Below are 57,671 nucleotides of genomic sequence, written 5' to 3'. Positions count from 1 at the left end.
CTTCTCGGCTGGCTTTTTATCGGGTGGCTGTTTCGACCTTACCTGCCAGCTGACCAGATCGATTCATATATCGCTGGCCTTATCATTCTTGCGGCAGCGCCTTGCACGGCTATGGTCTTTGTCTGGTCCAATCTGACAAAGGGTGAACCACATTTTACGTTGTCTCAGGTAGCGCTTAACAATTCAATCATGGTCATAGCGTTCGCACCGATTGTAGGACTGCTGCTAGGCCTATCCGCTATTACGGTACCTTGGGACACGCTCATAATTTCGGTTGTCCTGTATATCCTCATACCTGTGACTGTCGCACAAATCCTTCGACGAAGCCTTCTGACAGGCGGCGGTCAACCGTCCCTGAATGGGCTATCAAGAGTTCTCCAGCCAATTTCCCTTGTGGCTCTCCTCGCCACATTGGTTTTGTTGTTCGGCTTTCAGGGAGAGCAGATCATCGCGCAACCAATGATCATTGGATTGCTGGCAGTGCCTATCCTTATTCAGGTCTACTTTAACTCCGGCCTCGCTTACATTCTGAACCGGGCCGTTGGTGAACAACATTGCGTCGCTGGCCCATCCGCACTGATTGGCGCATCGAATTTCTTTGAACTTGCTGTCGCAGCCGCAATTAGCCTGTTTGGCTTCTCGTCCGGTGCAGCACTTGCAACAGTCGTCGGCGTTCTCGTCGAAGTCCCTGTCATGCTCTCAGTTGTCTGGATCGTGAACCGTTCCAAGGGCTGGTACGAGTTCGGTGTCAATCAAAAGCCAGCTTCCGACACAGGGAAAAAACCATGACCGTTACAATTTTTCACAATCCCGAATGCGGCACATCTCGCAATACCCTAGCTATGATCAGGGCCAGCGGTGAAGAACCTGTCGTAATCGAATATGTGCAGAATCCGCCCTCGCGGGCAAGACTGGTCGAACTGTTAGCGGCAATGCAAATGGCACCCCGCCAACTGCTTCGCGAAAAGGGAACGCCCTATGCGGAGCTGGAGCTGTCCAATCCGAATTGGACGGATAGCGAGCTGATCAACTTCATGATTGCCTCTCCTATCCTGATCAATCGGCCAATCGTTGAAACTACACTTGGCACCAGACTTTGCCGTCCGTCAGAACTGGTTCTCGAAATTCTGGAGAATCCTGCTTCGTTATTCACCAAAGAAGACGGAAAACAAATCACATACGAAAGAGGGTCTCGCTGATATGGACTTGCCGAACCTCGCTCAGAACTCATTTGCTCTTCCTGATTTAGATGCACTGCACACCGACTTTCCAATCCATAAGCCGCGTATCCTGCTCCTCTATGGCTCTCTGCGGGAGCGGTCTTACAGCCGTTTTCTGACGCTTGAAGCACAGCGCCTGCTTGATGCCATGGGTGCGGAAACATACGTGTTTCACGCCAATGGACTCCCCCTGCCAGATGACGGCTCGCCCGATCATCCCAAGGTTAAGGAACTACGCGAAGCTATGCTATGGTCTGAAGGTCAGGTCTGGACCAGTCCTGAACGACATGGCGCCATGAGCGCGGTCATGAAATCGCAAATAGATTGGATTCCATTGCCAGGTGGGGCTGTACGTCCGACACAAGGCCGGACGCTGGCATTAATGCAGGTTTCTGGTGGATCGCAGAGCTTTAACGCCCTCAATCAAATGCGCATTCTGGGCCGTTGGATGCGTATGATAACAATTCCCAATCAATCATCGGTTGCCAGGGCATGGCAGGAATTCGACGATGCCGGTCGGATGAAGCCTTCTTCTTTCTACGACCGCGTCGTCGACGTTATGGAAGAAGTCATGAAATTCACGCTTCTGACACGAGGCATCTCAGACCATCTGACCGACCGTTACAGTGAGCGCAAGGAAGCAGCAGCTGAACTCGAAGGACGCGTATCGTTCAAATCAATATGAGTGTGGAGCGGTCTCCCAACACCAGCAATATCTACCTCATACTGATACTAAGTATCGGATGGGGCATCTTTACTGCTCATTCTGTATAATCGCGTCCGCGGTTTCATGCCTCAGGTATGAAAGAAAGATTGAGGCTATCTTATGTACAATAAGTTCAATTGTTATCAGACAGATGAAGCAGCGCGATTCAATTCGGGATATCGAATGTCCGTCTTTGTGTATCCAAACCCATGTGCCCAAACCCATGGCCCTGTTATGGGTCCATGGGTTTGTGAGGCTCTGGTGTTTGCTTTGTGGCTTTCCGCTCTGTTGAGTTCAAGTGACCGTTATGTCGGCCTTCTCACCATTTTGTTCTGAAGCCGATGGTTGCTTTGAGGGTGTAGCTGTCGGCGAAGTTGTTAAGCGATGTGTTGACTGAGCCTTCGCCAACGAGCGCGTATTTGTCGTCGGCCCAGGCATAGGTGCCACCAGCACCGATCCCGCCCCAGGTCTTGTCATTGTCGTTTGCAAGAGGAGTGCCGGCATAGTTCATCCGCGCATTGCCTGAGAACTCCTGATAGAGATTGGCAATGCCATAGACCGAGGTAGAGACTGCACGACCGTCGGAGCCTGCGAAGCGGTTAGCATAGCTTGCAGCCAGTCCCAGTCGCCCGATCAGGCTGTCGCCGTCATGATTGGAAATGCGCGCACCATAACTATCGGTAAAGGTGTCAAAATCAACAGACGACCAGGAGAGCTGGGCCTGCGGGGTCAGCGACCAGTTCTGGTCCATGGCAAAGCGCTGGCCCGCTTCAAGGCTTAGTGCATAGCCAAAGCCCTTGTTGCCATTGACAAGCGACCGGTTGACTGCATCGACATCAAGATTGCTGTCATACCAGTTGGCCTGCGCCTGAGCATCAAGATAGAAACCGGACGTTCCATACCAGGTAGCGATTGCTCCAATACCCCAGCCCTGAGTATTGATCTCACCGCTGCCATCGCCGGTCAGATTGTCGATGCTGGAATGCGCATTGCCATATTGCCCGGTGATGCCGGCAATGAGCTTGCCGTTCTCGTTCTCGAAGAACTGACCGTCAACACCGGCTTGCATGATGAAGGTATTGATGTCCTGATGCAGATCACCTGCCGTCGAACCGCTTTCCAGCCGGTTATGCGCGCCTTCGACACGACCCCAGATCGCAGCATTGCTGGTGGAGTCCGTCTGTGTTGTAGATTTTGTTGTCTGCTGGCCCAGATAGCGATCCCCCACCCGCTGTTGCAAGGTCGACAGATGATTGAGCGCCTGAAGCGTTGCGGTATAGGATTCATAGATGGGCGCTGCCGCACTGTAACGCGGACCCGTTGGCGTAGTCGGGTCAGTCGGATCTGTTGGGTTCGTCGGGTTTGTAGGATTGGTTGGATCTGTCGGGTTGGTCAGATTTGGCTTGGTGTTCTGGCTAACCAGATACCAGTTGCCATCATTGGGGCCCGCCTTACTGTTCTTCTGCAGCGTATAGGCATAGGCCGACGAGGTCATAATCGCCTGCTGTCCATCCTTGGTGGTGTAATCGCCATTCAATGTAAACGTGCCATTCGACTGACCGTTCACATCAACCACCTTGATGCCGTTGACCGTCTGAGCACCAAGACCACCACGATTGGTGACCTGAACCTTCGTGGTTCCTGATGTGTTGCCACCCACCTGAAGCCTGTCACTCACGGCATTATCGTTGGCCAACACCGTATTGATCGCAAGCGTGCCGCCATTGCCGGTGTAATTACCAGCTATGTTCAGCACGGTTCCACCGGTGCCGCCAAAATCAACAGTACCATTGTTGGAAAGCGCTGCCATATTGGTGGAGAACCCACCCAGATCAATGGCCGAGCCATCAGCCACCGAATAGGCCGATGCTCCGCTGAAGGCATCCTGTGCACCCTGAATGAGTTTTGCACCGGCAACGTTGGTATCACCCGAATAGGTGTTTGCGCCGTAAAGTGTCAGAGAGCTGGTGCTGGTCTGACTGAGTGTGAGGCCACCTGTGCCGGAGATCACGCCTGAGAAGTCATCATGCTGCGTCTGATTGAGGGTAAGCGTGCCTGACCCGAGTGTAATATCACCGTCGCCCACAGTCCCGCCTGCAAGTCCGCCGATTGTCTCATTGAAGTTCGCCAGATCAAGCTTTGCACCCGACCCGATCGCCACCATGCCAGTACCAAATGCCGTATCAGCAATACCAGCCTGCGCTATACCTTTCTCAACGCTCAACCCACCGGAGAAGCTGTTATCACCCGCAAAGGTCGTGGTCCCTTCACCACGCTGAACAACAGCACCTTCGCCACTAATGGCACCATCAAAAGTCACATCATCCGAGCGGTTGAAGGCGAGTGTACCGTGACCATACTGATCTTTGTCTACCAAAACATCGCCGAGAATACTGCCCGACGTGCTGCCATCGCCAAGCTGCACGATGCCTTCGCTTACTGTTGTACCGCCGGTGTAGGTATTCTCACCTGTCAGAACCAATGTACCGTAATCAATTTTCTTGAGGCCTTGGGTGCCAAGCAATTCTGAGCCGATTGTAGCTGTCATAGCAGCACCTTCTGGTGTGCCATCCCCCACGCGGATAGTTGGGGCATTAGCGCCAGTAAGAGTGAGACTTCCGTCATTCAGAACATAACCATCAACGGAAAATACCAGGCCCTGGGCTGTCAAAGCGCCGTCAGTGTCATCAAGAGTTACAGTGCCGGACTTATTGGTAAACAATGCATAATTGCCGTCAGCCCATACACCGTTTGTAGCTCCGCTTACAATTGTCCAATTGTTGTTTACAGCATTCCAAATGCCATCGCCGCCATCAACTTTGCCATTATCGTGATCGCCAGCAATACCACCATCCCAGCTATTATAGGCGACGACAGCTGTGTAGAAGAGATTGACCTGATTAGCTGTGTCCGTCTGAACAGCCATAGCATCTTTATTGGTACCGATGGGAACAGTGCCCAGCGTAAGAGTGTCGACGCCCTGAAGTGTGCCTGTATAATCAAAAATGCGATACAAACCCGGCCCGAAATCACCAATGTCCGTGACATTCAAGCTGCCACCAAGCGTTAAGTCGCCATTGACTTTGAACAATCCGACAGCATTTGGCGCCTGACCGAGAGAGGCATCAACAACACTTGTGCCGGATAAGGTCAGATTATTCTGGAAAGTCAGCACAGAGCCTTGCTTACCGATCAGAGTGCCACCATTAGCAATCGTGGTGACGCCGCCGATTGTGCCCGTACCAGCCAGACTGGCGCCAGCAGCAACCGTTACAGCACCGGAATTTGCATTACCGAGTGTGCCGCTGACGAATAGGCTGCCGCCTTCAACACCTGTGAGACCAGTGAAGACGCCGCTGTCACCACTCATGGTGAGAGCACCTCCGCCGAGCTTGCGCAAATCGCCTGCACCGCTGAGCGCACCGGTATATTCCGCGGCATCGGAGCGGTTGAAGATCACATGGGTATCATTGATGATGCTGCCATTCAGCGAGCCGGTCGTACCGCCACCGCCAATCTGCAAAGTGCCGGCTGTGACATTCGTCGTGCCGGTGAAGCCCGATCCATCACCTGTCAGCGTTGTAATACCGGTTAGCTGATTGATTGTACCAGAACCGGAAATCGCGGCCGACAGACCATATGCAGCATCCGTATAGTTGAAGTTGAGTGTGCCAGTACCTGCACCAAAATTAATAGCATCAGAATTCAACGTGCCCGCCGCAACAGCTGCCTCACCTGCGGCAGAACCGATACTGACAGCGCCGACTGAGCCTACCCGACGTGCAATATTGATTGTCGCAACATTAACTGTAGCGCGGTCGGAAATTGTCAAAGTTCCTGTTCCACTACTTCCGATTGCAACCGAGGAGGGGGCATTGGCAGGACCCCCATAAATACTCCAGACTGAACCTGCTCCAGTAACAAGAACATCTCCCTTGCCTGTCGTACCGTAACCGACACTCGTGGAAACAGAAGAGATCGTCATCACGCCGCCATCACTGATAGTGATAGACCCTGTGCCGAATCCGCCTATGTTTTGAGAAACATACGTATCATTCATATCCCCTGAGTTAAACAGGGAGCCTATTCCGCTCACCATTACAGAGCCAACAGATCCTTCATTCTCCCCGACAAATAAACCGACAGAATTACTAATAAAGTCTGTATCCAGTGAATATATTCCACCACCATTGGTTATGTTGAGTTCGCCCTTGCCGCTGTATCCTATAAACAGGTTTAATGATCCTGCTAAGCGTGAGTTGGCTCCGGATATATTTATCGTGCCGTTTCCGGTACTGCCTTGCCCCACAATATTATCGCTAATACTGTAAAATCTAGCTCCACCTGAAATGTTTAACTCACCCTTACCATCGCCTCCAACGATCACCGCCGCATTATTCAGTGATGGGACGACAAGATCGACAGTGGCCAATGGACCCGTTACATTCACGGTTCCATCAGCATCCGCGCCAACGCCTATGTAAAGCGTAATAGGATTTATAACTGAACCGGGGGGCATAGAAGTGTGACTGATACTCGCATTATTCAGCGTTAAAGTACCGACGCCTGTATTACCGACAATAATCCCCTCATTCAGCTTCCAGTTGGTAACGTTCGGCATAGGCGGCGTTGGTGTCACCTGACCTGTTGTGCTGATGATTTGACTCCTTGCAGAGTTTGGCAACGAGACTGCAATTGCTCCACTCATCGTCAACACAAGCATCGAGTTTCGCATAAGCTGCAACGGCGAAACCGATTGTCGAAGCAAGAATTTTGATTTTGTAAAGATGTCGAACTGCTTTGTATGACAAGCAGGTGAAATTGGTCTGTTGAAACGAAGATTTGAAGTCATAAAGGTCATCCTAAAAAGTGATAATCGAGCAGGACCTGCTGTCTGAATAGTAATGGCGTTGTGCCAAGTGGGTTTCGGCGGTGATTACGCTGGCAACTGGGCGATTGCCGCGAGCATTGCCGCAATCAGTCAGGGCTGCATCTGCACTCGTCAGATTGCGTGCTCCATCTCTGTCCAGAGTTCCCGCACGCGAGCCATCCAATGAATCATTTTTGAAAGCAGCCTGGGCGAAGGTCGACGACTGTCTGAAGAAAAGCAGCGCACTTGCATTGCGCCAATCCATCAGGATCATGAGCGGCTGCTCACCCTTCGCGATAGCGACAGGACAAACAGATAGCCGCCGCATATAGCTATGTTGAATAGTTGGAGCGCGTGGTGAGCAGATACTCTTAGCGTTGTCAGGCAAAACAAGCCCTTTCAAGTTTTGAACCGGAATAGTTTTCTCCTGAATGCGTGAGAGACAGCCTACTGGCGCCATCGCTACGTATTCAGACCATGCGTTCAAGTTATGCAGTTCTGCACAGGCGAAAAACCCAATGCCGTTTGAATCAGCTTCGCATCAAGCCGCCTCGAACAGGACTTGCAGCCCTACGCCACTCCCTATCGCCACCGTCAGTGTGGAAGGCACGGAAGTGTTGTTTATGGCTGCGCGATGGAAACGATCATTCAAAGCGATGTCGGTCATTCGGCCTCATGAAGTATTAATATCGTTAAAGTAGATATATTATTATTAAGATGTAGAAATATATAATCTATCTGAGTTCAGATTCGTATTTATCAGAAAACAATACACACTTCTATAGTTTATAATGTGCGAATATTATATCTTACATTAGTTTATTACATAATTATATTATTAGTATTTCGTGTTTAGCTACCTGGAAACAAAGAAGAAGGTTGCTTCAAAGAGGTAACCCCCTTTCATATTGACGTCTTCATATTTCCAGAAAATATCTCTCGATAATGTGAGGCCGCTTGATCCCCAGGCATCGTCTAAGGCGTGCTTCAGATGGCAGTAGCTCGCTAACAAGATGTGGAATGGCGGCAACGCGGCCAATCACAATACTGGTCATATCGATGGCGGTGATGGCATTTGGAATAGGGACGACTAAGCACAATTAGGTGGCACGGCGGGCACCATAAGATTATTTTACAACAAAAATTCGGACACTTTTATGCGTGTCAATCTCACTGCAAATCTGATGGGCAGGTGTTTACCGTGCTGCAGGCTGGCTTTCTGACATTTCGCCATCAAGGCTGATCCAGAAGGTTCCCTCTATCGGCACCGCCATGAAACGCCGATTGATCTCTGCAAGCGTTGCATCGGGATCAATGTCCGCAAAAATTCCGGGATGCGCCCATTTAGCAAAGCACTCGAAAATAAGAACATTAAGCGCTGAAATTGACAGCTGATGGGATATCCCGAAAGCGCGCTTTTCTCGTACCGCCGTAAGATTGCTGCGGACACTGTTGAGAACGACATTGCGAAGTGAGGCAAGCGCAGTTTCTCGGGAAACCCCACCTCCCACAATCAAACTCGTTTCCGCCGAAAGATTTGGCGCACCCGTAGCGATATACACTTGCGGGTCGGTTTCAAGCACATATTCCGGATTTAGCTTACCCTCATAGCCCGAGACGGCATCTGCCCCGATACTCACAGCGCCCGCCAAAGCAATATTTTGTGTCATGCGATTGTTTCGTCCGGGCGTCGAGCAGCATGTGGCATTCGCAAAACCATCGACCAGCACCTTTGGGCGATCTGCAACATTCTTCAATCGCTCAGTAATCGCCCTATAATGCGATCTCACGAACTCAGTATATTCCGCCGCTTGAGTGTCACGTCCAACCGTCTTGCCAAGCAGCTCGATGGAAAACGCCATTGCTTCCAAAGGGTCCCGCTTGTCATTGACCGGCCCGTCAAGAAAGATCACAGGTATTCCCGCCGCGTCGAGCAAAGCGACCGTATTCTCCCAGCCCGCCTGCCACTGATTGATCACAAAAAGATCAGGCGAAGCGCTGAGGATGCTTTCGACCGAAGTATCAGCTGGCTGTAAAGCGCCAACCGTCGGGATATTGTCGATCTCAGGGAAGCGTTGACGGAAGGCGGCATACATTCCTCTGTCTATCCTCTGCGGATTAGCCCAGCCTGCAATCCTTGAAATCGGATCACTATCGATCAGGGACAATGACAGAAGAAGCAGGCTTTCATTGAAAACAATTCGTTTCGCCGGAGCTTCCAACCGGACATGCCGCCCGGCCGCATCTTCGATAACAATCTGGGCCTCGGCCTGTCGAACGCCTCCCGCAAAGCCGGTCAAAAGACCAATTGACAGAACGCCAATGACGATCATTATTCGGGTGCAAGTTGCTTGGGCAGTGACGCGGAACTGTATCACCAGCTGTATTTCAGGCTGGCGTTGACCGCACGTCCTGCTCCGTAGTTGCAGCTGCCGCCCGTGTCGTTAAGACAATGCGAGACATATTTCCGATCAAACAGATTGGTCGCATTAACGCGTAGTGTCATGCCGTCAAGCTCCCTTTTGACTTGACCGAAATCAACTTCGACACCTAGATCAACCAACGTTTGTCCGGGAATACGTAGTTTATCCAGATATTTGCTGTCAGTCTGATATGAAGACCAGCCGCGCACGCCTGCACTGACGGAAAGACCAGCCGCCCAGATAGGGCTGTATTTGACCCAGACATTTGCCTGATGTTCTGGCAAGCGGAGGATTTCACGGCCTCGTTCAACCGCCAGATTGGATTCCAGGACCTCTGAATCCGAGTATGCATAGGACCCAAGGAGTTCAATCTCGCGTGTCAGTTCGTATTTGCCTTCAATCTCGATGCCACGAACCCGTTGCTTTCCAGACTGGATATAGCCAGTCTGTATACCAGTCGTGAGAAATGGCGTCAGGGCGTTTTTAATATCGAGATTGTAGAATGAAACGGCAATCATGGCATTGGTGCCGACCGGTTCATATTTCAGCCCCACCTCGAACTGTCCGGCTCTCTGGGCTTTGTAGGGCTGATCGAACGCATCAACACCAAGCAAAGGCGTGAATGTCGTCGAATAGCTCACATAGGGAGCAAAGCCGTTATCAAACAGATAGGTCAGTCCGGCACGCCCTGAAATCTGGCCTTCTCTGTTCTCAACAAACGCTTTGTCTGGCTTCGCCCGACGGTTATAGGTCGAAATTTCCGAGCGGTCGTAACGCAGTCCCAGGGTGCCGACCCAGCGGTCATAACGTATTTGATCCTGCACATAGACCCCGACCTGTTGCTGCTTCTGCAATGCAGAAGTCGTATAGGCGGGATAGGGAATAGATACACCACCATACACAGGATTGAGGTAGTCAATCGGAGGCACGCCCGCAGTCATGTTGCCGAAATTGCGGTCAGAAGTCGCGCGCAGATATTCGAGGCCGAAAAGCATCGTGTGATCAAGTTCGCCAGTATTGAAACGTGCTTCGGCCTGGGTATCGACGCTAAACGATGTCAACGTATCGTCAGATGCGCCTGACGCCCGATTAAGCGTATGTCCGTCTGGCTGATAGGCGAAAGCAGGATTGACCAGAACGAGAAACATGTCTTGTGTAGATCGGCTATAGCGCAGGTTCTGTCTGATGCTCCAGGTTTCATTGAAGTCATGGGAAAACTCATAGCCAAGCGTGTAGAAATCCCGATTGAACTCATTCGCTTCCGGATCACCCAGATAGAGATCACGCGGTATCTGGCCATGTGGATTGGGAAGCAATGTCCCCACTGCAGGATAGAACCGCGGATTGAAGATTGCCCGGTCACGCTGGTAATAACCAGATAGCGTCAGCGAGGTGTCTGTGGATGGGCTCCAGGTCAGGCTCGGTGCAAACATCAGAGCACGATCACGTTCCTGATCAATCTGTGTATGCATATTGCGCCATTGACCCACAAACCGGTATTGCCAATCACCATCTTTCGTAACTGGGCCGGTTGAATCCACCGAGGTCTGGATGCCGCCAAAGGCAGATGTGCCAATTACGACCTCATTACGGGGTGTCGCCTGCGGACGCTTGCTCACGTAATTCACAAGACCGCCAGGCATCGTGCGTCCATAAAGCACGGAGGCTGGCCCTTTGATTACTTCAATTCTTTCGAGCGCGTAGGGATTCACGCTCGGCGTTGCATAGCTGCTCGGATCCCCCGGAAGCGCAAGGCCGTCCATCCAAATTGTGCCATAGGTGTTGTAGCCACGGATATGAATCCAGTCATATCGTATGTCGTAACCGTTTGCTTCAGAGAGAACTCCGGGGGTGTACCGCAAAGCCTGTGGAACTGTGTCAGCGCCTTGATCATCCATCTGCTGGCGGGTCACAACACTCACAGCCTGAGGCGTTTCCAACAGCGATGTATTGGTTTTAGAGGCAGCCTTACTGCGTTTGGCTACAACTGAATTATCCGGCCCAACAGGACTTTCACCATCTCCATTGATCGTGATGGTGCCAAGTACCGTCGGGCTGGCTGTCTGTTCCTGAGATAATGCTGATCCAGATGAATGAATCCCGATCACTGTTGAAATGATGAGGAGGGACGCAAGCCGGGCGCATATTCCGTTCGATCCTTTACGGGTGCCCCACTGCCAGACGATTACATACTTCACGAAAGCCCCATCCCTCTGATGCGATGACAGATCGTTCAATTTCAGCCAACTCATATAGTCGACCGAATTAAACTTGACCTACAAATTCATATTAATATACGATTACGCAATGGATGATCCTGTCTGCAAGTAGCCAAGCTTTGGCAGAAACAGAAAAATCTTTGTCAAAGGCGCAAAGAGCTCTGGAAGCTTCTGTGCAGAAATACCGGGGGCAACATTGACGATATTCACAGTCGTCTCACGGCTTGAAATCATGAAAGCCTCAACGGCACCTGAAAGACTTTTTACATGAGCGCGCCCGAGACATCACAAAATCCAACAATGAAACCCGGAACCACAAAACTGCGGGTCTGCGATTTTCTGCAACGTCAAGGCGTCACACTGGACAGCCCAGACGATACGCTTTCACCAGAGGATACACTAATTGAGGGCCAGTTCATTCATCAGGAATTGCGCAGCGGCCTTTTCCTGCATGTGAGTGATGCTCTTGAAGAACGGCCATTCACAGCGACCTCCCATTTATCTGCCGGCCTGTCTTGCATCTTTTTTCTTGATGGTGCCGTGGACATGAAAATGGGTGACAAGGCATTTCATTTCGAAGGTGCCCGGATGGGCATTGTCGAGGGAACTGCAATTATGAATGCCCGCCCCGAGAGTTTTCAACGCAGATCCTGCGGAAGTCAAAGACTGCGGCATCTGGTGGTCACAGCATCACCGGAATGGCTCGACATGGAAGGCCTTGAGGCGAGCGGCACAAGTCCAAAGTTTTTCAACAATCATCTCGCCAGCCAACGCTGGACCGTAATGCCTCGCGCAATAGAACTGCTTCATCAGATCGTAGCGCCCTCACCTTTGACGCCATCTTTGCGAAAGTTGTTTCTGGAAAGCCGCGCGGTTGAGATTATCGCCGAGGCGCTTTCAGCTATTACCCAGACATCACCCGACGATTCAACCAGTCGCCTGTTAACACGGCAGGATGGCTTACGCCTTGCGCGTGCAAAAGAGTTCATTACTGCCAATCTGGCGACTTCGTTAAATGTACCCATTATTGCGCGCGCAGCAGGCATTAATGCGAGCGGACTTCAACATCTGTTTCAAATTTGTGAAGGCTCAAGTGTTTTCGAATACATCCGTAAAATAAGGCTCGAGAGCGCTTATGAGGCTTTGGTGTCGAGAGAAGTCAGTATTTCGACGGCCAGTATCCTTGCTGGCTACTCAAGCCCAGAGAATTTTACGACCGCCTTTCGGCGTCAATTTCACATCACACCGCGGCAGCTTCTGAAAAACCATTAAGGCCTCGCCGTGCAGCGCCGGTGATAAGAGGTGCCAGATAAAAATCCGCCGAAATCATCGGCGGATTTATCACTGATTTTAATTTCTTGCTGCAACGACCACGACTTCAATCAACCGCTTCGGATCGCCAAGATCAGCCACTCCTATGGTAGCGCGGGAAGGCAGATCATCCCCGTCGAGCCATTCAAGCCAGGCTTCGTTCATTTCTTCCTTTTTTGTCATGTCACTCAGATATATGCGGGCAGAGACAAGCTGCGTTTTATCAGAACCACACTCCGCCAGGACTCCGTCCAGCTTGACGCATATCTGTTGCGTCTGTTCTTTCATGCCGAGCGAAATGTCGGTTGCCGCATGACCGCCCACAAAGATCAAACCGTTATGTTCAACTGCTGCATGCATGATGCGATGCTTCCGGTAACGAGTTACCATGACTATACCTCTCTTACAGGTTCATTTATTGGGTAGTGAGGATGTTACGCTGGCGCATAAACTCCAAGATCGATGCCAAGTGGTGCATCGGTCAGCAAATCCGCCAGCAGCTTGCCAGCAAATGGTCCTATGGTGAGCCCTGCGGCACCAAGTCCATTTCCCACGGTAAGTCCGGCAATACCCGGAACACGACCCAGAATGGGCTTCGCGTTCCTGGATGTCGGACGGAAGCCAATCCGCGTCTCGATATGCGTTGCGTTAGCGAGCCCCGGCGCCACTGCGAGCCCGGCATTGAGCACTTCAGCTTCACCGCCTGCCGTCACACGGTAATCAAAACCAGAATTGTCCTCACGCGTTGCGCCGATAACCACACGGGAATCGTCAAAAGCCAACAGATAATGGCTCCCCATCGGCAGAAGCACCGGCCAGTTCGAAGTCTGAACGCCCGGCAGACGGAGATGAATGATCTGCCCTTTCTGCGGCTCGACTGGATGGCTAAGACCAAGCGGGTCTAGAATCTGTGACGCCCATGCCCCAGCCGTCACAACGATTTCATCGGCCTCAAACAAAGTGCCGTCGCTGGCAATGCAGACCGGCTTTCCTTCTCTCAAGGAGAGCGTAACACGGTCCTGTCTGACTTTAGCGCCAAGAGATACGGCGGCGCGCAACATGGCTGCTGCCAGCAACCGGGCATCCACACGAGCAGCGCCAGGAATGAATATTGCTTCCATCCCCTCTCGCAAAGGTGGAAATTTTGCGCGTGCTGCTGCCGAGTTTAAATGTTCAACCACGCCCGCTTCTGGAACATTTGCAACGCGATGAGCAATGCGTTGAGCTGCAGCGTCAAATTCCTGCCTGTCTTCCGCAACGACTAATGCGCCAACCTTGCCGTAGCCCAGGTCAGTTTCGCCAAAGGATTTAAGACCTTCCACCAATGTTGCATAATAGGCAGCACCGGCGGCATACATGTCGTAAAAAGCGCCGTCCTCGAGCTTGGTTGCCCATGGGCACACGATGCCTGCTCCAGCAAGCGTGGCTTTACCTTCATGCTGGGCATCAATAATTTCAACATCGATACCCTTCCGGGCGAGATGGTAGGCGGTGCTTGCACCAAGTATACCCGCACCGATAATCAGAACTTTCATATTCGCTCCCATGCAAATGCGCAATTTCAAGCGATTCCCGACAGAACTGTCCGGGAGCCACCAAAATTTAAATCTAATCAACCGTCACGCCGGAAAACCGGCTCGTACCGAAGATAGCGGGCTCAAAGCCCTTCACATTCTTGCTGACCGTTGTCAGCGTATCGGCTCCACCGAGAATGACCGCAGGCGCTTCCTCATGGAACCGTTTCTGCGCCTTCTCGTAAAGTTCGATGCGTTTTTCCTTGTCGCTAACACGTCCGGCTTCATTCATCAGGCTGATAAATTCCTTGTCACACCAGGCGCCCACATTGGATGGGCTTGGCTTGCCTTCGGAATCGCAGATGAAATAATTATTGGGAATCTGACTTGGGTCCGGGAAGTCATAAATGCCGCCAAACATAGCAACCGGGGCTTCGCCTGCCCGGGCGCGCTGAACATACTCGCCCCATTCATAGGTCACGATTTCAGCCTTAACGCCAATCTTTGCCCAGTCTGCCTGGATCATTTCTGCCGCGCGACGGCCATTTGGCATGTAGGGTCGGTAAACAGGAACAGCCCATACCTGCGTCGAAAACCCATCTGGATAGCCTGCCTCCTTCAGAAGGTCCCTGGCCTTCTCTGGATTATATTCGTGTGGCGGCAAGTCCTTGGCATGCCCCCATAAGACAGGAGGGATGAGCGCTCCTGTAGCTACACCCATGCCGCTATAGACTGCATCGACAAGCGCTGGCACGTTGATCGCTTCAGCGAGAGCTGTTCGCACGCGCTTGTCCTGAAACTTTTCATCGCGAAAATTGAAATCAATGAACCCGGTCGACGCCACCGGGGTTTGTCTGAGATCAAGTGTGTCACTTTTCTCGATCATCTCGCGATCAGCCAGATTGGGGTAGAGTGCTATCTGACATTCACCCGCCAAAGCACGCTGCAGCCGAACTGATGCATCCGTACTGATTGCCATGATAAGCGCATCGACCATTGGCGTGCGGCTCTTGTCGCCGATAGCTGCACCCCATGTCTCTTTGAACGGTATAAGCCTTACGATAGCATCCTGCTGATAGGCCTGCAGCGCAAAAGGACCGGTCCCAACGGGCTCCATATCAAACGCTTGAGGCGTTCCGGCTTTTAACAAAGTATCCGCGTATTCCGCTGAAGTGATAGCCAGCGATTGGTGCGCCATAATTCCGATAAAAGGGGCCAGCGGCTCCTTCAACGTAAAAGTGACGGTGTAATCATCGATCTTTTTCACTGCTTGCAGAATATCGGCAAGCTTGGTGTTGAACGTGACATAGTTGCCGCCATTTATCTTCGCATAGGGATTGTCCGCCTTCATCATCCGGTCAAATGTGAAGACCACGTCATCAGCGTTGAAATCCCGGCTCGGCGTAAATCCGGCATTGGATTGCCACTTCACGCCTTTGCGAAGTTTAAATGTATAGGACCGTCCGTCGTCCGAAACTGCCCAGCTTTCGGCAAGCGACGGCTCAATATCGGAGCTGGTCGCCTTCACCGATACCAGATTATCGTAAATATTGCCGAGAACGTTGGACGTGGTGCCGTTGCTGCTCAGTTGTGGATTAAATATCTCTGGCGAACCTTCGACGCAGACCGACAAGATACCCGCATGGGCTGTTGTCGAAAGTGTCAAAGCCACAAGGGCCGAACCCAGTGTGGCGGCCAAGGCCGAAGTACGGACCAATGTCATGCTCATTCCCCTTTTTTGGAGCAAATCGCGTCAGCGATCAGTCCGTCTTGTTTTCAAGGAGAAAAGCGAGCCGGGACATAATTGTCAAATATCAAATTATCCTATCATTATAACCAAAACTCATATTGTCGATTCCTGATGAGAGTATCTATATGAACATCCGCCAGCTGGAAGCATTCCACAACACAATCGAAACCGGATCGGTAACACATGCTGCGGAACGAATGCGAATATCGCAGCCAGCCGTCAGCAAGCTGCTGCGCAGTTTCTCGGATGCGTGCGGCTTCCAGCTGTTTGTTCGAACAAACGGACGTCTTACACCGACACTTGAAGCACGTATGCTTGCCACTGAGGTTGCCAAGATGTTTTCAGGCACCGCGCGTGTTGCGCGACTGGCCGATGCTGTACGCAATCAGGAGTGGGGTGAGATAACCCTTGTGGCGCCGCCTGCCCTGACCACCCGGTTTCTGGCCCAATCTCTGGCACCTTTGCTTGCGGATCAGCCCGATATCCATTTTACCATGCGTAGTCTGCCCTCCCCGCGCATTATTGATCTTGTCGCGGCACAGCAAGTCGATATCGGTCTGAGTGTATTGCCCTTCGAAAACCCCAATGTCGAAGCCGAGCGTCTCATACGTTTTGAAATGGTTTGTGTATTGCCTGCAGGTCACCCACTGGCGGACAAAGCCGTCATTGATCTTGAAGACTTGAGCAGCGACCCATTCATCTCTCTGGCTCGCGACGACTGTTCACTGATGACGATTGATCGCGCTTTCCAGATCAAAGGTGTCCAAAAGAAAAACCGCATCGAAGTCCCGCTGTCCGAAACTGCTTGCTGTTTTGTAGCCAGTGGCGTGGGTGTTTCAATCGTTCCCTCTTTTGTCGGTTTGGATTTCGCACCCGATACGCTGATTAGACGACGTATCGTTCCAGAAACAACGATTGATCTCTGGCTTCTTACGCCCAAAAATCACCCAAGATCTCTGGCTGCAAGCAAACTCATCGACTTTCTTCGTCAGGTCATCGCACCGTTCGACGTGCGTCAATAACTGGACGCTGCAGCAGCTATTTCCCCATTATTGAGGCAAAGCTCGGCTGGATGAACCAATCGGGTTCAAAACCGTTGTGATACTCCATGGCACGTTCAAAGGACGGGTTCACTTTGGTTCAGAAAAAAGCGACAGTGCAACGGCAATTACGGGAATCTCTGCCCTATTGGCAGACAACACCGCATATAACGGTCAGAACGAAGACAATTCCATCCAAACGGCACTACGACGTCGTCATTGTTGGCGCGGGCATCAGCGGCGCGCTTGTTGCTCAGGCGCTTGCTGACGGCAAGAGAAGCATCCTAATAATTGACCGTCGAGCACCCGTGCTGGGTAGCAGCATGGCGAGCACTGCCATGATCCAGCACGAAATTGATGTTCCTCTTTTCAAGCTCAGGAAACTCCTCAACCGAGATGCAGCAGAGCGTGTGTGGTTACGTTCCGTAAAATCAGTCAAATCACTCATTTCTCTTGTACGAGAACATAATATTTCATGCCATTTACAGCCCAAAAAGGCTCTGTATCTTGCAGGTGATGAGTATGGAATGCGCGCACTGGCTCGTGAAGCGCAAGCGCGAAACGCGATCGGCATAAGCGCGACTTTTATTGATGCGCGACAATTAAAAGACCAATATCAAGTTGACCGATCTGGTGCGATTGTAAGCGAGGTCTCCGCGTCAGCGAACCCAGCCCAACTCACCGCCGGTATTCTTCGCGCAACTATCAAGCTCGGCGTTGAAATTATTGAGAATTCCGAGATCACGGATTTCGTCAGTCTCTCAGATAAAGTGGCGTTGTCGACTGCAACCGGCTCAATCATCACAGCGTCCAGTGTGGTCTTTTGTACGGGCTATGAATTCCTAAAGGCTGTCGCCAACAAGGATCATCAGATCATCTCGACCTGGGCTTTTGCAAGCGCGAAGCGCGTTCAGCTTCCCGCCTGGCTTGCAAATCACCTCGTGTGGGAGGCATCGGACCCTTATCTTTATTTCCGCACAGCAGATAACGGGCGCCTTATCGCTGGAGGCGAGGATGAAAAAGATGAAAAGGCTTATTTAGACGAGCGCAAACTGGCGCAAAAGAGCACCATAATAGCGCAGAAAGTTGGTGCGCTTATTGGCTGTGATATTGGCACGCCGGAATATCGATGGGCTGCCGCTTTTGGCTCTACCCGACCTGGCATTCCTATGATTGGCTCGGTACCCGGACATTCAAATGTTTATGCGGCAATGGGATATGGTGGAAATGGCATAACATTTAGCAAAATTGCAGCGGAGATTCTATCTGCTCGAATAGGCGGCAAGCTAGACGAGGACGCGGACCTCTTTCCATACCGATGAAGTGCAGCCCATGTATGGTTAAATGAGCAATATTGGATCGCGAACGATCCGCATCCGGCACTTCTTCGCCTAACTATCGCGGAACAATTTCCAGCCTCAACGGTTTCTCAGTTGAGGTGAAAAAATGATTATGAAGGCCACGCGCCCGGTAACGGTCAGAAATGGCACAGAAACTGAGAGATTTACTGACTTCTCCGAGACACAAAGTTTCTGCGGCCAAAAAAAGCTAAAAAAACCCGTAGCACCATTCTTGATTTGGTGGCTTCTGATCGCCGGGGTTGTAGCAATCTGTTATGTTTCCAGTTGACGTCACCCTTGATAAATAAATTTCTCTCCAGAAAAGCAACCTGAGGCGCGCCCTGTTCCTCGTCAATCGGAGCGTATTTGGCTTCGCTCCAAAGGGAGCTAAGGCTTTAGCGGCGAAGACTGTGATCGGAATGCCGCTCGATATATTTACGGCATAGATAGTCGAGTGAATCCCGCGCCTGGGCTTCCGTCAAATTGACTTGCTCGTGCCCTTCCAAAGTCACAGGCTCATTTTTAAAAACGTCGATGACCGACCATGTGCCATCTTTCTCCTCACGGAGATCAAAGCCATTCGCAACCATTCTATCCTCCTTGCCCCACCCATCCTCATCCAGTGCCTGTTAACGCTCAGAACGGCAAAAAGTTCGAAATGACCGCGCAAATGAGAAGATCATTGATGACGTGCTTTTCAACTGTTCATTTAATTTTTAGCTGAAAGATGCCAGTAAGTTGTGAAGCGGCCAAAATCATATAATCTCATTTTTTGATGAATATGTGAACCGCTGCAGCAAAGCACTGCTTGTAATACATTTGGGAGGAGTCGAAGAGCGTGAGTGGTAAAACGGCGGATCGAAGCAGCTCCGATCATGAGACTTCAGAACTTTCCGGAAATAGCAGTGACGCAAATTCTCCTGAATTGGTAGAATGCCAAGCGTTGCTTAACAAAAGTGATTGGCTGAGTAGTCCATTGGGACCAATGGAGAACTGGCATCCGGCTTTATGCGCTGCCATTGAACTGGCTTTGCCTGCTGATGCACAAATTGTCATTTTCTGGGGAGCAGAGTTCGTCGCGCTCTACAATGATGCTTACAGCCTGACAATCGGTAACAAACATCCCCAGGCTTTCGGCCGTCCAGCAATTGAAAACTGGAAAGAGCTCTGGAGTGATCTTGAACCCATGCTTTCCAACGTTCTTAACACGGGTAAAACGTTTTCAGCTCAGAACCGCCCTTTTTATATTGAACGTTACGGTTACCCGGAAACGGTTTATTTTGATCTTTCTTATTCGCCAATCGGCAAGTCAGAAGACGGCGCTCTGGGTGTCCTATGTATCGTAAAAGAGACAACACAGAGGGTCATAGCCCAACGTTTGCTGGCAGAAAATCAAGAAAGACTGGAACTTCTTTTCTCTCAGACTGATGCTGGCATTGCGCTGAGTGATCACTCAGGAAATTTGATCAAAGTTAATCAACGCCTATGTGAAATCACTGGCTACGCTGAAGCAGGAATTCTCGCAATTAATCTGCAAACTATTCTCGCTTACGAGGAACGAACGGAAACTGAAGATTTATTGGAGAAGCTATTTTCGCTGGGTGAGAGTTTCGTACAAACTCACAGATTGATGAGCGGGAATGGTTATATGATTCCTGTAAGTCTTTCAGTCAGTCCTGTACGTGACGCTGCAGGCGCCGTAACGCAAGCGATATGGACCATTCTCGACATCACGGAACAACAGCGCGCTCAAGCGCTCGAAAGCCAGCTGGCAGCAATTGTTGCTTCCTCACATGATGCTATTCTCAGCACAGATCTGGATATGCACATTCTAAGCTGGAACGATGGCGCTGAGCAGCTTTATGGCTATCACGCAGAAGAAATTATCGGGCAAAAGGTTACCGTACTCCTGCCGTCAGACAGAGCAGATGAAGAAAATGGCATTCTGAACAAAATCTCTCTTGGATTACGTGTGGCACCGCACGAAACGGTGCGTCTGCATAAAAATGGCAAGCGTCTTGATGTACAGCTTACCGTATCCCCCGTGAGGGATGGATTGGGCAAAATCATCGGCGCCTCGAAAATTGCGCATGACATTAGCGACAAGAAGAGATCCGAACACCTGCAAAAAGCTATCCTTGGAGAAATGAAGCACCGCATCAAAAACGTTCTTGCCACGGTGCAGGCGCTTGCCAGACAAACGTTTCGCGAGGAATCTCAACAGAGCGCATATGAGGCTTTTGAAGCTCGGCTTGCAGCCATGGCACGGACGCACGACATTCTCACAGCGGATGGCTGGCAAAGCGCGGAACTCCGCCATATTGTAGAACAGGCACTCTTACCTTTCGGCCCAACCCATTTCACCATTGAAGGCCCGGCCATCGTCGTTTCTTCGCGCGCTGCTATGGCATTTTCGCTTGGGCTTCACGAACTTGCCACTAATGCTGCAAAGTATGGTGCACTTTCCGTTCCTGACGGAACAGTGGAGGTGAATTGGAAGATTGAAGATCAACTTTTAGAACTGTTTGAGTTTCACTGGGTTGAAAAAGGCGGTCCGCCTGTAGAAGCTCCACAGCGCAAAGGATTTGGCTCGAAGCTTATTGAAATCGTTCTTGCATCAGAAGTGAATGGAACAGTGAAGATCGACTATAATGTTCATGGATATTCGTGTCTTCTGACTGCGCCAGTCTCGGGTATTTCACCTGACGATTTGTGAGTGCATTTATTCAGGCAGGCATCCTAAAACGATGAAAAATAGTCTGTTATCGCAGCTGGATTCCTTTTGCAGATAACCCGGCCTTAAGCGTGTCTATCATATCATTTCTCGTCTCGGAAAAACTGCGTGACATGGCCCAATATTCAATCCGCAAGGTAATCTTGTCAGCCGAAAGATCATCCGACATAACACGGGGGGCTGGCATACTACACACTCTTTTGTCGGACTGAATAATTTCAGTTATCGCCTGCTTAACTGCCCGAATGTCTGTGTCAGCACCAACACCAATCGAAAGCAACTGACGCCGCTGGGGTTCGCGGCTGAAGTTTGTGATTGGGGTATTCCATAGGGTGGAATTTGGAGCCATCAAGTAAAGACCGTCTTCAGTTTTGAGTTCTGTAGCGAACAAACCGACGTCCGAAACAGTACCTTTGACCGCAGCGGTTTCTATATACTCTCCCACGCGAAATGGACGCAAAACAAGAAGCATAATCCCGGCGGCAATGTTCTGAAGCGTGCCCTGCAAAGCCAGACCAATCGCCAAACCGGCAGCACCAAGTGCCGCAATGATGGATGCGGTCTGTACGCCGAACTGGCCCAATACCATTACCAGGACCAGAACGAGCAGCGCGTAGTGGAGAACCTTCGCGAAAAACCCTGCGAGGGTCTCATCGATCCCACGAACATTCGATAGGCCCCTATAGGCCCAGCGGCTTATCAACCGCGAAATGAGCCAGCCGCCGATGAGCAAAATGATAGCGCCAAGCAACGACATTCCGTACTGAATTGCCAAAGCCCATAATTGACTTATCCCGACGGGAACTGCCGTGAAAGCTTCGGTCATTTTATTTTCCATCTCGTGGCATGCTCCTGAAACCGTTAGATAATAAGAACAAACCACTTCGCTGAAAGATCGTTCCATTGATTGGAAAAACGCTGGTGGTCTGATTCCGAAATTTGCATCCCTCGGTTACAGGCGTTGGACAAATGTCGAAATCAAAAGGACCACTAGCAAGTTTATGAATCGAGTGGACTTTTCGAATTTGCCGTTTGGCACAGCATTTGTATCAGTCGGGATTCAAACGTCAAATTCAATCCACCAGGGCGCAACGCAATTAATTCTGATCACTCATCTCACTTTGATCCTGTGCGCTGCGCAACCAGTCGGCAAGCGAGCGGCGGCTACCGGAACGGCCTCGCATGGCTTTGGCCGCGCACATTGAATTGAGCACTGCCTCTTGTGTGGATTCAGTTGCCGCCCGGAAAAGAGTATCGATGCAGTTTTCGTTGAGTGCTGTAAAGCTGACGATATCACTTGGTTCATCGTGGTCAAATGTTATGGCTGTTGAAAAGCCAACAGCTATGTCCCCACTGCCGTGCCCCCAGAAGGCCCCAAGCCGAGCCAACCCGGCTCCGCAACGCCGCGTGATGCGCTTTAGCTGGCGTTGCTCCAACGGAACATCAGTCGCCAAAACGAGAATGACCGAGCCTTTCTCCGGTTGAGGCTGGGCTTTGGGCGAAGGCATGCGTCCGTCTGGCAACACCAGGTCGCCCGCCCGTCCGAAATTGGTCAGTGCCAATACGCCCAGATGATACGTTTTCCCGTCGAGGTCAAACTGGCGCGAAGATGTGCCAATGCCGCCCTTGAAGCCAAAGCAAGTCATGCCCGTTCCGGCACCGACATTGCCCTGAGCAACCTCGAAATCTGCATTTTGCAGTGCCGAACGCGCATGTTCCTCCGTAACCGCCATTGCCTGAATGTCACTGAGTGGTCCATCATTGCATTCAAGAACAACTGGATTGACAGTGGCTGTTGTGCGGCCAATATCGGGATTGGTTGCGATCGCCTGGCGTATCAATGCATTAGAACAAGTCCCTACACCGAATGTATTTGTAAGAAGAATTGGAGTTTCAAGAGTTCCCAATTCCTCGATCTGCAGGAGACCGGTGCTTTTGCCAAAGCCGTTGATAATATCGCAGGCGGCAAGTACTTTGTGGCGATACATGTTCCCGTCATGCGGGACAATAGCAGTAACGCCTGTATTGATGTCTCCATCGCATAAAGTATGATGACCGACACGCACGCCCGGCACATCGGTAATGGCGTTGCTTGCACCCGTCGGCATGATGCCACAGACGATGCCGAAATCACGTGCCGTATCAGTCATTTTTATCTCCGGTCTCGTCGTGTTCTAAAGGCGTCCAGCTTCTATGATGCGTTTGAGAAATGCCTGCGTACGTTCACCCTGCGGATTGCCGAAAATCTGCGAAGGCGGGCCTTCCTCATAGACTTTACCGTTTTGCAGAAAGCAGACCTTGTCTGCAACCTCGCGGGCAAAGCCCATCTCATGAGTAGCAAGCACCATTGTCATGCCTTTTTTGGCCAAGTCACGCACAATATCAAGCACTTCCGACACAAGCTCGGGATCAAGGGCTGAGGTAATTTCATCCAGAAGCAGAAGTGTCGGGTCCATCAGAAGGGCACGCACAATGGCCACACGTTGCTGCTGACCGCCGGAGAGACGGTCAGGATATTCCTTCGCCTTGTGATCAAGCCCAATACGAGCAAGCAGCGCCAGCCCCTTTTCCTCCGCTGCTTTAAGAGACATGCCCAGAACCCTGGTCGGCGCCAAAGTCACGTTCTCCATAACCGTCATATGAGGAAATAAGTTGTATCCCTGAAAAACGATACCGATCTCGCGACGCAACAAGTCGAGATCGACGCCCGGGCCCGTGACCCGATCCCCATGCAGGCGGATTTCACCCTCGTCGATCGTTTCTAACCGGTTGATGCATCTCAGCAGTGTAGATTTTCCGCAACCTGATGGGCCAATCAGGCAAACCACCTGATGTTCCTCGATGTCGAGAGAAATGCCTGAAAGCACTTCCAGTGCGCCATAACGCTTATAGGCTTTATCAATTTCAATCAGTGCCATGTGTCTGGTCCTTCCTCACAGGCTCGAGCGTGTTTTCCGGCGATCGCGTTCGATCAGACGATCTACGAAACGTGCCTGCGGTATGGTGATCAGGATGAACAAAATGGCGACCGTAGTGACGGCCGAGAGATTGAAGTAGTTGCTGGCGATAATCTTGGACTGGTTGAAAGCGTCGATAGTGCCGATGATTGCAACCAAAGCTGTGTCTTTTTGCAGACTGATGCAATTATTCATAAGCGGAGGGATGATCCCACGCACGGCGAGTGGAATAACGACATAGCGCATCGTGCGTGCATAGGAGAGTCCAAGCGAACGTGCCGCTGCAATCTGGCTTGGGTGCACGCTTTCAATGCCTGCCCGATAAACTTCGGATGTATAGGCACCATAGGTCAACGTGAGTGCGATGATCGCATAGGAAATGGACGACAGGTCCTTGATGATCGGGAGTCCTGTAAGAGGGAGGCCAAAGCCGATCAGATAGATGGTTATGATGGCGGGCAGCCCGCGAAATAAGTCGCAATAGAATGTTGCAAGGACGCGGATAGGTCTGCCTGCATTGCCGGGCAGCGTTCGTGCAATGGCTATGACCAATGCCCACACCAGGATCAACAGGGCCGCGACGAAGAAAATTACGATATTCGTGCCGAATGCTTTCAGTACAGTGCCCGCGGATTTTACGATCAGGTTTACGTCAAAAAACGTGCGACTAACCGCAGCATCGTTGACGATCAGAAACCATGCGCCCGCGCAGATGATCAGCAATGCAACGGCATAGGAGATTACCTGCCAGGACATATCCGATGCCTGCGCACCCAATGCCCGTCCGTGGTATATATCAGCGCTGGTTCCGGCATTGCCGGATAATTGCACGGCACGCCAGGCGAACCAAAGAACGCCAAGCGGAGCGAAAAGAATGGCTACGCTGACCGCAACAACCGGCGTCGATGACCAACCCTGGCTGATTGTATAGCTTGCAACGCTGTAGGCTGTCTGTGCCATAGTCAGGAAAGTGAAAAGCGAAAAGGCGAACGCAAACAGAGATCGCCTGCCATGGGTGCGGACCTTGTTGCGGTCGCGCCATTGCTGGGCGCGTTGCGCGCTGGCTTCAGGTGCCAGGTGGGACATGATTTTACTCTCGATGAAACAGGCCTGCTTCTCCGCTTGTCTGCCGCTTGATGCGATGGACGAAGCAAAGGCACTCACATGACCAGGGTCGTATTCGAATATGGGTCAGGCTGCGACCATGATGCGTGATCGCAGCCCGAAGACCTTCAGATTATGGTTTCCACAAAGGAATCTTATCTGGTGATGTACCCCATGATGGTAGCAGATAAGCTTCTTCCAGCTTCTTGAGCGTGCCGTCTTTGTGCATGTCTTCGATCAGCTGATCAATGATCTTACCGTTTGGCGAACCCTTCGGATAAATGCCTGCCGTCTCACCGCTCGACTTATATTTTCCCACCACGGCGAGCCTGCCATCAGAGTTGTGCGCCTGCCCAAGTGTGATCGACAGATCCGTCATAACGGCATCCACCTTGCCTGCGGCAAGTGCTGTAAACATCGACGCGGTATCGTCAAATACATCAAGGCTTGCGACCTTGAGTGTGTCCTGTGCGAAAGGAACGAGTGTAGTCCCTGCCTGTGTGCCCACCCTGACCGTTTTGATGTCCTGTTCGGACACTGGCTTGTCAGCACGCGCTGCGACGCCGTAGCCTGAATTCATATAAGGTGCAGAAAAATCTACAACTTTCTTGCGTGGTTCTGTAACAGAAATCAGTGCCAGCGCGATGTCATAATCCCTGTTCTGTCCGGCAACGATGGAGTCAAATGAAGCATTGACGAGCTTCACCTTATCGAGGCCCAGACGATGTGCAATATTGACCGCCATGCAGAACTCATAGCCATCTTTGATTGTTTCGGGTGTGTCACCATTGAACTGCCCCACTGCAGGCAGATTGATGATCACTGTGAACTGGTCGGCTACTGCCGGATCAATTTTGGATGAGCCTTTTTCGCCAATCAGTGGACAGTCGCCATAACCCTCAGTGGCCGCTGATGCCACTCCGGCATAAGCCATGATGGAAGCACTTGCGAAAAGTGCTCCGTAAGCGGTTTGTTTGAAAAGTTTTTTTATTGTCATGTTCCCCTCTTTTTATCCTTTGATTGAAGGTTACGGTTGAAAAACTGGCTCGCTACCGGTGCGTGCGAGATCCATGTAGACTTCCTGTAGGCGACGTGTAATCGGGCCCGGCTTACCGTCTGCGAGCGTATGATCTTCGATGCCAATAATGGGCGTGACAAAGCTCGAAGCGCTCGTCAGAAAGGCTTCTTTCGCACTCTTTGCCTCAGCGACAGTGAAAAGGCGTTCATCGATGCTGAGGTTCTGCTCTTTGGCGATCTGCAGAACCGCCCTGCGAGTGCAACCAGGCAAAATTGCATGCGAATTTGGCCGCGTGACCAGCACATTGTCATGAGTAATAATAAAAGCTGTCGAAGAGCCTCCTTCGGTGACGAAGCCATCCTCGACCAGCCAAACCTCATGGTAGCCCTTTGCTTTAGCCTGTTTCTTGGCAAGCACCTGAGCCAGAAGCATGACCGTTTTGATATCGCGACGCGCCCAACGCGTGTCGGGGGTAATGTCAACGCGCACGCCGTTGAGAACCGAGGGCGAATTGGCCAGGTTTTTCGCCTGCGTGAGCATGACAAAGTTAGGCTTCATGTCGTCGGCATATGCGAAGTCGCGCTCGGCCTCTCCACGCGTCACCTGCATATAGACAACGCCTTCGTGCAACGCATTACGGCGGATGAGCTCTGCCTGAGCCTCACGAATGTTTTCCAGCGGTGCAGGAAGAGGAATACCTATTTCCTTCACTGATCGTTCAAGACGCGCGAGATGCAGATCATTATCGACCAAACGTCCATCGAGAACGGCACTTACTTCATAAATGCCATCACCAAAAAGAAAGCCGCGATCAAAAACCGAAACCTTCGCTTCGCTCTCCTCTACGAAGGCTCCGTTCAAATAAATTACCCTGGTCAAAACACGCCCTCGGACATTTCAATTTTGTTGAAATGGAGGGTAGGTAAAAAGCTTTTGGCAGACCAATGCTATGTTTTGCAATCACTATGCAAAAATTGCATAAGGGGTTTGAGCGTTGAGAGATCGCTCTGAGGCTTTTCGCTAAAAGAGCGGTAGAGCCACAACTCAAAGTGCTGGATGGGCCGGGAATGGAACTGAAATGGCTGGAAGACTTTATCGCGCTTGCAAATACTTCGAGCTTTTCGCGCGCCGCTGATACACGTCATGTTACGCAATCGGCATTCTCGCGTCGTATCAAACAGCTCGAACTCTGGTTGGGTGTGACGCTTGTTAATCGAGCGATCTTTCCGGCAGAGCTTACAAAGGAAGGTAGGAGCTTTCTGCCTGTTGCGCAGGATACAGTTCGGCAGTTTTACCAGACACGCAAGGCGCTCCAGCCAAATCGTGAAGTTAAAAACCCGCTCATAACCTTTTCTGCTCTACACACACTGACTGTTACGTTCTTTCCACAATGGCTCAAGCAGATGGACAGGGAGCTTGGCGGCATACGTTCGCGGCTCAGTCCAGACCGTGGTGGGTTTGAAGACAACATCGCCACGCTCACAGAAGGTGAGGTTGATTTCCTTCTAACCTATGCACATCCATCAGTTCCGATACTCATCGATCCCCAGCACTTCCCGTCAATTGTGTTGGGTACAGAACGATTGATACCTGTTTCGCGCCCCACAGAGGCCGGACCTGTGCTGGATCATGCAATCGGCACCGACGAGGCATTGCCTTATCTGAGTTATGGCGATTTTTCGTTCTTCGGCGCTGCACTCTCACAGAAATTTGCTTCTGGCCCCAGTTTCAAACGACAAGTTGTGCACGAAAATACAATCTCCATCGGTCTGAAGGCTATGGCATTGGCGGGCTGGGGAATGGCGTGGCTACCCGAGAGCCTGATTTCTGAAGAGATGAGCCGCGGAGAACTAGTGCGCGCTTCATTGGATTCCTATTGGGACTTGATGGTAGAAATCCGCATCTACCGTCACGATACTCCGCTTCAAAATCACGTTGAAAACTTTTGGAGACTTCTTCAGAAAAAAGATAAAGTTACGTCAGAAACACCTACAGGACATTTCTAATGTTCTCCTGAACAAACTTCTGTACCCGCTATGATCAGGACCTTGCCGCCCACTCACAACCGCGCAGCGTTGATCCTGTTTTAGTGTTTGAGTATGAACTCTGCGGCCTTTTCGGCAATCATGATTACAGGAGAGTTTGTATTGCCGGAAACAATCGTTGGCATGATGGAAGCATCGACAACACGCAATCCATTAACCCCATGTACCCGCAAATTATCATCAACAACCGAGCGGTCATCACTCCCCATTTTACAGGTTCCAACTGGGTGGAAGATCGTTGTTGCGATGTCGCCCGCGCGTTGGATCAGTTCGTCATCACTTTGATATTGCTCGCCGGGAAGCATTTCCTGCGGTTGGTATTTTTCAAGCGTTTTCGTTGCCATGAGATTGCGGGCATGACGGATGGATCGTGCCGCGATGAGCCTGTCACCAACGGTTGAAAGGTAGTTCGGCTGGATATGCGGTGCATGTCCAACATCTGACCCAGCAATATGAACTGTCCCGCGACTTTCAGGACGCAAGTTACAAACGGAAACGGTAACGGCAGGATAGCGATGCAATGGTTCACCAAGACGGTCTGTACTGAGCGGCTGCACGTGATATTCAAGGTCTGGTGTTGCCAGCGAGGGATCGCTTTTTGCAAAAATTCCAAGCTGGCTTGGTGCCATTGAAAGCGGCCCCGAACGGCTAAAAGCATATTCCAGCCCCATGCCTGCGCGTTTGAAAAGATTGTGATAAAGCTGGTTTAGCGTCTTGGCACCCTCGATGCGGAAGACGGTTCTGATTTGCAAATGATCCTGTAAATTTTCGCCAACACCAGATAATTCATGTTGTAGCTGGATATCAGCATTCTTGAGAATGTCTGGATTGCCAATGCCAGATAGTTCAAGGATTTTGGGCGAATTGATCGCTCCGGCAGACAGGATGATTTCTCCTGCCGCTGTCGCAACACATGAAACTCCATTCTGACGGAAGTGAATACGGGTTGCGCGCTTGCCCTCAAATTCCAGTCGTTCAACCTCGGCTTCAGTTAGCACGCGTAAATTAGGTCTTTTCATTGCCGGTCGAAGAAATGCCTTGGTCGTATTCCAGCGTACGCCGCCCTTTTGATTGACCTCAAAATATCCGGAGCCTTCATTGTCGCCAGAGTTAAAATCATCCGTTTTCGGAAGCCCCATTTCTTCAGCGGCATCGCGGAATGCATCCAGAATAGGCCATGAAACTCGCTGCTTCTCTACCCGCCATTCGCCACCTGCGCGATGCAAAGGCGTGTTCCCGCGATAATTGTCTTCTGATTTCAGAAAGTATGGGAGCACATCATCCCAGCCCCAACCTGTATTGCCCGCTTGTCGCCAACCATCATAATCAGCAGCCTGACCACGCATATAAATCATACCGTTGATCGACGAGCAGCCGCCCAGCACTTTGCCGCGTGGATAGGCAAGCGAGCGACCATTAAGGCCCGCTTCGGCTTGTGTTTTCATCATCCAATCGGTGCGGGGATTGCCCATACAGTAAAGATAGCCGATTGGGATATGTATCCAATGATAGCGATCATTCTTGCCGGCCTCCAGCAATAGCACGCGGTTTTTAGGATTGGCTGACAGACGGTTGGCTAGCACGCAGCCTGCTGATCCGGCGCCGACGATGATAAAATCATAAATGCCTTCATCCTTCGGCGATTGATTGACGCTGTTGTTCACGCCGCTGCCTCCGAAACTACGTCTTCAACCGCGGCCATGCGCTTCCAAATCGGTGCCATTGCATCGGCAATATCGCGGTAAAGCTGATAACGGCGGGCATAATGCGTTTTCTGCAATACGTTCGGATGATACTGACGGTCACTGCGAACCATCTCATTTGCACCGGCTTCAAAGTCAGCAAAAATCCCGACAGCCGTGCCCGCAGCGATAGCCACTCCCAGCGCTCCGGTCTGATGAGATCGAGCCACAGTAACTGGAACACCCAACACATCGGCAAAAATTTGTGGCCAGAGCAGACTGCGCGAGCCACCACCAGAAATCACGGCTTCGTTAAACTCCACACCCGCAGCTCGTAATGTTTCAATATGCTGTCGATGACCAAAAGCTACGCCTTCAAGCAATGCGCGGATCATATGGCCTTTTGTATGCCATCCGGCCACACCGTAAAAGCCAGCTCGTGCATTGCCGTTTTGTTGTGCCCCATAGAGAAACGGATGGTAGATCGGGTCATTGGTAGCAGGCTCAATCGCGGCCGCTAACTCACAACAGACATCAAACGGTGAGCGCTGGTCTGGTTGCTCATCGTGGAAGAACTCGCGCACCAGCCATTCCAAATTTGCAGCCGATGTGGCGCTGGATTCAATCGCCATAAATCGCTCATGGTCAAAGGTAGAAGACATGAAGACCGGGTTTTTGAGGTTTGGAGTGTCAGTAATGACCTGATTGATGCTCCATGTGCCAACGATAATCGAAGCCGCATTGGTGCGTGTCACCCCTGAACCAATAGCTGATGCAACCACATCAAAAAGCCCACTGATAACCGGTGTTCCAACGGCGAGTCCGGTTTGTTCCGCAGCGTCTTCTGTGATCGTTCCCGCGATATCTGCGCTTTCAATAAGCGGTGGCAGCAAATGCATGCAATCGCCAAGGCCATATGCACTCATTAAATTATGGTCAGACTGACGGTTGGCAACATTCAACAACCCGCAACCAGCCATATCGGACATTTCACTAACGCGGCTACCGGTCAGACGATTGACGATGAAATCTTTGCAGAGAAAGACTGTGCCGATTTTAGCGAATATCTCCGGACGATAGCGTTTGACCCAAGCGAGCAGCGTTGGGGTCTGCGATGGCCAAGGCTTCTGGAGAGAAATCGGATAGGTTAGATCACCCACCTTGCTTGATTGCCATTCCTCCACCAGATCGGCAGCCCGCGTATCGAGTGATTGAATGGCAAGCAATGGCTCGCCATCACTGTCAAGCGTGTAAAGCCCATTGCCATGGCCAGCGCAACCAATTGCGGCGATCTGTTCTGGCTGTATTCCGGCATTGTGGATTGCTTGTTTAATCACAGCCCGGGCATTTGCCCAAAGCTCTGTGAGGCCGCGCTCCACATGGCCGGGATGTGGCATACGGCTATGTCCTTCCTCCGCAACGGATGCAATTTCATTGCCTTGCAGATCAAAGATAACAGCTTTGATAACGGTATTGCCGGCATCCAGCCCTAAAAGATACTCTCCCAAACCAAACCCCTCCCAAGGTTTCTGTTCTTATTTTAGCCTTGCTGGTAGAGAGCATAGGCATCCTCACCATTTGCATCATCATGGATGATGGCCATCAAACCGCGTACCACTGCGGCCGGATTTTTATGCTGGTAGATATTGCGCCCGTAAACCATACCGACAGCACCCTGCTGCATCAAAGCTGCTGACTTTTCAAACACGGCACGCAAATCTTCTTTGCCACCACCACGCACCAAAACCGGACACCGCGCTGCTTCCACCACACGATGAAAGTCTTCCGCATTGGTGGTTGGATCAGCCTTGATGATATCCGCCCCCATTTCGCGTGCAAGCCTTGTTAGCGTAACAATTTTATCGGCATCGCCATCAACCATATACCCGCCGCGCTCGGTCACCGGCTGCATAACAAGCGGCTCGATCATCAATGGCATACCGTATTTATCGCAATCAGCACGCACCCGTGCAATATTCTGCACACATTGGCGGAAAAGATCAGGTTCATCCGGCACCATAAAAAGATTGACCACTACGCACGCGGCATCCATTTTGATGGCGCCGATCAGAGGTTCAGCTTCATTTTGCAAGACCGCCCACATGGCGCGGTGGCGAATATGGTTATAAGGATTTCCCATATCTATCCGCATGACCAGTGCAGGTTTGTCTTTGCCTTGCACATCCTGCAATAGATCAGCCTGACCGTAATTCATCTGAATGGCATCGGGTGCAGCGCTAACCAGAGCCTTGACTATCGCCTCCATATTTTCGAGGCCGCCCAAAAAGGATGGTTCGTTGCAGACACCATGATCAATGGCCACATCAAGGCAGCGTCCGCCACCAAAAAGACGGTTCATCCGTACTTTAGAATTACTACGCATGATGTACTCCCTGTTTATTCCTGTCGTTGGGACTATCGAGGCCAACACTATGGCGCTCATTGAGAAGTGTGAGAAAGCGGCTGCGCTCGGCAGCTTTGTGAGGCGTTGACCAGTGCTTTTCTTGCGCCAGTAAATCGAGCGCGGCATCTGTCATGTTGAGGGATAGCTGCCCGCTGATGGCCAATGTGGTGCGGCGTAACAAAAGATCGTCGAGATGTTCAACAGCTTCATTTCGGATCAGGTAGCGCAGCTCACGTACCGAATAATCGGCACATGGCAGCGCCTCATCCGGCACTTGCGCTATGAACGTGGCTATGGCTTTAGCATCAGTGCCATAGCGTTGGAAAAGCTCTTCTATCCGCGATTGTGGCAGACCTGTTGTGGCTAATACTTGGTCAATCCATGCATCTGGATTCACAGGATAATTACGTCCGCCACCAATGGCACGGTCAGTTGTTACCACATGGCGCGATTTTTTGAGACGTTGCAAAATCAGGTCAGCCGCCAATTCGCCGAAAGAGCGGAATGTTGTCCATTTACCGCCGATCATGCACAACACCGGTGGATTGCCCTCTGTAGGTTCAATAAAAGTGCAGTAATGCTCGCGTGGAATACGGCCGGTGAAATTATCTTTACTGGCGGGGAGTGGTCTCACACCGGAAAATTGGAACACAATATCCTGTGGTTTGATTTTGATATCCGGAAGCACAAATGCCAGTGATTGCAGAATATAGTCCCGCTCATCAGGCCCACATATGGCATCTTCAGGATTATCAATGCGGATATCTGTAGAGCCAACCAATACCTTGCCGAGATAAGGAAACAGAATGCAAATGCGTCCGTCTTCATTCTCGTAATAAAGCATGTGTTCGCCAAGTGCTTCACGCAGTGCATCATTATCAATAATCAGGTGCGAGCCTTTTGTGCCGCCCATCAGAGGTGCCGTATGTGAAACTTCCGGCAGCAGGTTTTGATTGGCAATATCAATCCAGCCGCCGGTTGCATTGATAATCACAGTTGGCTCTATTGGAGTTAGAGTACCAGCGATGTGGTCTTGTACCGCAAGGCCGCCAGTTTTTTGCAGTTTCAACTCAGCATAATTCAGCGCCCGCGCATTCTCACCAGTTGATAGACCATCCTGCAACACCTCAAACCCAATGCGTTCCGGCTGTTTAACCCACGCATCATAGTAAGTGGCAGAACTTTTGACCGCCGGATTAAGTGCCGGCCATTTTGCAAGTGTTGCCTGCCGCCCGCGAAAATGATGCTTTGGCATAAGTGCGCGTTTGCGCGTCAAAAAATCATAAATACTCAATCCGGCTTTAACGACAATGGCACCACGACGGCTCGGTCTGCGGCTAAGCCCTAGAAACCGCACAACACTATTCGCAAGTCCTGAAAAGACACCAAACACCGGAACTGTGGTTGGCAGCGGGTGTACCAGATGCGGCGCATTGCGCAGCAACCGGTCACGCTCAACCAGAGATTCCCTAACCAGACTGAACTCACCATTTTCGAGATATCGCAAGCCGCCATGCACCATCCGTGACAGAGCAGCACTCGCACCTGAGCAATAATCATGCTTCTCAACAAGCAGAACTGAGAGCCCTTGCAGCGTCAACTCACGGAAAACGCTTATCCCGTTAATGCCGCCGCCAACAACGCACACGTCCACCTTCGGACTTTCACGAAGTCCGTTCAATATCTCTTCACGGGTCATGATATGTCCGTTATTTGTCCAGATTAATCAGCTTTGCAGCGATAGCCGTATCAATGATACCAAGATCCTGCGCATTCAGCCGGATTGTGCCGGCCTTTGCATTTTCCAGTGCTTGTGCAGGATTACGTGCACCGCACAGAGCAAATGTCACACCCGGTTGGGTTAGTGTCCAGGCAATCACAATCTGCGCAATACTGGCCTGATGCCTGTCTGCAACCGTGCGTATGTCTTCAGCAAAAGCTTGCACCTTCAACCGGTTAGCTTTTGAAAAACGTGGATTATCTTTGCGCTGATCATCGCCTGAAAATATTCGCTCTGCATCCATCGTTCCAGCCAACAGACCAAGCGCCAGAGAGGAATAACTCAAGGTCGAAACATTGTTTACCTGCGTTAATGGCAACAGTTCTGTTTCAATCTCCCTGTCTATCATGCTTAACTTCTCTTGAATTGCATCAAGAGAACCGGTTGCAATATAGGTTTTCAATTCATCTGCATTGACATTACTGGCGCCGATTGCGCGAATTTTTCCGGCATTGCGCAAATCTTCAAGCGCACGCATTGTTTCTTCAATCGGTGTGGTTGGGTCTTGCCAATGGGTGATATAAAGATCGATATAGTCCGTTCCCAGCCTTTTCAGACTTTCCTCTACCTCATGCATAATCGCATCTCGTCCGAGATAGCGATGCACGGGTTGCGTGCCCTGATCGAAAAAATACTGCCCCTTTTGTGTGTGCCAGACGAGGCCGCATTTGGTGGCAATCACCGCTTTATCACGCCGTCCTTTGAGGGCTTTACCGACAATTTCTTCAGAGCGGCCAAGCCCATAGGCGGGAGCGGTATCAATGAGCGTTACCCCTGCATCAAGTGAGGCCTGAATGGCTGCAATTGATTGTTGCTCATCCGTGCCGCCCCACATCCAGCCACCAATTGCCCAAGTTCCAAGCCCGACAGCAGAGGCCTCAACACCGGATTTTCCGATTGCGCGTGTTAATTGTGTGTTGCTCATCCCCGTGCTCCCTCTGCTTCTGCTATGTCCAGAATGCGTTGCCCCGTTGCTTCATCCGTAATCAGCACATCCAGATGATTGCCCCGTAATATGCTCAAAATCGGCCATGCTTTATTCGGCCCGCTGGCCAAACCAATTTTGGTTGGAATGGATTTGAACTCTTCCAGCTTCAGCGATACCAGTGAATCATTCAGGCTGTAGCCGCAAACCTGACCATGATCGTCCAACAGATGCGCTAGCAATTCGCTGCGCGCGCCGGAGCGTTCAATTGCGTCTCTGTCCATACTTGAAGACGGGTGCAGATCGTAATAGCTTGAATCGTCGGTTAAAATGGAGCCTATGCCAACAATGGCAATTTGTGCCTCCCTCGCACGGCTGAACACATCTGCCACCGAGCGCATATTAATCAACATTGCGCATTCAGCTGGACTGTCTGCGAATAGCGGTGCATGAATTTGATAGGCGCGACCACCGAGCTTGTCAGCCATAAGGGTCGAGACATGGTTCACATCCGTATAATGCTTACCCTGCACGCATCCGGTCAGCGGTATCACGTCAACATCAAAGCGACGGGGAGCCTGCAGACCAGCAACGACAGCGCTAACACCTTTGCCGCCGGTGATGCAGATCGTGTCACCATCGGCAATCTCTTCAATCAACAGGCGCGCAGCAGCTTCACCCACCGCCTGTAGTGCTGTTTGCGGATTGTCCGAAACAGTTGGCACAACGATAGCTCGTTGAATGCCGCCGAGTGCTAACAGGCGTTCTTCCATATCTACCAGTGGTTCAACCGGTGAAGTAATTTTAATTTCCACAAGCCCCAATTGGCGTCCGCGCTTGATCAAGCGGTTGACGGTTGGTTGCGAAATACCCAAGCGTTCGGCAATCTGGGCTTGTGTTAATCCTTCCAGAAAATGCAGTACCAAGGCCTGATGCATCTGACGCGCAATCACAATTTCCTCGCGCGGCGCTGTGGCAGTTTTAGGCTTCATCCGGAGTACACCCATGATCAGGCCGCCTTTCGTTTATGCAGAAAATGGTCGATTGATACGGCGCCGAGAAGAATGCAGCCCTTTATCATGTCTTGCCAATAGACCGACACATTGAGCAATACCAGTGAGCTTGTGACCAAAGAGAGCAGGGCTATGCCGAGGATCGCGCCAAGAATGGTGCCTGATCCGCCATTGAGCGAAGCGCCACCAATCACCGCCGCGGCAATGATATTCAACTCCATACCCACGCCAAATGTTGGTGTTGCTGCGCCAAAGCGCGACATATAGATAACACCGGCAACGCCCGCGAGTGTGGAGCAGAGCACCGTAACCCAGAACTTTACCTGATTGGTTTTAATGCCGGAATATAAAGCGGCTTTCTCGTTGCTGCCGGTATAGAAAACCTTACGAAACGCAGTTGCACGGCGCAGCAGAAAATCAAACAACACAACAATAAACACGAAAATCAGGATGACATAAGGTACGCCATAAAACGTGCCTTGCCCGATCATTTTAAAGCTGGCAGGCAGTGTAAACAGTGAAAGCGGTGTGCCTTTGGTGATAATCAGGCACAGGCCGCGCACGATAACCATTGCGGCCAGCGAGGTGATAAAATGGTTGAGCCCCACAACGGTCACAAAAAAACCCATCACGCAGCCAATCAACCCGCTAGCAAAAATGCCAATCAGAGAAGCCGTCCACGGGTCTAATCCAGCCAGAAACAATGTGCCTGAAAGCACCATTGCAAAACAGACCACTGAGCCGACCGAAAGATCAATGCCGCCGACAATCAGCAAAATTGTCATGCCTACAACGACAATGCCTTCGACCGAAAAGCTCATCAGCATGGCGCGAAAATTGCCGAAGGTGAGGAAATGCGGGGATACGAAACTCATAGCCACACAGAGAATGAGGATGATTGCAATCAAACCTGCCTCACGCATTGACCCAAGCCGTTTCCACGAGAAACTGCGTGCATTGTTTGCTGGCATCGTATCCACAGCCATTTGATGATCCCCCATTGTCTTTTTACGCGGCATGTTCTGTTGCATGCGGTGCTTGTTCATTTTGCAGGCCCGATGCGAGCCGGATAATGGTTTCTTCTGTCATCTCATCTGCGCCAAGCTCTCCCGCGACTGTGCCTTCACGGATAACCAGCACGCGATCACACAGCCCCAGCAGTTCGGGCAGTTCCGATGAAATGACAATTATTCCGATGCCGGATTTGGCTAGCTCACGCAGCAATAAATGGATTTCTGATTTGGCGCCGACATCAATGCCGCGCGTTGGCTCATCCATCAAAATCACTTTTGGGCGAACGGCGAGCTGTTTGGCAATCGTCACTTTTTGCTGATTTCCTCCGCTCAAAGAGGAAACAGGCATATCAACATTGTTCATACGGACATTTAGGCGCTTTGAAAAATCACTGGCCAGTTGTCTTTCGCTTTTTCCATCAATCAGGCCGAATTGTGTGGTCAAAGCTTTAAGGTTCAGAACCGAGATGTTTTGCGCGATTGAGAGATCCAGAAAAATGCCAGAGCCCTTCCGGTCTTCAGACAAATATACAATGCCAGCTTTCACGGCATCAGCATAATGGCGTATTACCTGTGGCGTATCATTCAGGCGGATTTTACCTTGGCTGATGGCGCGCAAACCGCACATACCCTCGGCAATCTCAGTTCTTCCAGAACCGATTAAGCCACCAATGCCGAGAATTTCTCCTTGCATCAGTTCAAGGCTCACATTGTCAAACCGCTCATTGTCGCCAAGATTACGTACTGACAACAGCGCCTTGGTTGATCTCTCATCCGGGTTTTGTTTCGCCGGATAAAGCTGGGTGATTTCGCGTCCGACCATCTGCCGCACAATATCATCAGCAGTAATGTCCGTTATATTTTCAGTCGCAACAAAACAACCGTCTCGCAGAACAGTTACTCGGTCACAAAGACTGAATATTTCAGCCATACGGTGGCTGATATAAATGATCGAAATGCCCTGCGCTTTCAGCTCGTGGATAATATTAAATAAGATGCGCGTCTCTGCTTCGGTGAGTGCTGCGGTCGGCTCGTCAAAGATCAGAACTCGACAATCAAGTGTTAAGGCCTTGGCGATCTCCACAAGCTGCTGGCTGGAAATCGCCAGATCAGAGACCTTTCGCCGTACATCAATAGGCGCAAGACGGCTCATAACTTTTTGTGCTTCACGCTCCAGCTTGCGATAGTTCATTAGCAATGAGCGTCGGCGATTGGTCGTTGCCATAAAAATGTTCTCGGCAACACTCGCATCAGGGCAAAGCGCAATTTCCTGATGCACAAGACCGATACCAAGCGCCTGTGCTATAGTGGGTGAGGTGATTTTCACCGATACATCGTCGATAAAAATTTCACCCTCATCCGGTTGCAAAATACCGGCGACGATATTCATCAGCGTTGATTTACCCGCGCCGTTTTCACCGCAAACCGCATGAATTTCACCCTTTTCCAAAGTAAAATTCATATTTGTCAGCGCTTTCACCGGGCCAAATTGCTTGGTGACAGAACAGATTTTCAAGACCGGGTTCAACGTCAACGCGTCTCACTCCCACACCACAGATCATTTGATTTGGCTCATGGTTTAGAGCGATATAGTGATCCGCTCTAAACCATTGGCTGCTATGCTCACTTAAAAGAAAAGAACTTATTCCTCGATGCCTTTTGTGCCACGACGCTTGAGATATTTATCCCAATAAAAATCATCCGCATTGGCAGCCGTGACAATGGACAAACCATTGTCCACGAAAGGAATGCTCATTGGATTGGAGCCAGCGCGTTTTGCGTCATTCATAGGGTCAATCAGCTCAGGATGCTCGGCAAACCACAACATCAGAAAGCCCATATACCCTTGCATTCCCTGATTAGGATTGATCGAGCCGAAGACTTCACCAGCTTTGATCATATCAAGAATATTGGCATTCACGTCGGCACACATCACGAGAACTTTGCCGCCGCTTTCCTTGCTTGCCTGTGCAGCACCAATGGCCGAGTTTGCTTCCGGCATGAATACGGCATTCAGATTAGGGTTAGCCTGAATAATACTCATTAAAGCCTGATAGGCTTTAGTCGGGTCCTGATTGGATGCTGCTCTGCCGACCAGTTTCATATCCGGCCATTTTTCGGCCATGCGTGCAGTAAATGCGGCCACGCGCTTGTCGTGATTATCCTGCCCCGGATTTTCAAGCACGGCATATTCGCCCTTGCCACCCAGCTTTTCAGCAATGGCATCCGCGGCATAGGTGCCTTCACGTGTATTGTCTGATGTAATGAATGATACCCGCTTGGAAAGTGGAGAGTCCGCTGCAAATGTGACCACCGATGTGCCCTGATCAACCGCACGGTTGATAGGCTCAATGAACGGATCTGAATTCATCGGATGAACAAGAATACCAGCCGGATTTTGTGCCAGAGCCTGATCAAAACTGGCAATCTGCTTGTTAACATCATATTCCGGTGTGCCGGTATAGGCGGTTTCACAGCCAAATTGCTGGCCTGCCTGCTTGAACATTTCATAAACCGGGAACCAATATTCAACCCCGGAAACCATCACATTCATGACGTATTTTTCGCCCGGCTTGCAACGGAACGGATTTTCCGTTTCGGCAGTTGCGGCAAAAGAGAAAAGTGTAGATGCAAGAACTGCTAATGCTGTTGTGCTCAGAAATTTGCGCAAGGTTCCCCCTTGGGGCCAAGGCCCCTCCATTATTGCGCGCGCTTTGCGTGGCGCCGCTGTTCTTTAAGAAAGCCAACACTCCTCCTCGACTGCTGGCATAGGTAACTAAGCGCAAGATGAAACGACTGTCAATATAATTCAATGTATGAATAATAATTCACACTTGGGCCATTTTTGCAGAATAGATCATGGGGGTATTGCAAAGCTTCCGTAGGCGCTTCACATCCATGAAATTCCGAGTGGCCGGTAATGCATACCAGTTTATGGAGGTAAGAAAGCCATCTCGCGTCATGCAATGACGACTTGATCAGCAGTCTATGACAATAGCTCGATTGGGATACTTGTGCCGCGTTCGGCGAGAAAATATGCAGCGCCACGCGATGGCAGGCAGCAGAAATGAAAGCCCAAGCCAACAATGGCTCGAAAAAACTTACGTTAATTCTGCTGCCATTGTTAGCTTGAAAGCGCATGCTTACCTAGTTTCGGACTCTCAATCGCGTCATCTTAGAACGCGATTTTAAAGCCTGATGTTCCACCGATACTATAACTATCTGCAAAATTGGACAGACTGGTATTCAGCGAGACTTCGCCATAGAGCGCGTATTTATCATTAGCCCAACTGTAAGTGCCGCCTGCGCCGAGACCGCCCCAGGTACGATCATTTTCACTGGCTAAGTTCACGCCTGAAACATTGACATCAGTACCATCGAGGAACTCGTGATAAAGATTGGCAATGCCATACACATTTGAACGCACGGCTTTGCCGTCTGATCCAATCCATGAGTTCTGATAATCCGCAGAAATACCGAGGCGGGTTTTCAAGCTATCTGCTTTGCCAAGTGAGACATGAGCACTACCAGATTTGAAAACACTGTTGAAACTATCAAAGTCAACGGAGGAATAGGCCATTTGTGCCTGCGGTGTGAGCGACCAGTTTTGATTGATATCAAAACGTTGACCGGCCTCTACACTCAAAACATACCCGAATGCATCATTTCCATTGGCGAGGCCTTGATCCATCGTATGAGAGAACAGATCACTCTTGTACCACGTTGCTTGTGCCTGACCGTCGACGTAGAAGCCGTTTTGACCATACCAGGTCAATGTTCCACCAAAACCGTAGCCGTCGATATCAATTTTACCGTTGCCAATGAAGGAGTTGGCGTCAGCAGAAGCCTTGCTGTAATGAACAGTGAGGCCACCAATCACATTGCCAGTTGTACTTTCATAGAACTGACCATCCAGTCCGGCCTGCATTTTGAAGGTATCAAGGTCATAATCAGTTGAGCTCGTTGAAGTATTTGGTGCGAGTTTTGAATGCGCCGCTTCAATGCGACCCCATACAGCAGGTGCTTTCGCCTCTGATGGAGCACCTTGCGTTGCAGCGCCATTATTTGCGTAACGGGTTCCAACGCGTTGTTGTAGTGTGGAAACACTGTTCAGGTTTAACAAAGCGCCCGCATAAGCTTCATAGACCGGAACACCGGCCTGATAGAGCGGCGTCTTATCTTTAAGCTCTGAGCGAAGATACCAATCACCATCTGTCGGTGAGCTTACACCGTTCTGGTAAAGGCGATAGGCATAAGCGCCACCAACAACAGCTTGTTGACCCTCAAACACATAGTCGCCCTGCAATGAGAATGCACCGTCAGACGCACCGCCAACTTCGATGAGTTTGATGCCATCAACCGTCAATGCACCAGTACCATTGAGATTGCGAACCTGAACATTTGTTGATCCGGCGGTATCGCCGTTTACAACGAGCCGATCAGTTTTGGAAGTATCGCCTGCTAATTCTGTATTGAAGATGATTGTTCCGTTGTTGCCAACATAATCGCCTGCAATCGTGAATGTGGTGCCAACAGTATTGCTTTTACCGTTCAGATAAACCGCCCCGGCATTGTTAAGAGAAGCAATAGTCTGATTATGACCGTCAAGATCAAGCTTGGCTCCATCTAACACTGAATGGGCCGAACCAGAGCTGAGTACATTATCACCACCCGCAACAAGTGTTCCGGCTTCAATATCCGTCTGGCCGCTATAACTATTATTTCCAGTCAGAACCAAAGTGCCAGTGCCTGATTGCAGCAAAGTTCCCGTGCCGGAAACTACGCCACCAAACTCGATCAGATCAGAGCGCTTGAACATAAGTACGCCATTGTTAAGCACATTGCCAGTAATGCCGCCGGTCGTGCCGCCATTGCCAATCTGCAATGTGCCATCGCTGATCGTTGTGCCGCCGGCATAGCTGTTGTTGCCGGTCAGAATGGTTGTGCCGGTTCCGATCTGATCAAGCGAACCTGTGCCGCTGATGGCGCCCGCAAGTGTCAGCGCGTCACTACGATTAACGGCCAGCGTGCCATTGTTAAGAACATCGCCTGTGATACTGCCGGTTGTGCCACCATTGCCTAGCTGCAATGTGCCAGCGCTGATCGTTGTGCCGCCGGTATAGCTATTGTTGCCGGTCAGGATCGTGGTGCCGGTTCCACTCTGATTAAGTAAACCAGTGCCGCTGATTTTGCCTGCGAGTGTCAGCGTGTCGCTACGATCAACCGCAAGCGTGCCATTGTTAAGAACATCGCCTGTGATACTGCCGGTTGTACCACCATTGCCTAGCTGCAATGTGCCAGCGCTGATCGTTGTGCCGCCAGTATAGTTATTGTTGCCAGTCAGGATCGTTGTGCCGGTTCCGAACTGGTCAAGCGAGCCAGTGCCGCTGATTGTGCCTGCGAGTGTCAGTGTATCACTACGATTAACGGCCAGCGTGCCATTGTTAAGAACATCGCCTGTGGTACTGCCGGTTGTGCCGCCATTGCCGAGCTGCAACGTGCCCGCGCTGATCGTTGTGCCACCAGCATAACTGTTGTTGCCGGTCAGAACCAAAGTGCCCGCGCTGAGTTTTGTCAGTCCGCCAGCGCCGTCAATTGCACTCGTAACGGTAAGAACCGTACCCGTGGCGGTCTCAATAGCTCCGCCAGCTACAGTCAGTGTAATGGCTCTGTTGATTTCAAAGCTATCGGTTGTTTGCAGTGTACCGCCATTAAAGGTCAGATCGCCTGCTTCATCGCCTAAGCTCTCATCCTGAGAGATAGACAATGTGCCACCGCTCAACGTCCATGGAGTCACACCAGTATTTGTGCCTGTCAGTGTCCATGACGATGTGCCGGTTTTCCCAAAGCCTCCGAAGCCGCGATATTTTGCGGTGTCACCAATTGTCGAGACATCAAACGTACTATTCTCGCCCCCCCCGAGAGTGAACTTATCAGCGGAACTATATGCCTGTACATTGCCGTTGATGACAGAGGTCGACCAGATTTCAAGCGAGTTCACGCCACCGGTAAACCTGATAGCATCTACAACGCCGCCGCCAGTCGTTGCACCACCGGAGATAGTTCCAGCATTCACAATCGATACATTTGCGCCACTAATACCATTGCCACCTTTTGATGCTTGCGCACCGAATTTTGCAAGATTAGTGCCATTTTTTCCGCTATTTCCGCCAGTAATGGTAGCGTCAGCCTTATTGACGACAGTACCGCCATTGGTAAGCAAGATACCTTCACCACCATTGCCACCAACACCACCGAGGGCGGGAGTACGAGTATCAGTTCCTCCGCCTGCACCGCCGATGATCGTGCCACTATTGGTCAATATACCGCCACCGGTCATCAAGATAGCAGCAGCACCGCCTCCGCCGCCGCCATAGCCCAATGCGTCTCCTCCCTTGCCGCCGGTTACAGCACCTCCGGAATCTACATTACCTCCAGCCGATGTGAAGATACCAACACCGCCACCACCACCGCCACTTGAGGTGCCACCATTGCCACCAGCACCGCCGACGACAGAGCCCGAACCTGTAACCGTTATAAACTGATCAGTGCTAACGCCGCCGCCGCCGCCGCCGCCACCGCTACCACTTGTTGAAGTGACGCTATCACCGCTCGCGCCAAGGATGCCGCCAGCACCAACTATGTTGCGATTAACCAGATCAGTATTAGCCCCCGCAGCTCCATCAGCGCCCGGGACACCTTTATTTTTGTAGCTGATATTCCATTGACTGCCTCCATGGGCACCTTGACCTGTTGTCAAGTCAACAGCTCCACCACCACCGCCTGAAGTTGCAGGACCTCCAGAAAATCCGTCTTTTCCCGTAGCATCGGCGGCTGTGCCATCAGCACCGGCAGCACCACCAAAGATAGTGCCGCTCGATACGCCGCTACCACCGCTTGCAGCCGTCGCAGGCTGTGACACCATCACACCACTTGCTACGAGCGCTATGACTGAAACAGCACTCAACCAGGAAGCCATGATGAAACCACTTTTTCGCGCTGACAAATTTGTATAACGGTTCCGGTTGCCGCCAAGGCATACGTTGCAGCGCATCATTTAAATCGCCCCCGATTTTCGAATAAATATGCCCCCTTAAAGCATTTTAGTATCGAAAATAATAGATATTTATAAACCAACAACGAAGAATTCCGAATGTATTTTAGAGACCTAATGGATACTCCCTAGAAAGATGGAACCTCGGTTGCACAATTGACGTTTACTTTTTCGAGCATAGAGGAAAATATCGCCACTTTTAGGTGTATTATATACCATAATTAGATTTCTCTAATTTAGAATTATATATTAATATTGATAGCAATAATTATAGAAACTCATCAGTGCCGGCTGGCTTTATTGAACAAATTTCAAACCCCGTAATCTGCCAACTTAGTTTGAGTGGTACCAACTTTCTAAATCTATCCTTCTGGATAAAATAGCTCATCTCCTACGATCTATACCCGTCTAACGTTCTGGGGAAACTGGAATTCTTTACCAGCTTCACCAGGCAATACACGCATAATGCTATTGAGGAGACGGGCTGAAACGTTAGAAACCGCACGGGCCCCAGATCTAATTTCATACTTGAAGCCGACGTCCAAAGTTTGGATTTCCTCGAATTACAGTTCACGAAGCTCGCTGCAGCACCGCACTCAGGCCGCAATGTGCTCTATTCAACGCGAGTTCAACATGATGTCGCCCGTATTTAATTGATTGCTTACAAATACCATGGGCTATGGCCTAGCCGGTCTTAGTGACTGTCAAGGCCGATATGATAAGTTCCACCGCTGCTGATATCGGCGCTATGATTGGAATTTCAAAGCGGGTCCGCAAATATTCTGCTGCTTCACCAAGCGGCCCTCCACCGATTATGACTGCTTCGGCTCCGTCAAGAATGCAGAGATTTGCAGCCTTCTCCAGCTCTTCACACAATTGATCATTGTTGCTGGCGAGTGTTTGCGGATCGCCCAGTGTGCAACGTATTCCTGTATAGAGCTGCGTGAAGCCAAGGCTATCTGCCCGTGCAGCAATCGCATCCGCCAGTTCAGGTGTCACAGTTGCCACGCCAAATTTACGGGCCTTTGCTGCCGCCATAATCATCGAGGCTTCGCAAATGCCAATCACTGGTACCGATAGCTCCTCCTGGAGATACATGACACCTGGGTCACCGTAAGCACTAACGATGATCCCGGCACATGCTGCTGAGCGATTTATGCCGATCTCAATCACCTGCTCTGCGGAGGCAATCAGTTGTCGTTCATTGATAATCATCGGCGGACTTCGATCCGCCGTAGCGGCTTCAAGTTGAAGCCGCCCGTTAGAAGTGCGTCGCGCAATATTTAGCATCATCCCCGTCGTCAACTCTGAACTGTTCGGGTTAATCAGCAAAACATAAGGAGATGATGCCATTATTGTCAGGCCTGTTCTTTTGCAGTTTTAAGCGTGGTTGCAACAGTGATGTCGACGTCTGCAGGCTGAGTTATATCTTCCATCGAACGGCCATAAGTTTCTGGCCCGAGCTGAATGCAGAATGCAAAGACAGCATACATCGATGCAGCAAGACTAAACACGCCAATCATTCCGAAACTGTCAAACAGTGCTCCGGCAATCGTCGGAACGAACGAACCGGCAGCGGAGCCACTCGCCAGAATTAATGCCACACCGAAGCCGCGAATGCGCGTTGGGTAAAGTTCCGGTGCATAGATCCAGATCGACGTATTGAGAAGCAATACGAAAAATTGGAACAAGGCGCCGAAGAAAAGCACCAGGTAAAGGCTCGTCCCGAGATAGATGATAGAGAGTGCAGCTGCGCATGCACATACCGAACCGATCGTGAGAACTCTCTTACGTGGAAAATAGTATCCGAAAGCCGACGCTGCAATCGCACCTAAAACGCTGCCGCTTTGGATAATCATGCTATAAAGAAGGCTACCGGAGAGCGTGTATCCCATTGAGATGAAAATCATGGGCATGAGCGTAAGCACAGAAAGCTGCGCCCCGTAGCTCATCAGGATCGCAATCGCCACCGGGATGGTCCGACCAATAAATGGTGGATGGAATAATTCTTTCCAGTTGCCTTTTGTCGATTTGACTTCACCTGCTTCCGGCTTGGATAGATACTCTTTCACTTTCAGGTTTTTAGGTCTCAAAGTACCCGATGCCAGAATTGAAAGTACTTTGTTGGCTTCGTCGGTCTTTCCTTGCGATGCCAGAAAACGTGGCGTTTCCGGAACATAACGGCGGAAGAAAACGACGAGGAATGCCGGAATTGCAAGCACTGCAAACAGCCAACGCCAGCTATTCTCCCCGGGGAAGAGTGTAAACACCAGCAAGCCAAAGGCGGGCGCAAGAAAATTCCCAAATCCACCAGCACCTACATTCACGAGCCCTGCGGCAGTTCCGCGAAATTTAGGTGAACAGAACTCGGCCAGCATTGTCACCGCGGTAGAAATTTCTCCCCCTACACCGAAGCCTACAATCGCACGCGCGACGCACATCCATCCAAATCCCGGCGCGAGAGCACATAGCGCGGAGCCCAGAGTGAATAAAAGCAGATTGAAGCTGAGCATCACCCGACGGCCATAGCGATCTCCAAGGATGCCCGACAATAGACGTCCGGCAGCAGCGCTTGCAAAGGTGATCGTGTTCAGAAAGCCAATATCTGTTCCCGTCAAACCCCATTGTTCACGCAAGATCGGCCCCACCAGACCGATTGTATTCTGTTCAAAGCTGTCGAAAAGACATCCGATCAGCACAAGAAGCAGAATTTGCTTGTGTGCACCCGTGACGCCGATATTTCCGAGCGCCTGCTCCATCTGTTTGTTCGCTGGCGACGTTGCGCCAGATTGTACCATTTGTTCCCCTGCCATACCGGTCTAACTCCTTTGTTCAGCCGTATGAAATTATTTTTTCATATTGAAGCACAAGAAAACTGATTTTGACAACACATTTTTTATTACGTTAATTCAGATAGATACAGTAAATGCTATTTGATCAAAAAGGATGCACATCGATTGAAAATCTGCTAATAATTCGTGCAACCTGAAAACTGGATTTCAATATACCGCCCATGAATGCCGCAGCACGATCATTCCTCTCACGTGTGAGAGATGTACTCAACGACCTGCCTCCAGCCGAAAAAAGGCTGGGTGACTTCGTCTGTGATTTTCCGGGCGAACTCGCAAGTTATTCGGCCTCTGAACTCGCCTCGCTCGCCCATGTATCCAATGCAACGGTCACCCGGTTTGTTCGCCGACTTGGATATGAATCTTATGAAGAGTCACGCAAACACGCCCGCGAAGAAAAACAGACCGGCTCGCGACTTTTTCTTTCAAGCGTCACAGATCTGGCTGATGGGCAATCTCTTGCGGCGCATGTTGGCCAGGGGATAGCCAACTTAGAAAAGACGTTTCTTTCCATTCGCGACACTCAGATTGATGCCGTGGTTGAAGCGCTGTTGACAACCCGCAAGACCTGGGTTGTTGGCTTTCGCAGCAGCCAACCCTTTGCCTCCTATTTGCAGTGGCAGATGATGCAGGTTGTCGACAATATCATCGCAATTCCGGGACCGGGGCAAACATTAGCGGAGTATATTGCCGCAATAGCGCCGGGTGATCTTGTGATCGTTTTTGCCCTTCGCCGGCGCATCGCAAAAATGGACGATATTCTTTCCGTTATCGAAAAGCGGGGGGCAAAGTTGCTCTATATAACTGATGAAGGCGCCCCATTCCGTTCATCAGCTCAGTGGCATTTTTACTGCCAGACACTCGCACCGGGACCGTTATTCAACCATGTTGCGGTTATGGGTCTTTGCCACCTTCTTGCGACACGCTCCATTGAAAAAGCCGGAGTGGCAGGACGCAAACGGTTGCGAGATATTGAAGCATTAGGGGATGCCTTGGTGGAACTTTAGTGACCTACCGATAAAGGTACAGAGCCGTTATTTCGATAGGAATTCGATAAAACAATCGCTTAAGCAAATACGAGCTGATCCAGCTAGTATACATATTGTTCGAGGGCCGTAACGCGATGTCTGCACTACTGAATCTCGATCAGCAGACAATGTTCACGATCAACGCACTGCTGCTAGTTGTCTTCGCGATCGCTTTTGCGTTTGCTGGACTGGGGCAAAAGGACCGCACCTATTGGTTCTATATGGTGAGTTCAAACGTCGTTTTTGCTATTGCCTTCGCGATTTTCTCTTACCAGATTGATGGAACAGCGAACGGCGTTTTTCTGCCAAATTTACTGTTGTTTATAGGCCTCGGCTTCCGCTTGATAGCTATTCGAGCGTTCTTTGGTCATTCAACGCCCCTGATATCTGTACTGATCATTCCCATACAGGCGACTCTGGCTTTTATGCTCTGGCCGTTTATAGGCAACAGTCTGACCTTTGGAGTGATCAACTTACTGATTACCGTGCAGCTCGTTACAATCATCTGGACGATTAGCGTCGATCAGGAAGATTTGAAATCAAAATGGGGTTTGATCCTTGCATATGCAGTGGTCGTTCTGTCTTCTTTCTTGCGCGTTCTGCAGGGATGGGTCTTCGACTCCTCGATGAGTTCTTTGTTGCCCGCTGATGTTTTTCTCGAGCTAAATCTCATTGCCGCAGCCATCCACATAAGCGCAAGCGGCGCTTTCTCCTTATCGATTGCTTATGAGCGGAGTTTGAACAATCTGCGCGAAATAGCGTTGCGTGATCCGCTGACCGGTCTTCTGAACAGATGGAGCATTGAAACACTGTCTGAAGTTCTGCCGAAGAAGAAAGATTCGAACCTCGTATGTGTGATCATGATCGACATTGATCATTTCAAGCTTATCAATGACGCACATGGTCATGCTACTGGAGACGCTGTTCTCAAGCATTGTGCGGAACTATTAAAATATACGTTCCGGGACTATAACTTGATTGCCAGAGTAGGTGGCGAGGAGTTCATGATCCTTATTCCTGGAAAAGTGGCTCATTCAACTGCACCATTGTGTGAAAAATTCAGAATGAAACTCACAGAAAGACCTTTTATCCGTGACGGCGCCACTGTTCCATTTACGGTGAGCATCGGTATCTGCTCGGGATATGTAAAAGAGCGTACCGAGTTCGACACGATCTGGGAAAATGCAGACAAAGCTCTTTACCGAGCTAAATCTGTTGGCCGAAATACAACCGAGATTTTTGAGAAAATTGCTGCACCCACTGGGCTCTGAGCGGAAACATACACAGGCTCAATGCCGGCGATCCGCTTTAGTCCAATGTGCGCCTGAACCGCAGCAGTGCCAGCGAAGCAAACAGAAATACGAAGAATATAAGGGCATTCACTTCGCCGGTAATATCGGCGAGACTGGCACCCTTCAGCATAACCGCACGCACGATACGCAGAAAATGCGTTAGCGGGAAAATTTCCCCCAATGTCTGAGCCCAACCCGGCATACCGCGGAACGGGAACATGAACCCCGACAACATCAGCGAAGGCAGGAAGAAAAAGAAGGTGAGCTGCATGGCTTGCATCTGCGTGCGTGAAGCTGTCGAAATTGTGTAGCCCAGCAGCACCAGAGACAACACGAAAATCAGCACGCACGCGAGAAGCAATGTCAGCGACCCTACAAAAGGCACGCCGAACAGAAGCTTCGCCGCGACCAGAACGACCACGACCTGCACTGCCCCAACTGCAAGAAACGGCAGCACCTTACCCAGCATGATTTCCGCAGGCGTGGCGGGCATAGCGAGCAGATTTTCCATCGTACCGCGTTCGGTTTCGCGGGTCAGCGCCATGGCAGTCATCATCACCATCGTCATCTGCAAGATCACACCCAGCAAACCAGGAACAATGTTGTACTGGGAGACGCCTTCCGGATTGTAACGTCGATGCACGACGACTTGAAGCTGACTGCGCGCCGCTTCCGCCGCCTCTGCCTGCTTTCCCTGCTCACGCAACAGAGCCTGACTGGCTACCGTGCTAAGGGTCGATATCGCACCGCTGGCAACTGATGGATCAGTAGCATCCGCTTCGATCAGGATTTGAGGGGCATTACCTGCATCTACCCGCCGGGCAAAGTCGGAGGGGATCGTCACAACAAAGGAAACCGTGCCACTGGCAATGAGAGCTTCCGCTTCAGCGGCACTTTGCACTACATGATCGAAACGATAATAGCCCGTTGTTTCCAGCGCTGAAATCATTGCACGCGTGTAGTGATCCTGACTGGTCACGACAAGCGCGCTCGGCAAGCTTTTCGGATCGTTGTTGATGGCAAATCCGAACAACAAAAGCTGCATCAGCGGGACCACGAGCATCATCGCAAAGGTAATGCGGTCGCGCCGCATCTGGATGAATTCCTTCATCAGCATCGCACCAAGACGCTCAAACGAAAACCAGTTGCCACGCATCACTTGCTGCTCCTGGCGTTGTCGGACTTAGACATATTGTCCTGCGCATTGGCCATAAACTGGATAAAGACATCCTCGAGACTGGTTTCGCCCGTTTCGACGGTGATGCCCTCACGATGCCTGATCTTGTTCAGCGCGGTTTCAAGCTTTGACCGGTCCGAACCGACGACATGCAGCGTGGCACCAAAAGGCGCTACCTGTTCGACCCCCGGCTCGTATTCGAGCTCGCGCGCAATATCGCCGAGCCGCTGTCCGTTAACGATGAAAGTCGTAAGTCCCGCCTGGGCAATCACATCTTTAACTGTTCCGGTTGCCAGCAGCTTGCCGTAGGAAATATAGCTGATGCGGTGGCAGCGTTCGGCTTCGTCCATGTAATGGGTCGAAACCAGCACTGTCAGGCCACCATCGGCCAATCGGTGAATTTCATCCCAGAAATCCCGCCGTGCCTTGGGATCGACGCCCGCGGTCGGCTCGTCCAGCAACAGAAGCTTTGGCTTGTGCATGATGCAGGCGGCCAGTGCGAGACGCTGTTTCCAGCCACCGGAAAGCGTTCCAGCAAGCTGATTGCCGCGCGATGTAAGGCCAAGCTCTTCCAGCGTACGCGCCACATGCTCGCGCACAGGCTTGAGCCGATAGAGCCGCGCAACAAACTCAAGGTTTTCGGCGATGGTCAAATCTTCGTAGAACGAAAAGCGCTGCGTCATATAGCCGACTTCGCGCTTAATCTTCAGACCTTCCGTGAGCAGGTCAAAACCCAACACCTCTCCCTCACCTTCGTCCGGCGTCAGCAGGCCACACATCATGCGGATGGTCGTGGTTTTTCCGGAACCGTTTGGCCCCAGAAAGCCCACGATCTCACCCTCTGCCACCGACATGCTGACATGATCGACAACTGTGGCGTCGCCGAAACGTTTGACGAGCCCTCTCACATCGATTGCGTTAGACATAGCGACCTCCGCTATTTTATGCTCAGATCGACATCAACGATCTGACCGGGCTGGAGTGGAGAGGCCGGATCGACCGGATGCGCCTCGACCAGATAAACGAGCTTCTGACGCGTTTCGAGCGAATAAATAACTGGCGGCGTGAATTCCGGATCGGGCGAAACATAGCTTACACGAGCTTGTTGACCCGGCGCGCAGCCATCGCAGCGAACAGACAACACATCACCGACCTTGACGGTCGAAAATTTGTCTTCGGGAATATAGACTTTCAGCTTCACCGCACCGTCCGGCAGCATGGTCAATACCGGCGCTGTCGGCCCGGCCGTATCGCCCGGATTACGGATCACGTCGGTAATCCGGCCCGCTGCTGGCGCAACGATTGTTCGCTTGGTAAGATGCCAGCGCGCAGATTCAAGCTGTGCAGCCGCACTCTTGACCGCATTTTCTGCCGCTTTGATCTCTTCCGGACGCGCAGGCAAACGGCCCACGGCCAGATTGGCCGTGCTTTGGTTGATGTTTGCTTCCGCCACTTCCAGACCAGTCCTGGCATCGTCCAACTGCGCCTGCGTCATCACTCCCCGTTTGGTGAGATCCTGCGTACGCAAAAGCGTGCGCCGCGCATCTTCAGCCTGAGCATTGGCTGTGCGTACGGATGCCTCCAGAACTGCTATTTCATCCGGGCGCTTGCCGACCTGCAGATTGGCAAGCTGCGCGTCGGCCTGTGCTAAAGTAGCGACGGCCTGTGCAACAGCGATTTTCGCATCCGTATCTTCAGTAAGTGCAATCGGTTTGTCCGGCTGCACGCGGTCACCACGTTTCACCATAACTGATTGCACTTGTGCAACTTCAAGCGGCGCAAGCTGAACGAACTCGCCTTCAACATAGCCAACCGCCAGTGATTGCACCCCACATGCCGCAAAGAGATACGAAGCAAAAGGCAGGACACAAAGAAGACTCATCGCCGGATTTCCTCGTTTTGTGCATCGTGAGCTGCGAGTATGGCCAACAGATTTTGTCTTGCCACTTTAGCGACCGCGGTAGCTTGTTCAGGTCCAAATGTCGTCCAGCCCATGCGCCGTTTCACAGCCTCCTGGCCGATACGGAAATAGACGATCTGGCCGAGCAGCGTGAAGACTGTAAGGCGGGTTTGTTCGCTTTCACCGGGCTCACCGGTTGCCGCCTCCCATACCGCACAAAGCCGCTTGTGGGTCGGTTCAAAAACGCCGGAATAGATGCGATCGAGCGCAGCTGTCGGATGCGCCAGTTCACGCAGCAGAAACTGGACAATCTCGCCCGACGCGGGTTGAGCGACGATGAACTGGACCATCCGTTCCAGCGCAAGGCCCAATTGCTGGCGTGCATCTTCCTTTGTGGTGGCAGGCGCGCCGATTATCCCGTAATGACCCAGGGCCTGACCGGCAACACCTTGTATTGTCTCGACAATGTAGTCGGCCGCTGCAAGCCGCAGGCCTTCCTTATTGCCGAAATGATATGCGATGGAACCAACATTCGCTTTGGCGAAAGCAGCAATCTCACGCGTCGAAGTCGCATCAAAGCCTTTAGAACCAAACAATTGCAACGCCGCATGGATTAGGGCCATCCGTGTCTGATCACCGGAAGGGGGCTGCTCGTCGTGGTCAGATCGTAATGGTGCTTTCATTGTTCGATTTAATCAATCGATTGATTAAATGTCAAGTATGAGCAGATGGGTGATCCCGCCCTTGCTAAAGCAGCAACCAAATTGTTACGGCTTTTTTGTCGGCGTTAAGCTATCCTATTGCAAACACTATTCGATACGGAGGCCCAACCAATTGAGTGTAGCATTTGCCAAAGAGGAAAGCGCCGAGGCTGCTTCGGAAACCATCCTGCCAGCTCGTCCTATCTCTGATCGCATCAACCTTGTTACAGACACCGGGCTTGCTATGCTGCACGAAGAGTTGGCGACCGCTCAACGCGCTCTTGAAGCGGCAAATTTGCTGGAAGATATCAATGAGCGTCGACGGCAGTCAGCGGCTCCATTACGAGATTTGCGTTATTACACCGAGCGCGTTCGCACAGCTCAGCTTATGTCGCCGCCCGCATCCAATGAAATGGTTGCCTTTGGGCACACAGTAACCTTCGAGCGAGAGGATGGGCGCAAGCAGACCTTCCGTATTGTTGGAGAGGATGAAGCCAACCCGTCTCAAGCTTCCATATCGCATGGTTCACCGGTTGCCGTTGCGATTATCGGTAAAACTGTAGGTGATGTTGTCCAACTGGGGCAACTTGAACTGGAAATAATGTCCATCTCCTGATCGCACAATCAGAGCATTTCAGACGGTAGGATTTCGCAGCAGGTCAAGTGCGATTCTGTTTCCTCAACCCAATCCGATTATCAATCCAATCCGGCTTCTCAACAAACCGGGAGTGCTTGAGATCGGCAGATACCCGTTGCTGCACCGTGTCTGGCATGTCAGATGCACGGGGAGATCCGTCCGCCCGACTTACATGCATCAGGAGCTGCTCACACAGCGCCAGTCTTTCTCCGCCTGCGTTCAGCATCCGCATGAAAATATGGATGCGTTTGCGATCAGCGTCGATATGAGACAATTCTATCCGTAACAATTCGCCTGCATGACATTCTTTCATATAGCCGATGCGACTGTCGAGCGTATAGAGCGTAGCTCCGCTCTTCTCACGATACACAGCATCAATCCCTATTCGGTCCATGTAAGCCGTTGCCGCGTCTGAAAATACAATGCCGTAGGCATAATCACCCATATGGCCATTATAATCGACCCAACTTGGTAAGACGCTGGTGCGATAGATAAATAATGCCTCAACCAATGCTATTAGAACTCTCCGATAATACCTTTACGGAAGAGTATGACGCAGGCCATGAAGATGATGCCCGTGACGATCGTGACTGGGAAGTCTGATGTTGCGAGGTAGTTCTGCAGGGCGACCACGAAGGCGGCACCGACGATGGGACCGATGAGGGTTCCGATGCCGCCGAGCAGCGTCATGAGGATGACTTCGCCCGACATCTGCCAGCCCACGTCGGTGAGCGTTGCGAACTGGAAGACCAGTGCCTTCATGCCGCCGGCAAGGCCTGCAAGGGCCGCCGACATAACGAAGGCTGCAAGTTTGTAATGATTGACGGAATAGCCCAGCGATATGGCGCGGCTTTCGTTCTCACGCACGGATTTGAGGATCATGCCGAAGGGTGAGTTGATAATGCGCCAGATCGCGAAGACCCCGATTACAAACACTGCCAGCACAAAATAATACATGTTCATCGGCTGGTTGAGATCGATGAGGCCGAAGAGATAGCCACGCGGCACACCCTGCAATCCGTCCTCGCCATGGGTGAAGGTTGCCTGCAGGCAGAAGAAGAAGAACATCTGCGCCAGTGCCAGTGTGATCATCGTCGAATAGATGCCCTGACGGCGAATGGCGAGATAGCCAATGACGAGGCCAAGGGCTGCTGCCATCAGCATGCCAAGCAGAATGCCGATTTCCGGCGTCACACCCCAAACCTTGACTGCATGGGCTGTCACATAGGCAGCACCACCAAAGAAGGCCGCATGGCCAAATGACAGAATGCCGGTATAGCCGAGCAGAAGATTGAAAGCCGAGGCAAACAGTGCAAAGCACAGCATCTTCATCAGGAAGATCGGGTAGACCATGAAGGGTGCCGCGATCAGCCCGATAAGAGCGATGACAAGGATGACAGCCGAAAGGCTGTTGAGAGCGGGAGCTTTCGTCGCGTGCGGTGCTGGCGTTGTGTTAAGAGCGGTATCAGCCATATCAGGCCTCCTTCCCGAACAGTCCGGCGGGTCGCACCAGAAGGACGATAGCCATGATAACGAAGATGACGATGCTGGAAGCTTCGGGGTAGAAGACCTTGGTGAGGCCTTCTGCCAGTCCGAGTACATAGCCGGTGATGATCGCGCCCAGGATCGAGCCCATACCGCCGACCACAACCACGGCAAAGACCACGATAATGATGTTGGAGCCCATCAGCGGGCTGACCTGATAGATGGGGGCTGCCAGAATACCGGCAAAACCGGCAAGGGCTGCACCCAAAGCATAGGTGAAGGTGAGGAGCAGCGGCACATTGATGCCGAAGGCTTTGACCAGTGTCGGGTTTTCAGTGGCAGCACGCAAGTAAGCGCCAAGCTTGGTCTTCTCAATCAGCAGCCATGTGCCAATACAGACAATAAGCGAGGCGACGACCACCCAGGCGCGATAATTGGGCAGGAACATGAAGCCCAGATTGTTGCCACCTGCAAGTGATGGCGGCACGGCATAAGGCTGACCGGCAGCACCATAATAATAGCGGAACGTGCCTTCGATCACGAGTGCCAGACCGAAGGTGAACAGCAGGCCGTAAAGCGGATCGAGATTATAGAGCCTTGAGAGGGCCACGCGCTCGATGATGGCGCCACCCAGACCCACAATCAGCGGGGCAAGAATAAGCGCTGGCCAATAGCCGATGCCAAGGCCGCTCAGCAGCAGATAGCCCACGAATGCACCCAGCATATACTGCGCGCCATGGGCAAAATTGATGATGCGCAACAGGCCGAAGATGATGGCAAGGCCAAGGCTCAGGATTGCGTAGAAAGACCCGTTGATGAGGCCGACGAGCAATTGCCCGAGAAGCGCCTGCACAGGGATGCCGAAGATCATTGTCATCGTCTCAAACTCCTAGCGCTTCGTTGAGCGATGCCATACGGCCGGGCAATTCGGCGGTGGGGAAGTTCTCTGTGACCACGCCATGGTCCATGAGGTAGAAGCGATCAGCAACCTTGGCTGCGAAGCGAAAGTTCTGCTCGACCAGAAGCACTGTCATGCCGCGTTTCTTCAGCTCCACCAGCACATCGCCGATACGCTGGATGATGACAGGCGCAAGCCCTTCTGTCGGCTCATCCAGCAACAGAATCTTGACGCCGGTTCGCAAGATGCGCGCAATTGCCAGCATCTGCTGTTCGCCGCCCGAGAGTTTGGTGCCGGGGCTGTTGCGACGCTCATAGAGATTGGGGAAGAGATTGGGGAAGAGCTCGTAAATCTCATCAAGCGACATTGCTCCACCTTTGCCCACAACCGGCGGCAGCAGCAGGTTCTCATGCACATTCAGCGTTGCGAAGATACCGCGCTCTTCCGGCACAAAGCCAAGGCCTGAGCGGGCAATGCGGTGCAACGGCACACGCAGAAGGTCTTTGCCATCGAGCGTGATGGAGCCTGTGCGCTTGCGGATGATACCCATGATGGCGCGTAGCGTCGTGGTTTTACCGACGCCATTGCGGCCGATCAGCGTGATTGTTTCGCCGGGCCAGATATCGAGATCGACGCCGTGCAGGGCATGGCTCTCGCCATACCAGGCATTGAGCCCGCGCACAGATAGCAAGGGTTGGCCTCTATTCATGTTCGGTTCCCATATAAGCGGTGCGCACGCGCTCGTCTTTGGAGACGGTGGCATAGTTGCCCGACGCGAGGATCTCGCCGCGTTGCAGCACCGTGACATGATGGGCGATATCGGCCACCACTTTGAGATTGTGTTCGACCATCAGCACGGCGCGATCCTTCGCCACATCGGTGATGAGGGCAGCAATGATGTGCACGTCCTCATGCCCCATGCCGGCCATTGGTTCATCAAGCAGCAGCACTTTCGGATCGAGCGCCAGCGTGGTGGCGATTTCGAGTGCACGTTTGCGGCCATAAGAAAGATCAGCTGCCAGCGCATGCCGGGCATCGGCAAGGCCGACGCGTTCGAGCAACTCGATGGCCTTTGCATCAAGCCGATCAAGCGCAGACAGTGAACGCCAGAACTGTGTTGCCAGACCGCTCGGGCGTTGCAGAGCGATCTTCACATTTTCCAGCACGGTGAGATGCGGGAACGTGGCCGAAATCTGAAACGAGCGCACCAGTCCCATGCGTGCAACTCTGGCCGGGTCTGTTTTGGTGATGGTCTCGCCAAGCAGTGTGATCTCGCCGCTTGTGGGCTGCAGAAATTTGGTGAGCAGGTTGAAAACAGTGGTCTTACCCGCACCATTGGGGCCGATCAGCGCATGAACCCGTGCATGATCCACATCAAGATCGACATTCTTCACCGCATGAAAGCCGCCAAACGATTTGCCTAAGCCACGTGCCGACAAAACCACCTGGCTTTGCTGCTGCCCGTCCATCGGCCCCGCTGCGCGCAGGGCCGTTACATTGTCAGTTGCTGCGTTCATTCAATCAGCCTTTATACAAAAACGATAAATGCTTCAGACTCACTGCGTAACCAAAGGACAGCCGC

The 57,671-nt window shown here is 51.4% G+C and carries 47 protein-coding genes (1 of these 47 running past the window's edge); 11 read left to right on the top strand and 36 right to left on the bottom strand.

The annotated features are described in order from the left end of the window. The 3 genes in view from arsB to arsH are tightly spaced (at most 1 nt apart) and all read left to right on the top strand, a layout consistent with a single transcriptional unit that may run on beyond the window. Nucleotides 1-789 carry the 3' portion of an ACR3 family arsenite efflux transporter gene (arsB, locus tag CEV32_RS15055; protein ID WP_094577947.1) on the top strand. It extends 273 nt beyond the left edge of the window, so 789 of the gene's 1,062 nt are visible here — the last part of the coding sequence; its start codon lies off the left edge, out of view; the stop codon is at nucleotides 787-789. Continuing rightward, nucleotides 786-1,199 (top strand): arsenate reductase (glutaredoxin), encoded by a 414-nt coding sequence (gene arsC / locus CEV32_RS15050; RefSeq protein WP_094577946.1) that lies wholly within the window; start codon nucleotides 786-788, stop codon nucleotides 1,197-1,199. Before arsB ends, arsC begins: the two co-directional genes overlap by 4 nt. 1 nt (nucleotide 1,200) lies before the next feature. After that, entirely contained in the window at nucleotides 1,201-1,905 is a 705-nt protein-coding gene (gene arsH / locus CEV32_RS15045; protein WP_094577945.1) for an arsenical resistance protein ArsH, read from the top strand. Between the two features lie 340 nt (nucleotides 1,906-2,245). Here the strand turns inward: arsH and CEV32_RS15040 are convergent, their stop codons facing one another. The 5 genes from CEV32_RS15040 to CEV32_RS23715 all read right to left on the bottom strand — a co-directional run bounded on the left by CEV32_RS15040 (nucleotide 2,246) and on the right by CEV32_RS23715 (nucleotide 11,672). After that, a complete protein-coding gene (locus CEV32_RS15040) occupies nucleotides 2,246-6,649 on the bottom strand; it encodes an autotransporter outer membrane beta-barrel domain-containing protein (protein WP_167382809.1) in 4,404 nt (1,467 codons plus the stop codon). A gap of 139 nt (nucleotides 6,650-6,788) precedes the next feature. After that, on the bottom strand, nucleotides 6,789-7,124 hold the full coding sequence (locus CEV32_RS15035; RefSeq protein ID WP_143128835.1) for a hypothetical protein: 336 nt from the start codon (nucleotides 7,122-7,124) through the stop codon (nucleotides 6,789-6,791). A gap of 868 nt (nucleotides 7,125-7,992) precedes the next feature. Beyond that, on the bottom strand, nucleotides 7,993-9,129 hold the full coding sequence (locus CEV32_RS15030; RefSeq protein ID WP_094577942.1) for an ABC transporter substrate-binding protein: 1,137 nt from the start codon (nucleotides 9,127-9,129) through the stop codon (nucleotides 7,993-7,995). 41 nt (nucleotides 9,130-9,170) lie between these two features. Beyond that, the gene (locus CEV32_RS15025) at nucleotides 9,171-11,471 is read right to left on the bottom strand and encodes a TonB-dependent siderophore receptor (RefSeq protein ID WP_094577941.1); all 2,301 of its coding nucleotides are present in this window, start codon (nucleotides 11,469-11,471) and stop codon (nucleotides 9,171-9,173) included. Nucleotides 11,472-11,519: 48 nt separating this feature from the next. Next, nucleotides 11,520-11,672 carry a hypothetical protein gene (locus tag CEV32_RS23715; protein ID WP_167382808.1) on the bottom strand — a complete coding sequence of 51 codons (153 nt, stop codon included), beginning with the start codon at nucleotides 11,670-11,672 and terminating at the stop codon, nucleotides 11,520-11,522. A gap of 66 nt (nucleotides 11,673-11,738) precedes the next feature. On the opposite strand from CEV32_RS23715, the gene CEV32_RS15020 reads away from it, so the two are divergent. Beyond that, complete coding sequence (locus tag CEV32_RS15020) at nucleotides 11,739-12,710, top strand: helix-turn-helix domain-containing protein (RefSeq protein ID WP_167382807.1); 972 nt, start codon at nucleotides 11,739-11,741, stop codon at nucleotides 12,708-12,710. 78 nt (nucleotides 12,711-12,788) lie between these two features. Here CEV32_RS15020 and CEV32_RS15015 read toward each other — a convergent pair whose 3' ends face one another. The 3 genes from CEV32_RS15015 to CEV32_RS15005 form a co-directional block, all read right to left on the bottom strand. Beyond that, complete coding sequence (locus CEV32_RS15015; RefSeq protein WP_374883582.1) at nucleotides 12,789-13,109, bottom strand: RidA family protein; 321 nt, start codon at nucleotides 13,107-13,109, stop codon at nucleotides 12,789-12,791. A 74-nt stretch (nucleotides 13,110-13,183) separates the two neighbouring features. Then, nucleotides 13,184-14,284 carry an NAD(P)/FAD-dependent oxidoreductase gene (locus CEV32_RS15010; protein WP_094577953.1) on the bottom strand — a complete coding sequence of 367 codons (1,101 nt, stop codon included), beginning with the start codon at nucleotides 14,282-14,284 and terminating at the stop codon, nucleotides 13,184-13,186. A 73-nt stretch (nucleotides 14,285-14,357) separates the two neighbouring features. Further along, entirely contained in the window at nucleotides 14,358-15,986 is a 1,629-nt protein-coding gene (locus CEV32_RS15005) for an ABC transporter substrate-binding protein (protein ID WP_094577938.1), read from the bottom strand. A 152-nt stretch (nucleotides 15,987-16,138) separates the two neighbouring features. Between CEV32_RS15005 and CEV32_RS15000 the strand changes: the two genes are divergently transcribed. After that, nucleotides 16,139-17,035, top strand: coding sequence for a LysR substrate-binding domain-containing protein (locus tag CEV32_RS15000; protein WP_094577937.1), 897 nt, complete (start codon nucleotides 16,139-16,141; stop codon nucleotides 17,033-17,035). An 86-nt stretch (nucleotides 17,036-17,121) separates the two neighbouring features. Further along, nucleotides 17,122-18,375 (top strand): NAD(P)/FAD-dependent oxidoreductase, encoded by a 1,254-nt coding sequence (locus CEV32_RS14995; protein WP_374883585.1) that lies wholly within the window; start codon nucleotides 17,122-17,124, stop codon nucleotides 18,373-18,375. A 413-nt stretch (nucleotides 18,376-18,788) separates the two neighbouring features. Here the strand turns inward: CEV32_RS14995 and CEV32_RS14990 are convergent, their stop codons facing one another. Continuing rightward, nucleotides 18,789-18,983 (bottom strand): hypothetical protein, encoded by a 195-nt coding sequence (locus tag CEV32_RS14990; RefSeq protein ID WP_094577936.1) that lies wholly within the window; start codon nucleotides 18,981-18,983, stop codon nucleotides 18,789-18,791. 248 nt (nucleotides 18,984-19,231) lie between these two features. Between CEV32_RS14990 and CEV32_RS14985 the strand changes: the two genes are divergently transcribed. Beyond that, nucleotides 19,232-21,109 carry a sensor histidine kinase gene (locus tag CEV32_RS14985; RefSeq protein ID WP_235818832.1) on the top strand — a complete coding sequence of 626 codons (1,878 nt, stop codon included), beginning with the start codon at nucleotides 19,232-19,234 and terminating at the stop codon, nucleotides 21,107-21,109. 46 nt (nucleotides 21,110-21,155) lie between these two features. On the opposite strand, the gene CEV32_RS14980 is transcribed toward CEV32_RS14985, so the two are convergent. From CEV32_RS14980 to CEV32_RS14955, 6 genes are all read right to left on the bottom strand, one after another. Next, nucleotides 21,156-21,965 carry a mechanosensitive ion channel family protein gene (locus CEV32_RS14980; protein ID WP_094577934.1) on the bottom strand — a complete coding sequence of 270 codons (810 nt, stop codon included), beginning with the start codon at nucleotides 21,963-21,965 and terminating at the stop codon, nucleotides 21,156-21,158. Between the two features lie 259 nt (nucleotides 21,966-22,224). After that, on the bottom strand, nucleotides 22,225-23,277 hold the full coding sequence (locus tag CEV32_RS14975; RefSeq protein ID WP_094577933.1) for a DmpA family aminopeptidase: 1,053 nt from the start codon (nucleotides 23,275-23,277) through the stop codon (nucleotides 22,225-22,227). Between the two features lie 24 nt (nucleotides 23,278-23,301). Beyond that, nucleotides 23,302-24,045 (bottom strand): amino acid ABC transporter ATP-binding protein, encoded by a 744-nt coding sequence (locus tag CEV32_RS14970; protein WP_094577932.1) that lies wholly within the window; start codon nucleotides 24,043-24,045, stop codon nucleotides 23,302-23,304. 15 nt (nucleotides 24,046-24,060) lie between these two features. After that, complete coding sequence (locus CEV32_RS14965) at nucleotides 24,061-25,170, bottom strand: amino acid ABC transporter permease (protein WP_094577931.1); 1,110 nt, start codon at nucleotides 25,168-25,170, stop codon at nucleotides 24,061-24,063. 151 nt (nucleotides 25,171-25,321) lie between these two features. Continuing rightward, nucleotides 25,322-26,185 carry an ABC transporter substrate-binding protein gene (locus tag CEV32_RS14960; RefSeq protein ID WP_094577930.1) on the bottom strand — a complete coding sequence of 288 codons (864 nt, stop codon included), beginning with the start codon at nucleotides 26,183-26,185 and terminating at the stop codon, nucleotides 25,322-25,324. A 30-nt stretch (nucleotides 26,186-26,215) separates the two neighbouring features. After that, nucleotides 26,216-27,067, bottom strand: coding sequence for a D-amino-acid transaminase (locus CEV32_RS14955; RefSeq protein WP_094577929.1), 852 nt, complete (start codon nucleotides 27,065-27,067; stop codon nucleotides 26,216-26,218). A gap of 206 nt (nucleotides 27,068-27,273) precedes the next feature. Here CEV32_RS14955 and CEV32_RS14950 point away from each other — a divergent pair, with 206 nt between their 5' ends. After that, nucleotides 27,274-28,212, top strand: a complete 939-nt coding sequence (locus CEV32_RS14950; RefSeq protein WP_094577928.1) for a LysR family transcriptional regulator — start codon at nucleotides 27,274-27,276, stop codon at nucleotides 28,210-28,212. Between the two features lie 80 nt (nucleotides 28,213-28,292). Here CEV32_RS14950 and CEV32_RS14945 read toward each other — a convergent pair whose 3' ends face one another. The 12 genes from CEV32_RS14945 to CEV32_RS14890 form a co-directional block, all read right to left on the bottom strand. Next, nucleotides 28,293-29,915, bottom strand: a complete 1,623-nt coding sequence (locus CEV32_RS14945) for a GMC family oxidoreductase (RefSeq protein ID WP_094577927.1) — start codon at nucleotides 29,913-29,915, stop codon at nucleotides 28,293-28,295. Further along, on the bottom strand, nucleotides 29,912-31,441 hold the full coding sequence (locus CEV32_RS14940; protein ID WP_094577926.1) for an FGGY-family carbohydrate kinase: 1,530 nt from the start codon (nucleotides 31,439-31,441) through the stop codon (nucleotides 29,912-29,914). The genes CEV32_RS14945 and CEV32_RS14940 overlap by 4 nt, the downstream gene beginning before the upstream one ends. Before the next feature lie 32 nt (nucleotides 31,442-31,473). After that, nucleotides 31,474-32,316 (bottom strand): class I fructose-bisphosphate aldolase, encoded by an 843-nt coding sequence (locus CEV32_RS14935; protein WP_094577925.1) that lies wholly within the window; start codon nucleotides 32,314-32,316, stop codon nucleotides 31,474-31,476. Beyond that, a complete protein-coding gene (locus CEV32_RS14930) occupies nucleotides 32,309-34,036 on the bottom strand; it encodes a glycerol-3-phosphate dehydrogenase/oxidase (RefSeq protein ID WP_094577924.1) in 1,728 nt (575 codons plus the stop codon). The genes CEV32_RS14935 and CEV32_RS14930 overlap by 8 nt, the downstream gene beginning before the upstream one ends. 10 nt (nucleotides 34,037-34,046) lie before the next feature. Continuing rightward, the gene (locus CEV32_RS14925; RefSeq protein WP_094577923.1) at nucleotides 34,047-35,042 is read right to left on the bottom strand and encodes an aldo/keto reductase; all 996 of its coding nucleotides are present in this window, start codon (nucleotides 35,040-35,042) and stop codon (nucleotides 34,047-34,049) included. Then, nucleotides 35,039-36,049, bottom strand: a complete 1,011-nt coding sequence (locus CEV32_RS14920; RefSeq protein ID WP_094577922.1) for a sugar-binding transcriptional regulator — start codon at nucleotides 36,047-36,049, stop codon at nucleotides 35,039-35,041. The genes CEV32_RS14925 and CEV32_RS14920 overlap by 4 nt, the downstream gene beginning before the upstream one ends. 2 nt (nucleotides 36,050-36,051) lie before the next feature. After that, on the bottom strand, nucleotides 36,052-37,041 hold the full coding sequence (locus tag CEV32_RS14915) for an ABC transporter permease (RefSeq protein ID WP_094577950.1): 990 nt from the start codon (nucleotides 37,039-37,041) through the stop codon (nucleotides 36,052-36,054). Nucleotides 37,042-37,063: 22 nt separating this feature from the next. Then, nucleotides 37,064-38,602, bottom strand: coding sequence for a sugar ABC transporter ATP-binding protein (locus CEV32_RS14910; protein WP_167382805.1), 1,539 nt, complete (start codon nucleotides 38,600-38,602; stop codon nucleotides 37,064-37,066). Nucleotides 38,603-38,710: 108 nt separating this feature from the next. Next, nucleotides 38,711-39,739: a substrate-binding domain-containing protein gene (locus tag CEV32_RS14905; RefSeq protein WP_094577921.1), complete on the bottom strand. Its 1,029-nt coding sequence runs from the start codon at nucleotides 39,737-39,739 to the stop codon at nucleotides 38,711-38,713. A gap of 504 nt (nucleotides 39,740-40,243) precedes the next feature. Then, a complete protein-coding gene (locus CEV32_RS14900) occupies nucleotides 40,244-44,047 on the bottom strand; it encodes an autotransporter outer membrane beta-barrel domain-containing protein (protein ID WP_268876695.1) in 3,804 nt (1,267 codons plus the stop codon). 759 nt (nucleotides 44,048-44,806) lie between these two features. Continuing rightward, nucleotides 44,807-45,475 (bottom strand): aspartate/glutamate racemase family protein, encoded by a 669-nt coding sequence (locus tag CEV32_RS14895; RefSeq protein WP_167382804.1) that lies wholly within the window; start codon nucleotides 45,473-45,475, stop codon nucleotides 44,807-44,809. Nucleotides 45,476-45,480: 5 nt separating this feature from the next. Further along, entirely contained in the window at nucleotides 45,481-46,935 is a 1,455-nt protein-coding gene (locus tag CEV32_RS14890; protein WP_167382803.1) for an MFS transporter, read from the bottom strand. Between the two features lie 200 nt (nucleotides 46,936-47,135). Here CEV32_RS14890 and CEV32_RS14885 point away from each other — a divergent pair, with 200 nt between their 5' ends. Together CEV32_RS14885 and CEV32_RS14880 are read left to right on the top strand one after the other, a co-directional pair. Beyond that, on the top strand, nucleotides 47,136-47,978 hold the full coding sequence (locus CEV32_RS14885) for a MurR/RpiR family transcriptional regulator (RefSeq protein ID WP_094577917.1): 843 nt from the start codon (nucleotides 47,136-47,138) through the stop codon (nucleotides 47,976-47,978). 116 nt (nucleotides 47,979-48,094) lie between these two features. Further along, nucleotides 48,095-49,270, top strand: a complete 1,176-nt coding sequence (locus CEV32_RS14880; RefSeq protein WP_143128832.1) for a GGDEF domain-containing protein — start codon at nucleotides 48,095-48,097, stop codon at nucleotides 49,268-49,270. Nucleotides 49,271-49,307: 37 nt separating this feature from the next. Here the strand turns inward: CEV32_RS14880 and CEV32_RS14875 are convergent, their stop codons facing one another. The 4 genes from CEV32_RS14875 to CEV32_RS14860 are packed head-to-tail and all read right to left on the bottom strand — an operon-like array spanning nucleotide 49,308 to nucleotide 53,051. Continuing rightward, entirely contained in the window at nucleotides 49,308-50,447 is a 1,140-nt protein-coding gene (locus CEV32_RS14875) for an ABC transporter permease (RefSeq protein WP_094577915.1), read from the bottom strand. Then, complete coding sequence (locus CEV32_RS14870; protein ID WP_094577914.1) at nucleotides 50,447-51,394, bottom strand: ABC transporter ATP-binding protein; 948 nt, start codon at nucleotides 51,392-51,394, stop codon at nucleotides 50,447-50,449. The genes CEV32_RS14875 and CEV32_RS14870 overlap by 1 nt, the downstream gene beginning before the upstream one ends. An 11-nt stretch (nucleotides 51,395-51,405) precedes the next feature. Beyond that, entirely contained in the window at nucleotides 51,406-52,350 is a 945-nt protein-coding gene (locus CEV32_RS14865; RefSeq protein ID WP_094577913.1) for an HlyD family secretion protein, read from the bottom strand. After that, on the bottom strand, nucleotides 52,347-53,051 hold the full coding sequence (locus CEV32_RS14860; protein ID WP_094577912.1) for a DUF1956 domain-containing protein: 705 nt from the start codon (nucleotides 53,049-53,051) through the stop codon (nucleotides 52,347-52,349). Before CEV32_RS14860 ends, CEV32_RS14865 begins: the two co-directional genes overlap by 4 nt. Before the next feature lie 151 nt (nucleotides 53,052-53,202). Here CEV32_RS14860 and greA point away from each other — a divergent pair, with 151 nt between their 5' ends. Beyond that, complete coding sequence (gene greA / locus CEV32_RS14855; RefSeq protein ID WP_094577911.1) at nucleotides 53,203-53,685, top strand: transcription elongation factor GreA; 483 nt, start codon at nucleotides 53,203-53,205, stop codon at nucleotides 53,683-53,685. A gap of 43 nt (nucleotides 53,686-53,728) precedes the next feature. Here the strand turns inward: greA and CEV32_RS14850 are convergent, their stop codons facing one another. From CEV32_RS14850 to CEV32_RS14830, 5 genes are read right to left on the bottom strand one after another with little or no spacing between them, the layout of a single operon-like run. Further along, a complete protein-coding gene (locus CEV32_RS14850) occupies nucleotides 53,729-54,217 on the bottom strand; it encodes a thioesterase family protein (protein WP_094577910.1) in 489 nt (162 codons plus the stop codon). Between the two features lie 5 nt (nucleotides 54,218-54,222). After that, the gene (locus CEV32_RS14845) at nucleotides 54,223-55,179 is read right to left on the bottom strand and encodes a branched-chain amino acid ABC transporter permease (protein ID WP_094577909.1); all 957 of its coding nucleotides are present in this window, start codon (nucleotides 55,177-55,179) and stop codon (nucleotides 54,223-54,225) included. 1 nt (nucleotide 55,180) lies between these two features. After that, nucleotides 55,181-56,068: a branched-chain amino acid ABC transporter permease gene (locus tag CEV32_RS14840; RefSeq protein ID WP_094577908.1), complete on the bottom strand. Its 888-nt coding sequence runs from the start codon at nucleotides 56,066-56,068 to the stop codon at nucleotides 55,181-55,183. A 4-nt stretch (nucleotides 56,069-56,072) separates the two neighbouring features. Beyond that, the gene (locus CEV32_RS14835; protein WP_094577907.1) at nucleotides 56,073-56,798 is read right to left on the bottom strand and encodes an ABC transporter ATP-binding protein; all 726 of its coding nucleotides are present in this window, start codon (nucleotides 56,796-56,798) and stop codon (nucleotides 56,073-56,075) included. Beyond that, a complete protein-coding gene (locus CEV32_RS14830; RefSeq protein ID WP_094577906.1) occupies nucleotides 56,791-57,606 on the bottom strand; it encodes an ABC transporter ATP-binding protein in 816 nt (271 codons plus the stop codon). The genes CEV32_RS14835 and CEV32_RS14830 overlap by 8 nt, the downstream gene beginning before the upstream one ends. Between the last annotated feature and the right edge of the window lie 65 nt (nucleotides 57,607-57,671).

The organism is Brucella rhizosphaerae (genome assembly GCF_002252475.1).
GTDB classification, from domain to species: domain Bacteria; phylum Pseudomonadota; class Alphaproteobacteria; order Rhizobiales; family Rhizobiaceae; genus Brucella; species Brucella rhizosphaerae.
The sequence above is the reverse complement of the archived record's forward strand: the minus strand, read 5'-3'. Positions and strand labels throughout refer to the sequence as shown.

Excerpts from the sequence above, each read along its gene's own strand:
- arsC (WP_094577946.1), top strand. The coding sequence starts at position 786 with ATGACCGTTACAATTTTTCACAATCCCGAATGCGGCACATCTCGCAAT.
- arsH (WP_094577945.1), top strand. The coding sequence starts at position 1,201 with ATGGACTTGCCGAACCTCGCTCAGAACTCATTTGCTCTTCCTGATTTA.
- CEV32_RS15040 (WP_167382809.1), bottom strand. The coding sequence starts at position 6,649 with ATGCTTGTGTTGACGATGAGTGGAGCAATTGCAGTCTCGTTGCCAAAC.
- CEV32_RS15035 (WP_143128835.1), bottom strand. The coding sequence starts at position 7,124 with ATGCGGCGGCTATCTGTTTGTCCTGTCGCTATCGCGAAGGGTGAGCAG.
- CEV32_RS15030 (WP_094577942.1), bottom strand. The coding sequence starts at position 9,129 with ATGATCGTCATTGGCGTTCTGTCAATTGGTCTTTTGACCGGCTTTGCG.
- CEV32_RS15025 (WP_094577941.1), bottom strand. The coding sequence starts at position 11,471 with ATGAGTTGGCTGAAATTGAACGATCTGTCATCGCATCAGAGGGATGGG.
- CEV32_RS23715 (WP_167382808.1), bottom strand. The coding sequence starts at position 11,672 with ATGATTTCAAGCCGTGAGACGACTGTGAATATCGTCAATGTTGCCCCC.
- CEV32_RS15020 (WP_167382807.1), top strand. The coding sequence starts at position 11,739 with ATGAAACCCGGAACCACAAAACTGCGGGTCTGCGATTTTCTGCAACGT.
- CEV32_RS15015 (WP_374883582.1), bottom strand. The coding sequence starts at position 13,109 with ATGCATGCAGCAGTTGAACATAACGGTTTGATCTTTGTGGGCGGTCAT.
- CEV32_RS15010 (WP_094577953.1), bottom strand. The coding sequence starts at position 14,284 with ATGAAAGTTCTGATTATCGGTGCGGGTATACTTGGTGCAAGCACCGCC.
- CEV32_RS15005 (WP_094577938.1), bottom strand. The coding sequence starts at position 15,986 with ATGACATTGGTCCGTACTTCGGCCTTGGCCGCCACACTGGGTTCGGCC.
- CEV32_RS15000 (WP_094577937.1), top strand. The coding sequence starts at position 16,139 with ATGAACATCCGCCAGCTGGAAGCATTCCACAACACAATCGAAACCGGA.
- CEV32_RS14995 (WP_374883585.1), top strand. The coding sequence starts at position 17,122 with ATGGCACGTTCAAAGGACGGGTTCACTTTGGTTCAGAAAAAAGCGACA.
- CEV32_RS14990 (WP_094577936.1), bottom strand. The coding sequence starts at position 18,983 with ATGGTTGCGAATGGCTTTGATCTCCGTGAGGAGAAAGATGGCACATGG.
- CEV32_RS14980 (WP_094577934.1), bottom strand. The coding sequence starts at position 21,965 with ATGGAAAATAAAATGACCGAAGCTTTCACGGCAGTTCCCGTCGGGATA.
- CEV32_RS14975 (WP_094577933.1), bottom strand. The coding sequence starts at position 23,277 with ATGACTGATACGGCACGTGATTTCGGCATCGTCTGTGGCATCATGCCG.
- CEV32_RS14970 (WP_094577932.1), bottom strand. The coding sequence starts at position 24,045 with ATGGCACTGATTGAAATTGATAAAGCCTATAAGCGTTATGGCGCACTG.
- CEV32_RS14965 (WP_094577931.1), bottom strand. The coding sequence starts at position 25,170 with ATGTCCCACCTGGCACCTGAAGCCAGCGCGCAACGCGCCCAGCAATGG.
- CEV32_RS14960 (WP_094577930.1), bottom strand. The coding sequence starts at position 26,185 with ATGACAATAAAAAAACTTTTCAAACAAACCGCTTACGGAGCACTTTTC.
- CEV32_RS14950 (WP_094577928.1), top strand. The coding sequence starts at position 27,274 with ATGGAACTGAAATGGCTGGAAGACTTTATCGCGCTTGCAAATACTTCG.
- CEV32_RS14935 (WP_094577925.1), bottom strand. The coding sequence starts at position 32,316 with ATGCGTAGTAATTCTAAAGTACGGATGAACCGTCTTTTTGGTGGCGGA.
- CEV32_RS14930 (WP_094577924.1), bottom strand. The coding sequence starts at position 34,036 with ATGACCCGTGAAGAGATATTGAACGGACTTCGTGAAAGTCCGAAGGTG.
- CEV32_RS14925 (WP_094577923.1), bottom strand. The coding sequence starts at position 35,042 with ATGAGCAACACACAATTAACACGCGCAATCGGAAAATCCGGTGTTGAG.
- CEV32_RS14920 (WP_094577922.1), bottom strand. The coding sequence starts at position 36,049 with ATGGGTGTACTCCGGATGAAGCCTAAAACTGCCACAGCGCCGCGCGAG.
- CEV32_RS14915 (WP_094577950.1), bottom strand. The coding sequence starts at position 37,041 with ATGGCTGTGGATACGATGCCAGCAAACAATGCACGCAGTTTCTCGTGG.
- CEV32_RS14900 (WP_268876695.1), bottom strand. The coding sequence starts at position 44,047 with ATGGCTTCCTGGTTGAGTGCTGTTTCAGTCATAGCGCTCGTAGCAAGT.
- CEV32_RS14895 (WP_167382804.1), bottom strand. The coding sequence starts at position 45,475 with ATGGCATCATCTCCTTATGTTTTGCTGATTAACCCGAACAGTTCAGAG.
- CEV32_RS14890 (WP_167382803.1), bottom strand. The coding sequence starts at position 46,935 with ATGGCAGGGGAACAAATGGTACAATCTGGCGCAACGTCGCCAGCGAAC.
- CEV32_RS14885 (WP_094577917.1), top strand. The coding sequence starts at position 47,136 with ATGAATGCCGCAGCACGATCATTCCTCTCACGTGTGAGAGATGTACTC.
- CEV32_RS14880 (WP_143128832.1), top strand. The coding sequence starts at position 48,095 with ATGTCTGCACTACTGAATCTCGATCAGCAGACAATGTTCACGATCAAC.
- CEV32_RS14875 (WP_094577915.1), bottom strand. The coding sequence starts at position 50,447 with ATGCGTGGCAACTGGTTTTCGTTTGAGCGTCTTGGTGCGATGCTGATG.
- CEV32_RS14870 (WP_094577914.1), bottom strand. The coding sequence starts at position 51,394 with ATGTCTAACGCAATCGATGTGAGAGGGCTCGTCAAACGTTTCGGCGAC.
- CEV32_RS14865 (WP_094577913.1), bottom strand. The coding sequence starts at position 52,350 with ATGAGTCTTCTTTGTGTCCTGCCTTTTGCTTCGTATCTCTTTGCGGCA.
- CEV32_RS14860 (WP_094577912.1), bottom strand. The coding sequence starts at position 53,051 with ATGAAAGCACCATTACGATCTGACCACGACGAGCAGCCCCCTTCCGGT.
- CEV32_RS14845 (WP_094577909.1), bottom strand. The coding sequence starts at position 55,179 with ATGGCTGATACCGCTCTTAACACAACGCCAGCACCGCACGCGACGAAA.
- CEV32_RS14840 (WP_094577908.1), bottom strand. The coding sequence starts at position 56,068 with ATGACAATGATCTTCGGCATCCCTGTGCAGGCGCTTCTCGGGCAATTG.
- CEV32_RS14835 (WP_094577907.1), bottom strand. The coding sequence starts at position 56,798 with ATGAATAGAGGCCAACCCTTGCTATCTGTGCGCGGGCTCAATGCCTGG.
- CEV32_RS14830 (WP_094577906.1), bottom strand. The coding sequence starts at position 57,606 with ATGAACGCAGCAACTGACAATGTAACGGCCCTGCGCGCAGCGGGGCCG.